39 protein-coding genes and 1 pseudogene (1 of these 40 running past the window's edge) are annotated in these 40,662 nt (G+C 68.8%); 30 read left to right on the forward strand and 10 right to left on the reverse strand.

The genetic code is table 11. The features are described from left to right. From ACFVKT_RS22505 to pstB, 8 genes are all read left to right on the forward strand, one after another. On the forward strand, nucleotides 1–327 hold the 3' end of the coding sequence (locus ACFVKT_RS22505) for a hypothetical protein (RefSeq protein ID WP_385734116.1). It extends 684 nt beyond the left edge of the window; 327 of the gene's 1,011 nt are visible here — the last part of the coding sequence; its start codon lies beyond the left edge, outside the window; the stop codon is at nucleotides 325–327. Nucleotides 328–629: 302 nt separating this feature from the next. Continuing rightward, the gene (locus tag ACFVKT_RS22510) at nucleotides 630–2,861 is read left to right on the forward strand and encodes an RNA degradosome polyphosphate kinase (protein ID WP_385734118.1); all 2,232 of its coding nucleotides are present in this window, start codon (nucleotides 630–632) and stop codon (nucleotides 2,859–2,861) included. After that, entirely contained in the window at nucleotides 2,842–3,885 is a 1,044-nt protein-coding gene (locus ACFVKT_RS22515) for a CHAD domain-containing protein (protein WP_385734120.1), read from the forward strand. The genes ACFVKT_RS22510 and ACFVKT_RS22515 overlap by 20 nt, the downstream gene beginning before the upstream one ends. A gap of 68 nt (nucleotides 3,886–3,953) precedes the next feature. Next, the gene (locus tag ACFVKT_RS22520; RefSeq protein ID WP_385734122.1) at nucleotides 3,954–4,370 is read left to right on the forward strand and encodes an NUDIX hydrolase; all 417 of its coding nucleotides are present in this window, start codon (nucleotides 3,954–3,956) and stop codon (nucleotides 4,368–4,370) included. Nucleotides 4,371–4,762: 392 nt separating this feature from the next. After that, nucleotides 4,763–5,884: a phosphate ABC transporter substrate-binding protein PstS gene (gene pstS / locus ACFVKT_RS22525; RefSeq protein WP_385734124.1), complete on the forward strand. Its 1,122-nt coding sequence runs from the start codon at nucleotides 4,763–4,765 to the stop codon at nucleotides 5,882–5,884. Nucleotides 5,885–5,993: 109 nt separating this feature from the next. Further along, a complete protein-coding gene (pstC, locus tag ACFVKT_RS22530) occupies nucleotides 5,994–7,004 on the forward strand; it encodes a phosphate ABC transporter permease subunit PstC (protein ID WP_385734125.1) in 1,011 nt (336 codons plus the stop codon). Beyond that, nucleotides 7,001–8,059, forward strand: a complete 1,059-nt coding sequence (pstA, locus tag ACFVKT_RS22535) for a phosphate ABC transporter permease PstA (protein ID WP_385734127.1) — start codon at nucleotides 7,001–7,003, stop codon at nucleotides 8,057–8,059. Before pstC ends, pstA begins: the two co-directional genes overlap by 4 nt. A 52-nt stretch (nucleotides 8,060–8,111) precedes the next feature. Further along, a complete protein-coding gene (gene pstB / locus ACFVKT_RS22540; protein ID WP_385734128.1) occupies nucleotides 8,112–8,888 on the forward strand; it encodes a phosphate ABC transporter ATP-binding protein PstB in 777 nt (258 codons plus the stop codon). Between the two features lie 111 nt (nucleotides 8,889–8,999). Here pstB and ACFVKT_RS22545 read toward each other — a convergent pair whose 3' ends face one another. Further along, complete coding sequence (locus ACFVKT_RS22545) at nucleotides 9,000–9,179, reverse strand: hypothetical protein (RefSeq protein WP_385734130.1); 180 nt, start codon at nucleotides 9,177–9,179, stop codon at nucleotides 9,000–9,002. Nucleotides 9,180–9,299: 120 nt separating this feature from the next. Here ACFVKT_RS22545 and ACFVKT_RS22550 point away from each other — a divergent pair, with 120 nt between their 5' ends. Together ACFVKT_RS22550 and ACFVKT_RS22555 are read left to right on the forward strand one after the other, a co-directional pair. Next, a complete protein-coding gene (locus ACFVKT_RS22550) occupies nucleotides 9,300–10,148 on the forward strand; it encodes a hypothetical protein (RefSeq protein ID WP_385734132.1) in 849 nt (282 codons plus the stop codon). Nucleotides 10,149–10,270: 122 nt separating this feature from the next. Further along, nucleotides 10,271–10,474, forward strand: a complete 204-nt coding sequence (locus ACFVKT_RS22555; RefSeq protein WP_385734134.1) for a hypothetical protein — start codon at nucleotides 10,271–10,273, stop codon at nucleotides 10,472–10,474. Between the two features lie 71 nt (nucleotides 10,475–10,545). On the opposite strand, the gene ACFVKT_RS22560 is transcribed toward ACFVKT_RS22555, so the two are convergent. Further along, nucleotides 10,546–10,929: a metal-sensitive transcriptional regulator gene (locus ACFVKT_RS22560; RefSeq protein ID WP_385734136.1), complete on the reverse strand. Its 384-nt coding sequence runs from the start codon at nucleotides 10,927–10,929 to the stop codon at nucleotides 10,546–10,548. A 299-nt stretch (nucleotides 10,930–11,228) separates the two neighbouring features. On the opposite strand from ACFVKT_RS22560, the gene ACFVKT_RS22565 reads away from it, so the two are divergent. The 3 genes from ACFVKT_RS22565 (at nucleotide 11,229) to ACFVKT_RS22575 (ending at nucleotide 14,660) form a co-directional block, all read left to right on the forward strand. Continuing rightward, nucleotides 11,229–11,849 (forward strand): DUF47 domain-containing protein, encoded by a 621-nt coding sequence (locus ACFVKT_RS22565; RefSeq protein WP_266459195.1) that lies wholly within the window; start codon nucleotides 11,229–11,231, stop codon nucleotides 11,847–11,849. Between the two features lie 7 nt (nucleotides 11,850–11,856). Next, nucleotides 11,857–12,855: an anion permease gene (locus tag ACFVKT_RS22570; protein WP_385734138.1), complete on the forward strand. Its 999-nt coding sequence runs from the start codon at nucleotides 11,857–11,859 to the stop codon at nucleotides 12,853–12,855. Between the two features lie 233 nt (nucleotides 12,856–13,088). Further along, nucleotides 13,089–14,660 carry an FAD-binding oxidoreductase gene (locus ACFVKT_RS22575; RefSeq protein WP_385734140.1) on the forward strand — a complete coding sequence of 524 codons (1,572 nt, stop codon included), beginning with the start codon at nucleotides 13,089–13,091 and terminating at the stop codon, nucleotides 14,658–14,660. Nucleotides 14,661–14,825: 165 nt separating this feature from the next. On the opposite strand, the gene ACFVKT_RS22580 is transcribed toward ACFVKT_RS22575, so the two are convergent. Together ACFVKT_RS22580 and ACFVKT_RS22585 are read right to left on the reverse strand one after the other, a co-directional pair. Next, nucleotides 14,826–15,527: a phosphatase PAP2 family protein gene (locus ACFVKT_RS22580; protein WP_385734142.1), complete on the reverse strand. Its 702-nt coding sequence runs from the start codon at nucleotides 15,525–15,527 to the stop codon at nucleotides 14,826–14,828. 193 nt (nucleotides 15,528–15,720) lie between these two features. Beyond that, nucleotides 15,721–16,728 carry an NlpC/P60 family protein gene (locus ACFVKT_RS22585; RefSeq protein ID WP_385734241.1) on the reverse strand — a complete coding sequence of 336 codons (1,008 nt, stop codon included), beginning with the start codon at nucleotides 16,726–16,728 and terminating at the stop codon, nucleotides 15,721–15,723. A gap of 350 nt (nucleotides 16,729–17,078) precedes the next feature. On the opposite strand from ACFVKT_RS22585, the gene ACFVKT_RS22590 reads away from it, so the two are divergent. From ACFVKT_RS22590 to ACFVKT_RS22600, 3 genes are all read left to right on the forward strand, one after another. Further along, nucleotides 17,079–18,077, forward strand: coding sequence for a hypothetical protein (locus ACFVKT_RS22590; protein ID WP_385734144.1), 999 nt, complete (start codon nucleotides 17,079–17,081; stop codon nucleotides 18,075–18,077). Further along, nucleotides 18,074–19,438 (forward strand): cytochrome P450, encoded by a 1,365-nt coding sequence (locus ACFVKT_RS22595; RefSeq protein WP_385734146.1) that lies wholly within the window; start codon nucleotides 18,074–18,076, stop codon nucleotides 19,436–19,438. Before ACFVKT_RS22590 ends, ACFVKT_RS22595 begins: the two co-directional genes overlap by 4 nt. Before the next feature lie 256 nt (nucleotides 19,439–19,694). Next, on the forward strand, nucleotides 19,695–20,441 hold the full coding sequence (locus ACFVKT_RS22600; RefSeq protein WP_385734148.1) for an SAM-dependent methyltransferase: 747 nt from the start codon (nucleotides 19,695–19,697) through the stop codon (nucleotides 20,439–20,441). Between the two features lie 92 nt (nucleotides 20,442–20,533). Here the strand turns inward: ACFVKT_RS22600 and ACFVKT_RS22605 are convergent, their stop codons facing one another. The 3 genes from ACFVKT_RS22605 to ACFVKT_RS22615 are packed head-to-tail and all read right to left on the reverse strand — an operon-like array spanning nucleotide 20,534 to nucleotide 21,695. Beyond that, on the reverse strand, nucleotides 20,534–20,977 hold the full coding sequence (locus ACFVKT_RS22605; protein WP_385734150.1) for a type II toxin-antitoxin system VapC family toxin: 444 nt from the start codon (nucleotides 20,975–20,977) through the stop codon (nucleotides 20,534–20,536). Beyond that, nucleotides 20,967–21,206 carry an AbrB/MazE/SpoVT family DNA-binding domain-containing protein gene (locus ACFVKT_RS22610; RefSeq protein ID WP_385734152.1) on the reverse strand — a complete coding sequence of 80 codons (240 nt, stop codon included), beginning with the start codon at nucleotides 21,204–21,206 and terminating at the stop codon, nucleotides 20,967–20,969. Before ACFVKT_RS22610 ends, ACFVKT_RS22605 begins: the two co-directional genes overlap by 11 nt. A 48-nt stretch (nucleotides 21,207–21,254) precedes the next feature. Next, nucleotides 21,255–21,695, reverse strand: coding sequence for an ATP-binding protein (locus ACFVKT_RS22615; RefSeq protein ID WP_385734154.1), 441 nt, complete (start codon nucleotides 21,693–21,695; stop codon nucleotides 21,255–21,257). 205 nt (nucleotides 21,696–21,900) lie between these two features. Here ACFVKT_RS22615 and ACFVKT_RS22620 point away from each other — a divergent pair, with 205 nt between their 5' ends. The 5 genes from ACFVKT_RS22620 (at nucleotide 21,901) to ACFVKT_RS22640 (ending at nucleotide 27,829) form a co-directional block, all read left to right on the forward strand. Continuing rightward, nucleotides 21,901–22,746: a helix-turn-helix domain-containing protein gene (locus ACFVKT_RS22620; protein ID WP_385734156.1), complete on the forward strand. Its 846-nt coding sequence runs from the start codon at nucleotides 21,901–21,903 to the stop codon at nucleotides 22,744–22,746. 11 nt (nucleotides 22,747–22,757) lie between these two features. After that, nucleotides 22,758–22,946, forward strand: a complete 189-nt coding sequence (locus ACFVKT_RS22625; RefSeq protein WP_385734158.1) for a DUF397 domain-containing protein — start codon at nucleotides 22,758–22,760, stop codon at nucleotides 22,944–22,946. Next, nucleotides 22,939–23,184: a DUF397 domain-containing protein gene (locus ACFVKT_RS22630; protein WP_385734160.1), complete on the forward strand. Its 246-nt coding sequence runs from the start codon at nucleotides 22,939–22,941 to the stop codon at nucleotides 23,182–23,184. Before ACFVKT_RS22625 ends, ACFVKT_RS22630 begins: the two co-directional genes overlap by 8 nt. Beyond that, on the forward strand, nucleotides 23,178–24,083 hold the full coding sequence (gene bla / locus ACFVKT_RS22635; RefSeq protein WP_385734243.1) for a class A beta-lactamase: 906 nt from the start codon (nucleotides 23,178–23,180) through the stop codon (nucleotides 24,081–24,083). The genes ACFVKT_RS22630 and bla overlap by 7 nt, the downstream gene beginning before the upstream one ends. A gap of 1,541 nt (nucleotides 24,084–25,624) precedes the next feature. Beyond that, complete coding sequence (locus tag ACFVKT_RS22640; protein ID WP_385734245.1) at nucleotides 25,625–27,829, forward strand: MMPL family transporter; 2,205 nt, start codon at nucleotides 25,625–25,627, stop codon at nucleotides 27,827–27,829. Nucleotide 27,830: 1 nt separating this feature from the next. On the opposite strand, the gene ACFVKT_RS22645 is transcribed toward ACFVKT_RS22640, so the two are convergent. Both ACFVKT_RS22645 and ACFVKT_RS22650 read right to left on the reverse strand, forming a co-directional pair. Beyond that, nucleotides 27,831–28,517 (reverse strand): SRPBCC family protein, encoded by a 687-nt coding sequence (locus ACFVKT_RS22645; protein ID WP_385734162.1) that lies wholly within the window; start codon nucleotides 28,515–28,517, stop codon nucleotides 27,831–27,833. A 90-nt stretch (nucleotides 28,518–28,607) separates the two neighbouring features. Beyond that, the gene (locus tag ACFVKT_RS22650; RefSeq protein WP_385734164.1) at nucleotides 28,608–28,961 is read right to left on the reverse strand and encodes an ArsR/SmtB family transcription factor; all 354 of its coding nucleotides are present in this window, start codon (nucleotides 28,959–28,961) and stop codon (nucleotides 28,608–28,610) included. 380 nt (nucleotides 28,962–29,341) lie between these two features. On the opposite strand from ACFVKT_RS22650, the gene ACFVKT_RS22655 reads away from it, so the two are divergent. From ACFVKT_RS22655 to ACFVKT_RS22685, 7 genes are all read left to right on the forward strand, one after another. Then, entirely contained in the window at nucleotides 29,342–30,619 is a 1,278-nt protein-coding gene (locus ACFVKT_RS22655) for a peptidase S8 (protein ID WP_385734166.1), read from the forward strand. A 466-nt stretch (nucleotides 30,620–31,085) separates the two neighbouring features. Beyond that, the gene (locus ACFVKT_RS22660; RefSeq protein ID WP_266459173.1) at nucleotides 31,086–31,394 is read left to right on the forward strand and encodes a hypothetical protein; all 309 of its coding nucleotides are present in this window, start codon (nucleotides 31,086–31,088) and stop codon (nucleotides 31,392–31,394) included. Nucleotides 31,395–31,588: 194 nt separating this feature from the next. Continuing rightward, nucleotides 31,589–32,440 (forward strand): hypothetical protein, encoded by an 852-nt coding sequence (locus tag ACFVKT_RS22665; protein WP_385734168.1) that lies wholly within the window; start codon nucleotides 31,589–31,591, stop codon nucleotides 32,438–32,440. Then, complete coding sequence (locus ACFVKT_RS22670) at nucleotides 32,430–33,746, forward strand: hypothetical protein (protein ID WP_385734170.1); 1,317 nt, start codon at nucleotides 32,430–32,432, stop codon at nucleotides 33,744–33,746. The genes ACFVKT_RS22665 and ACFVKT_RS22670 overlap by 11 nt, the downstream gene beginning before the upstream one ends. After that, complete coding sequence (locus ACFVKT_RS22675) at nucleotides 33,743–35,302, forward strand: SCO6880 family protein (RefSeq protein ID WP_385734172.1); 1,560 nt, start codon at nucleotides 33,743–33,745, stop codon at nucleotides 35,300–35,302. The genes ACFVKT_RS22670 and ACFVKT_RS22675 overlap by 4 nt, the downstream gene beginning before the upstream one ends. Before the next feature lie 31 nt (nucleotides 35,303–35,333). Then, a complete protein-coding gene (locus ACFVKT_RS22680) occupies nucleotides 35,334–36,758 on the forward strand; it encodes an ATP-binding protein (RefSeq protein WP_385734174.1) in 1,425 nt (474 codons plus the stop codon). A gap of 15 nt (nucleotides 36,759–36,773) precedes the next feature. Beyond that, nucleotides 36,774–38,327 carry a type VI secretion protein gene (locus ACFVKT_RS22685; protein ID WP_385734176.1) on the forward strand — a complete coding sequence of 518 codons (1,554 nt, stop codon included), beginning with the start codon at nucleotides 36,774–36,776 and terminating at the stop codon, nucleotides 38,325–38,327. A 36-nt stretch (nucleotides 38,328–38,363) separates the two neighbouring features. Here ACFVKT_RS22685 and ACFVKT_RS22690 read toward each other — a convergent pair whose 3' ends face one another. Then, nucleotides 38,364–38,942 (reverse strand): GNAT family N-acetyltransferase, encoded by a 579-nt coding sequence (locus tag ACFVKT_RS22690; RefSeq protein WP_385734178.1) that lies wholly within the window; start codon nucleotides 38,940–38,942, stop codon nucleotides 38,364–38,366. Nucleotides 38,943–39,112: 170 nt separating this feature from the next. Here ACFVKT_RS22690 and ACFVKT_RS22695 point away from each other — a divergent pair, with 170 nt between their 5' ends. Continuing rightward, nucleotides 39,113–39,874: a CDP-alcohol phosphatidyltransferase family protein gene (locus ACFVKT_RS22695; RefSeq protein ID WP_385734180.1), complete on the forward strand. Its 762-nt coding sequence runs from the start codon at nucleotides 39,113–39,115 to the stop codon at nucleotides 39,872–39,874. A 42-nt stretch (nucleotides 39,875–39,916) separates the two neighbouring features. Continuing rightward, nucleotides 39,917–40,438: pseudogene (locus ACFVKT_RS22700) on the forward strand (ATP-binding cassette domain-containing protein); the annotation flags it as partial. Nucleotides 40,439–40,662: the final 224 nt, after the last annotated feature.

Below are 40,662 nucleotides of genomic sequence, written 5' to 3' on the forward strand. Positions count from 1 at the left end.
GACCTCTACCGGGACAGCCTCTGGCCCGTGGTGACCGTCACCGGAGCCGCCGCCTCCCGCATCCCGGACAGCGCGGCACTGGTGAAAGAAGGTGTGACCCTCACCTCAGGAGAGCGGATCGGCAACAACCTGGCCTGCGTCGACTACGACACGGGCGCCGACCTCATGAAGTGCATGAGCGAGAACGGCATCTCCGACCTCTGGGCCACCTACCACCCGTCCTCCCACTTCTGGCCCCTCCAGCTCACGGAAACCGCACTCCTCCTCACCGTCACCGCTCTCGCCGTCTTCCTGTCCTTCCGGGTCCTGAAGCGGCGTACCGCCTGACAAGCGGCGTACGGGCCGACAAGCCCCGAATGGGCGTGCCTCCCGGTCCGTGGACTTCCGGGAGACGCCCCTCCATATCCCGCACGTCATGTCCTCGTAACCATTGATTCAGACGACCTTGCGACGCTCGACCAATGAACCCCGCCGTGCCAGAGCCTCCGCCTTCCGAGGAGAGCGAGCCCCTGCCGTCGACGGTGAAAGAGCCCGCGCCTGCCTTGCGGAACGGGAACATCCGCCTCGCCGCGCTGCCGCTCGCCCTCTCCGACGCGCCGGTAGTGCCCCCGGCACGGAAGAATGGGTCCATGAACCAGCCAAGCGCTCAGGCCCCGGTCCAGCACGCACAGCCGTCGGTCGGCTCGATAGCCGCGCACCGCCCGCACACCGTGGCGGCCAACGTCTCCGACCTGGAGCCCGACCTCGACGCCGACCTCGACGAGTACGAGGACATGGTGGAGGACGGCGTCCAGCTGCCGCAGGGCCGGTTCCTGGACCGCGAGCGAAGCTGGCTCGCGTTCAACGAACGGGTTCTGGAGCTCGCCGAGGACCCGAACACGCCCCTCCTGGAGCGCGCCAACTTCCTGGCGATCTTCGCCAGCAACTTGGACGAGTTCTTCATGGTCCGGGTGGCAGGCCTGAAGCGCCGTATCGCGACCGGCGTGGCCACCAAGTCCGCCTCGGGCCTCCAGCCCCGCGAGGTCCTGGAGATGATCTGGGCCCGATCGCGCGAGCTGATGGCCCGGCACGCGGCCTGCTACCAGGAGGACGTGGCCCCCGCGCTCGCGGAGGAGGGCGTCCACCTGGTCCGCTGGAGCGAGCTGACGGAGAAGGAGCAGGCCCGCCTGTTCACTCTGTTCCGGCACCAGATCTTCCCGGTCCTCACCCCCCTCGCGGTCGACCCCGCGCACCCCTTCCCGTACATCTCGGGCCTGTCGCTGAACCTGGCCGTCGTCGTACGGAACCCGGTCAGCGGCCACCGCCACTTCGCGCGCGTCAAGGTCCCGCCGCTGCTCTCCCGGTTCCTGGAGGCCGCCCCGAACCGCTTCGTCCCCATCGAGGACGTCATCGCCGCCCACCTGGAGGAACTCTTCCCGGGCATGGAGGTGCTTGAGCACCACACCTTCCGCCTCACCCGGAACGAGGACCTGGAGGTCGAGGAGGACGACGCCGAGAACCTGCTCCAGGCCCTGGAGAAGGAGCTCATGCGGCGCCGCTTCGGGCCGCCGGTGCGCCTGGAGGTCGAGGAGTCCATCGACCGGTACGTACTGGACCTGCTGGTGCGGGAGTTGAAGATCTCCGAGGCCGAGGTGTACCCGCTGCCCGGTCCCCTCGACCTCACCGGGCTCTTCGGCATAGGGGGCCTGGACCGGCCCGAGCTGAAGTACCCGAAGTTCATCGCGGGCACCCACCGCGACCTCGCCGAGGTCGAGTCGGCGTCGGCGCCCGACATCTTCGCGGCGCTCAGGGAACGGGACGTACTGCTCCACCACCCGTACGACTCCTTCTCCACCTCCGTCCAGGCCTTCCTGGAGCAGGCGGCGAGCGACCCGGACGTGCTGGCGATCAAGCAGACCCTGTACCGGACCTCGGGCGACTCGCCGATCGTGGACGCGCTGATAGACGCCGCCGAGTCCGGCAAGCAGGTCCTCGTCCTGGTCGAGATCAAGGCCCGCTTCGACGAGCAGGCCAACATCAAGTGGGCCAGGAAGCTCGAGGAGTCCGGCTGCCACGTCGTGTACGGGCTGGTCGGACTCAAGACCCACTGCAAGCTGTCGCTGGTCGTGCGCCAGGAGGGCGACACCCTGCGCCGCTACTGCCATGTGGGCACGGGCAATTACCACCCCAAGACCGCCCGCCTGTACGAGGACCTGGGGCTGCTCACCGCCGATCCGCAGGTCGGCGCGGACCTCTCCGACCTCTTCAACCGGCTCTCCGGCTACTCGCGCCGCGAGACCTACCGCCGGCTGCTCGTCGCGCCCAAGTCCCTGCGCGACGGCCTGATCTCCCGGATCAACAAGGAAGTCCAGCACCACGAGGCCGGACGCCCCGCGTTCGTCCGTATCAAGGTCAACTCGATGGTGGACGAGGCGATCATCGACGCGCTGTACCGCGCGTCGCAGGCCGGGGTACCGGTCGACATCTGGGTACGCGGCATCTGCGCGGTCCGGCCCGGCGTCACCGGCCTGTCCGAAAACATACGGGTGCGCTCGATCCTCGGCCGCTTCCTGGAACACTCCCGGGTCTTCGCCTTCGGCAACGGCGGCGAACCCGAGATCTGGCTCGGCAGCGCCGACATGATGCACCGCAACCTCGACCGCCGCATCGAGGCCCTGGTGAGGATCACCGACCCGGCCCACCGGGCAGCCCTCAACCGGCTGTTCGAGACCGGTATGTCAGACACCACCGCTTCCTGGCACCTGGGCCCGGACGGCGAATGGACCCGGCACGCGCTCGATGCCGAGGGCCAGCCCCTGCGGAACGTCCAGGAGATGCTCATAGACGCCCGGAGGCGCCGGCGTGGCACAGCAACAACTTGACCCCACCGACCCCACGGCCCGCGCCGTGCCCGTATCGGGGGATGCCCTCGCGGGCTATCTGCGGGCCCAGGCAACGGAGTTCCTCCGTTCACTGCGCCAGCACCGGGAGACCGGGGGCGCGTCCAACGGCTCGGACGAGGCCGTCGACGCGGCGCGCGCCCTGCGCCGCTCGGCCCGCCGGATCAGCGGCTCGCTGCACACCTTCCGGCCGCTGCTCGACGCGGACTGGTCGGAGGGCATGCGCCCCGAACTGGCCTGGCTGTCGGGCACGTTGGCGCGCGAGCACGCCTACTCGGCGCGCCTTGAGCGGCTGGTCGGCGCACTGAACCGGCTGTCCGGCACAGGCTCAGGCTCCGGCTTCCCCGCACAGGGCGGACCGGAGGCGAGCTCGGCGCCGAAGGGCAATCTGACCATCGGCGCGGCGAAGGCTGGCGCCCTGCTCGACCGCCAGCTCACCCTGGCCCGCACCCGCGCCCACTCGGCCGCTCTCCAGGCGCTGGGCTCCTCCCGCTTCCACGCCGTCGCGGACAGCGTCGCCGTGCTGGCCAGCGAGGTCCCGCTGACCCCGGCGGCCGCCACCGCCGACCTGGGCCCGCCGGCCGCCGCCGCGGAGGGCCGCCTGCTCGACGCCGTCGGTACGCTGCCGCTGCTCACCGCGGGCCACCCGTACAACGCGGAGGCCCTCGTGCACGGCCTCTCCGCCGACACCGCGCCCCAGCCGCAGGACGCCCCCTGGCACCAGGTCCGCCTCCTGCTGCGCCTGCACCGCTACGCCCGCGAGGTCCTGTACGGCGAGGAGTGCCCCGTCGACGTACGTCTGCTCGGCGCCGGCCAGGCCCTGAACCAGCACCGGGACGCGGCGGAGGCCGCCTCGGCCGCGGCGTCCGCGGCCCGCACCCCGCGCATCGCCCCGGCGACGGCGTACGCGCTCGGTGTACTCCACGCCGACCAGCGGCACGAGGTGGAGGCGGCGCGGTTCGCGTTCCAGCAGAGCTGGCAGAAAGAAGCGGTACCCACGCGGTAGGAGACCCTCGCAGAAGGACTTTCTGGGGGCCCTCGAAGAAGGCCCCGCAGGAAAGGACTGGAGGTCCGATGACCGACGACGACACCGTCCGGGCGGCCGGCTGCGTCCTGTGGCGACCTTCCCCGGTCGCCGGCGAGCTGGAGATCTGCCTGGTCCACCGGCCGAAGTACGACGACTGGTCGCACCCCAAGGGCAAGCTCAAGCGCGCCGAGGAGCCCCTCGCGGCCGCCCTGCGCGAGGTGGAGGAGGAGACCGGGTTCCGCTGCGTGCCCGGCGCCCGCCTCCCCTCCGCCCGCTACTCCGTTGACGGGCAGCCCAAAGAGGTCAGCTACTGGGCCGCCGAGGCGGCGGACGGCCGCTTCACCCCCAACCGCGAGGTCGACCGCATCGCCTGGCTCGCCCCGGACGCGGCCCGCACCCGCCTCACCCAGCCCCGCGACCGCCACCTGGTGGACGCCCTGCTGAGTGCGCTGAACCTTGCCTAGCGCCGCTGGAGCGCCTCGCACGGCGATCACGGAAGGTCACCCGGCTTCGGCGGATTCGTAACCGGCTAACTTCGGCCGATTCACGACCGGCCGACTTCGGCGGATTCACGACCGGCGTCGCAACATGTGCGTACCCGAATGAATACGTACAGTTTCCCTCTGGGTCCGACAACCTGGGATCTCTCTGTGTCCTCGACGTAAGCGTTCCGTGACCTCACCGCACCGTCCGCAGGGGTTCACCCTCCGTTCACTTTTGGCCATCGGCGCCTTCACCTGATCTGCCTAATTTCGGCCTTACACGGTGCGAAGGGCATTCATGGGTGCCTCCTCCGCATCACACAGACTTCGCACGCCGCCACCAGACGGCGGCTCCTGGAAGGAACTCCCGAAAAGTGAAGCTTCAGCGCATGAACCGGCGGGCCATCACCCTCGGTGCTCTCGCCGTCTCCGGCGCCCTGGCCCTCACGGCGTGCGGCTCGGACGACACTGGCGCCTCCAGCGACCCGAGCGCGTCGTCGGGTTCGACCAGTTCGATCAAGTGTGATGACGCCAAGGGTCAGCTCCTCGCCGACGGCTCCTCCGCGCAGAAGAACGCGATCGACGCCTGGGTCAAGGAGTTCAGCACCGCCTGTGGCGTGCAGATCAACTACAAGGGCGGCGGCTCGGGCGCCGGCGTCACCGCGTTCACGCAGGGCACGGTGGCCTTCGCCGGCTCCGACTCCGCGCTGAAGCCCGAAGAGGTCGAGGCCTCCAAGGCGGTCTGCACCGGCGGCCAGGCCATCGACCTCCCGATGGTCGGCGGCCCGATCGCGGTCGGTTACAACGTCCCGGGTGTGGACAACCTGGTCCTGGACGCGCCCACCATCGCGAAGATCTTCGACAGCAAGATCACCAACTGGAACGACGCCGCGATCAAGGCGCTGAACCCCGACGCCACGCTGCCCGACCTGAAGATCCAGGCGTTCCACCGCTCGGACGAGTCCGGCACCACGGACAACTTCACCAAGTACCTGATCGCCGCGACGCCCGACAACTGGAAGTACGAGGGCGGCAAGGCCTGGCAGGCCAAGGGCGGCCAGTCCGCGAGCGGCTCCAGCGGTGTCGCCGCGCAGGTCAAGCAGACCTCCGGCGCCATCAGCTACATGGAGCTCTCCTACGCCAAGGACGGCATCAACGCCGCGTCCCTGGACACGGGTGCCGCCGCCCCCGTCGAGGCCACCGTCGACAACGCCACCAAGGCGATCGCCGACGCCAAGATCGTCGGCACGGGCTCGGACCTCGCGCTGCAGCTCAACTACACGACCAAGGCCGACGGTGCGTACCCGATCACCCTGGTCACCTACGAGATCGCCTGCGACAAGGGCAACAAGGCCGACACCCTGACCGCCACGAAGGCGTTCCTGACCTACATCGCCAGCGAGGAAGGCCAGGCCCTCCTCCCCGCCGCCGGCTACGCGCCGATCCCGGCCGACATCATCGCCAAGGTCCGCACCACCATCGCGGGCCTGAGCTAGTTCCCGACGGTGCGGTCCGGCCCCGCCACGGGGCCGGACCGCACCGCGTCCGGTGCACCGCCGCCAGGAGCCCCACATCTCGTGCGACTCCGCAGACCGGAGAAAACTGATGGATATATCGACTAAGAACGACGCAGAAGCGCCTCCGCCAACTCCCCAGCCCACCGCGACCGAGCAGAAGCGCGCCAGTCGCGGCGCCACCCGACCCGGTGACCGAGTCTTCCTCGGTCTCTCCCGCGGCTCGGGCATTTTCCTGCTGGTGGTCATGGCCGCCATCGCGATCTTCCTGACCTATCGCGCCACCCTCGCGATCAGCAAGGACGAGAGCAACTTCCTCACCACGTTCGAGTGGAACCCCACCGCGATCCCGCCGGACTTCGGCATCGCCGTCCTGGCCTTCGGCACGGTGGTCTCCTCGATCATCGCCATGGTCATCGCGGTCCCGATCGCGGTCGCCATCGCGCTGTTCCTCACGCACTACGCCCCGCGCAGGCTCGGCGGCCCCATCTCGTACGTCATCGACCTGCTCGCCGCCGTGCCGTCCATCGTGTACGGCCTGTGGGGCGCCCTCATCCTCGTCCCGCACATGAACGGCCTCTTCGGCTGGCTCAACGACTACCTCGGCTGGACCGGCATCTTCGAGTGGCAGGGCGGCGCCCCGCGCTCGATGCTCACCGTCGGCATCCTGCTCGCGATCATGATCCTGCCGGTCGTCACGAACGTGAGCCGTGAGGTCTTCCGGCAGTCCCCGCAGATGATCGAGGAGGCGGCTCTCGCCCTCGGCGCCACGCGCTGGGAGGTCATCCGCATGTCGGTGCTGCCCTTCGGCCGCTCCGGCGTGATCTCCGCCTCGATGCTGGGCCTGGGCCGCGCGCTCGGCGAGACGATGGCCGTCGCCACGGTCCTCTCGCCGACCTTCGACATCCAGGCCAGCCTGCTCGACCCGGGCGGCGGCACCTTCGCCCAGAACATCGCCAGCAAGTTCGGTGAGGCGTCCGAGCAGGGCCGTGACGCGCTCATCGCCTCCGGTCTGGTCCTCTTCGTCATCACCCTGCTGGTCAACGGTGCGGCCCGCGCGATCATCGCCCGCCGCAAGGAGTACTCGGGGGCCAACGCATGAGCCAGACCCTAGATGTGAAGCCCCCCAGCGACCTGAAGGGCGCCACGCTGCCCAGGTGGACCCCGTGGGCGATCGCCGCGGGCTCGGTCGTCCTCGGCATCGGGATCAGCGCCGCGGCCGGGCTGGACAGCAGCATCCAGTGGGGCCTGATGGCCGCGGTCTTCTTCGTCCTCGGGACGTACGCCATCGCCACGCGCGTCGAGGGCCGCCGACAGGCCAAGGACCGGGTGGCGACCAGCCTGGTCTGGGTCGCGTTCCTCCTCGCGGTCGTGCCGCTGGTCTCCCTGGTCTGGACGACCGTCGCGCGCGGTGTGAAGGTCCTCGACGTCTACTTCCTGACCCACTCGATGGGAGTCGTCGCCGACACCGAGCCGGGAGGCGGCATCTACGCCGCCGTCATCGGCAGCCTGGAGCAGGTCGGCCTCGCCGCACTGATGGCCGTACCGGTCGGTGTGCTCACCGCCGTCTACCTCGTGGAGTACGGGCGCGGCAACCTCTCCCGGGCCATCACGTTCTTCGTCGACGTCATGACCGGCATCCCGTCGATCGTCGCCGGCCTGTTCATTCTGAGCCTGATGCTGCAGTTCGACATGCAGCCCTTCGGCTTCGCCGGCTCACTCGCCCTGGCGATCCTGATGATGCCGGTCGTCGTCCGCTCCACGGAGGAGATGCTCAAGCTCGTTCCGAACGAGCTGCGCGAGGCCTCCCTCGCCCTGGGTATCCCGAAGTGGCGCACCATCCTGAAGGTGGTCCTGCCGACTTCCCTCGGCGGCATCACCACCGGCATCATGCTGGCAGTGGCCCGTATCGCGGGCGAGACCGCACCGGTGCTGCTGCTGGTGTTCGGCAACCCCTTCATCAACAACAACCCGTTCGAGGGTGCGCAGGCCTCGTTGCCGCTGTACATCTACCAGCAGTACGCGAACAGCGCCGGCTCGGGCGCGGCGTACGACCGTGCCTGGGCGGCGTCGCTCACCCTGATCGCCTTCATCATGATCCTCAACCTGGCGGCTCGCGGCATCGCCCGCTGGAAGGCGCCGAAGACAGGTCGCTGACGCGGCCATATCAGCGACCGACGTCTCCCCCTCGAAAGAAGCAGTGAGTGAAATGGCCAAGCGAATCGACGTAAGCGGACTCACCGCTTACTACAGCGCCCACAAGGCGATCGAAGACATCTCCATGACGGTCGAGCCGCGCTCCGTGACGGCCTTCATCGGCCCCTCCGGCTGCGGCAAGTCGACCTTCCTGCGCACCCTCAACCGCATGCACGAGGTCACCCCCGGTGGCCGCGTCGAGGGCAAGGTGCTCCTGGACGACGAGGACCTGTACGGGCACGGCGTCGACCCCGTCGCCGTGCGCCGCACGATCGGCATGGTCTTCCAGCGCCCCAACCCCTTCCCCACCATGTCGATCTTCGACAACGTGGCGGCGGGCCTGAAGCTCAACGGCTCCTACAAGAAGTCCGAGCTCAGCGACATCGTGGAGAAGTCCCTCAAGGGCGCGAACCTCTGGAACGAGGTCAAGGACCGTCTGAACAAGCCCGGCTCGGGCCTGTCCGGCGGTCAGCAGCAGCGTCTGTGCATCGCGCGGGCGATCGCGGTGGAGCCGCAGGTGCTCCTCATGGACGAGCCGTGCTCGGCCCTGGACCCGATCTCCACCCTCGCGATCGAGGACCTGATCGGCGAGCTGAAGGAGCGCTTCACGATCGTCATCGTGACGCACAACATGCAGCAGGCCGCACGCGTCTCCGACCGCACCGCCTTCTTCAACCTGTCGGCGGTCGGCCAGCCCGGCCGGCTCATCGAGATCGACGACACGGAGCGCATCTTCTCCAACCCGTCGGTGCAGGCCACCGAGGACTACATCTCGGGCCGTTTCGGCTGAGCCGAAGCCTTCTGGACCCCTCGCGGTGCTGCATGGCGGTGCCACCGCGAGGACGAGAAGGGCCCGCCCCTGGCTCCCAGGGGCGGGCCCGCTCGTTTTCTCACCGCACCCTTACCCCTGGGAGTGTCCGTCCCCGTCCGTGCGGGCCAGGCTGCGGGCTCTTCGCGCCGGGCCACGCCAGCCGCAGGAGCAGCGGGCAAAGCAGAAACGGCCCTGCTCGACCGTTGTCGTGTGGTGTTCCTGCGCCTGGGCGGTGTCGTCCTGCTGTGCCACATTGACAACGTTACCCATCGCGGTTGAACGGCACGCAGACGCGTGACAAGCACCCCCACACGTCGTTAAGCGGAACGACGGGGAGTCCGAGAGCCCCGGGACGGACCGGCTGGGGGTCAGCAGGCGATGGTGGCGCACGTGATCGCGCGAGTGACGGAGAACGGGCGGCCGGGCCGGTTGGCGGCCACGGCCGCGGCGACCGGACTCCTGGTCTGTGTCTGTGTCACCGGATGCACCGGCGGCGCGGGCGGCGCCGAGGACGCCCGTGCCGGCGCCGACCCCGTCGAGGTGGTCCACCGGGCCGCCGCCACCCTGCGCCGGGCGGGCAGCGCGCAGACCATCACGTCCATGGAGATGGCCACCGGCGGAACGCGGGTCACCATCCGGGGCGAGGGCGTGTACGACTTCGAGCAGCAGCGGGGCCGGCTGAAGGTACTGCTGCCACAGGATCCCGCGGGCGCCGCCGACCACCGGCCCATCACCGAACTCCTCGCCCCGGGCGCCCTGTTCATGAAGAACCGCGGCGCCGGTGTCCCCGCCGACAAGTGGGTCCGCGTCGACACGGCCGGCCTCTCCGACGGGAACCTGGTGACCGGCGGCGCCACCGATCCGTACGCGGCGGCCGAGTTGCTGCGCGGGGCGCGCACGGCGGCGTACGTCGGGAAGACCGAGGTCGCCGGGACCCCGGTGCGGCACTACCGCGGCACGGCCGACCTCGATGTCGCCGCGAAGAGCGCGTCGGAGGGCAACCGGGACGCGCTGAAGGCCGCCGCCAAAGGGTTCGCCACCGCGCAGGTACCGTTCGACGCCTTCCTCGACGACCAGGGGCGCCTGCGCAAGGTCCGCCACCGCTTCAGCTTCGTCAACGGCTCCGAGAAGGGCACGGTCGCCGTCGCCTCGACGACCTTGCTGTACGACTTCGGGGTCGCCGCCGACGTACAGCTGCCGGATTCCGCGGACATCTACGCCGGGAAGATCGCGGAGTAGGGAGCGGCGTCCTGGGCAGGGGCGCGTAGGAGGACTTGGGGGCCGGAAATGGCCCTTCCGTGCCATGCGCGGTGTGTAGGCCGCTACCTACTCTAGGAAGTCGGTGACGGCAGGAAGAGGTGATGTACGTGGCTCCGGTCGGCGGTACGGCAGTTCAGGACCACGTGGCCCTCGCCGAGATCGAGCTGTGCGGAGAGCTGATCATCGCGGCCTCGGCCGCGCACGAGGACCGGCTCAGCCTTGAGAGCATCGACGAAGTGCTGAAAGTGGCCGAAGCGCGCACCCATGAGCGTGAGCTTCAGCAGGCGCGGGCCATGAATCCGTAGCCCGTCCCGGCCAGTCGGGTGTGGCCCGGTCCCCGCGCCGCCGTTCCGCACACTGCGTACGGCGGTGTATGTCACGTACGCAGCAGTCGCCCGATCGCCTTCGTCGCTTCCTCGACCTTCGCGTCGATCTCGTCGCCGCCCTTGACGGCCGCGTCCGCGACGCAGTGGCGCAGGTGCTCCTCCAGGAGCTGGAGGGCGAAGGACTGCAGGGCCTTCGTGGAGGCGGAGACCTGGGTGAGTATGTCGATGCAGTAGACGTCCTCGTCGACCATCCGCTGCAGACCGCGGATCTGGCCCTCGATCCGGCGCAGGCGCTTGAGGTGCTCGTCCTTCTGGTGGTGATAGCCGTGGATACCCCGGTCGTGGTCGGTCACGATCTGCTGCACGGGTTCGCCAGCGGGCGTCGCCTGCGGTTCGCCGGAGGGCGCCGTCGCGCCGGCCTCGGTGGTCGTCATCGCGTCCTCCTGATGATCCTGATGATCCTTTCGGCGGTCCCGGAGGGCCCGTGGGGCACCTCGTGGGATATTCCGGAGGCTCTTGTCGAGATCCTGTCCGTTTCGCCGCGTACATATACCCCTGGTAGGTATATGGTATCGAACTTTGCTGGGTATAGGGCCCTTGCCCGATGCCGGGACCGGACCCTGTGCTGATCACTGTGCCCGATGGGCGACACTGGGAGACGGCCCATTAGCCGTGGCCGGATGATGCGCCTAGCATCAGCCTGACCGAAACCGAAGCACCCCGAGGACCCCAAGTGCGCTTTCGTCTGACCCCCAGGGAGACGAGCTTCTACGACATGTTCTCCGCATCCGCGGACAACATCGTCACGGGCTCGAAACTCCTCATGGAACTGCTCGGGGCCGACGCCTCCGGCCGGACCGAGATCGCAGAGCGTATGCGGGCCGCGGAACACGCCGGAGACGACGCCACGCACGCCATCTTCCACCAGTTGAACTCCTCGTTCATCACGCCGTTCGACCGTGAGGACATCTACAACCTGGCCTCGTCCCTCGACGACATCATGGACTTCATGGAGGAGGCCGTCGACCTGGTCGTGCTGTATCAGGTCGAGGAGCTCCCCAAGGGCGTGGAGCAGCAGATCGAGGTGCTGGCCAGGGCGGCCGAGCTGACGGCGGAGGCCATGCCGAACCTCCGCACCATGGACAACCTCACCGAGTACTGGATCGAGGTCAACCGCCTGGAGAACCAGGCCGACCAGATCCACCGCAAGCTGCTCGCCCAGCTCTTCAACGGCAAGTACGACGCCATGGACGTGCTCAAGCTCAAGCAGATCGTGGACGTGCTGGAGGAAGCGGCCGACGCGTTCGAGCACGTGGCGAACACGGTGGAGACCATCGCCGTCAAGGAGTCCTGACCTCTTCATGGACACCTTCGCCCTGATCGTGACCATTGGCGTCGCGCTCGGATTCACATACACGAACGGCTTCCACGACTCGGCGAACGCGATCGCGACCTCCGTGTCGACGCGGGCGCTCACGCCGCGGGCGGCGCTCGCGATGGCCGCGGTGATGAACCTCGCGGGAGCGTTCCTCGGCAGCGGCGTCGCCAAGACGGTCAGCGAGGGCCTGATCCAGACACCCGAGGGCTCGAAGGGAATGGGAATCCTCTTCGCCGCCCTCATCGGCGCGATCACCTGGAACCTGATCACCTGGTACTTCGGTCTGCCGTCCTCCTCCTCCCACGCCCTCTTCGGCGGCATGGTGGGCGCGGCGCTCGCCGGCGGGACGACGGTCTACTGGCACGGGGTGCTGGACAAGATCGTCATCCCGATGTTCGTCTCCCCGGTCGTCGGCCTGCTCGTCGGCTACCTGGTGATGACCGCGATCATGTGGCTGTTCCGCCGCTCCAACCCGCACAAGACCAAGCGCGGATTCCGCATCGCGCAGACCGTCTCCGCCGCCGGCATGGCCCTGGGCCACGGCCTTCAGGACGCCCAGAAGACCATGGGCATCGTGGTGATGGCCCTGGTCATCGCCGACGTACAGAACGCGGGCGATCCGATCCCGGTCTGGGTGAAGATCGTCTGCGCCGCGATGCTGTCCCTGGGCACGTACGCCGGCGGCTGGCGCATCATGCGCACGCTGGGCCGAAAGATCATCGAGCTCGACCCTCCGCAGGGCTTCGCGGCGGAGACGACCGGCGCGTCGATCATGTTCGCCTCGGCGTACCTCTTCAAGGCCCCCATCTCCACGACCCACGTCATCACCTCCGCCATCATGGGCGTCGGCGCCACCAAGCGCCTCAAAGCCGTCCGCTGGGGAATCGCCAAGAACATCATCCTGGGCTGGTTCATCACGATGCCTGCGGCAGCACTGGTAGCGGCCCTGAGCTTCTGGCTCGTGAACCTGGCGTTCCTGTAGGGACGCTCGCTCGCTCCCGACGCCCCGTTGCAGCCCGTCCGGCGTTTGAGGACGAGGCCGTCCAGGCCGAAGCGGGGGTCTGGGGGGCGGCATCCCCCAGGTACAAGGGACGGGCAGGGGCGGAGGGCGCGAAACCCTCCACCCCAGCCCCACCCCACCCGCAGACACCCCGTAAGTGGAACCCCCAACCCTGGGGACTCGTCTCCTCCCACGGAACCAACGGAGAGGCGCACATGCAACGGCGTACGTTCATAGGCGGAGCCACCGCCGCACTCGCGGCGGCAGCCACAACGGCGTGCAAGGGCAACGGCATGGGCAGCGACAACACCGGTACACCCAGCACCCCCCTCCGCACAACCACCACCACCACCACCAGCACCAGCACCAGCACCAAGGCCGCCGCAAACTGGACCGCCCTCGCCACCGACCTGGACGGCACCCTGATCCGCCCCGGCGACGCCACCTGGCCAACCGCCCACCAGCTCTACAACACCCGCTTCGACACCCTGAAGCCCACCGCAGTCGCGTACGTCGCCACCGCGGACGACATCCGCACCACCATGGCCTACGCCCGCGCCCACGCCATCAAGATCTCGGTCCGCAACGGCGGCCACTCCTACGGAGGCTGGTCCTCCGGAAACGACCGCCTGGTCATCGACGTATCGAAGCTGAACCAGATCCGCGCGAGCGCCAACGAGGCGGTGGTCGGCGCCGGTTCCAAACTGATCGACGTCTACCGCGCCCTCGCCGCGAAGGGCGTCACCATCCCCGCCGGCTCCTGCCCCACCGTCGGCGTCTCCGGCCTGACCCTGGGCGGCGGCCACGGCGTGGTCTCCCGCGCGTACGGCCTGACCTGTGACAGCCTCACGCAGGCGACGCTGATCATGGCCGACGGCAAGCAGCTCACCACGAACGCCACCGACCACAAGGACCTCTTCTGGGCCCTGCGCGGCGCCGGCAACGGCAACTTCGGCATCGTCACCGAGCTCCGGTACAAGACCCACCCCGCGCCCCAGGCCGTATCCGCGTACATGAGCTGGCCCTGGTCGAAGGCCGCCGCCGTGGTCAAGGCCTGGCAGGAGTGGGGCCCGACCCAGCCGGACGAGATCTGGTCCTCGTGCCACCTCGCGAACGCACCCGGCGGCACCCCGACGATCTCCATAGCGGCGTTCTCCCTCGGCACGTACGGCGAACTCCAGAACGCCGTGGACCGCCTGGCCGACACGATCGGCGCCTCCGCGACCAGCGTCTCGCTGAAGCGCAGGTCGTACAAGGACTCGATGGAGGTGTACGCGGGCTGCTCGTCCTTCTCCACCGACGCCCAGTGTCACCTGCCGGGTTCGACCCCTGGCCGCTCCTCGCAGGGCGCGCTGGGCCGCGAGACGTACGCGGCACGCTCGGACTTCTTCGACCGTTCGCTGTCCTCGGCCGGTGTCCAGGCCCTGCTGAACCAGCTCACGACGGTCCGGGGCAGCGCGGGCAGCATCGCCTTCACGGCACTCGGCGGCGCGATCAACCGTGTCTCGCCCACCGCCACGGCCTTCGTCCACCGCCGCTCACGGATGCTCGCCCAGTACATCGTCTCCTGGAAGCCCGGCACGTCCGGCACGACCGCCCAGTCCTGGCTGTCCACCGCCCACCAGGCCATGGCCCCCTACGCCTCGGGCGCCGCCTACCAGAACTACGCGGACCCCACCCTCACCAACTGGCGCAAGGCGTACTACGGCGACGCGGCCCCCCGCCTGACCACCCTGAAAAGGCTGTACGACCCGAGCCGGGTCTTCACGTTCCCGCAAGCCCTCTGACGGCAACCGCACCAGGCCCCGCGGATCGACCTACGCGGCCAGATCCCGGTCCCCGGGCCGCTCCACCCGAGCCCCCGCGATCACCGCTTCCTCCGACCTACGCGGCCAGATCCCCGGTCCCCGGGCCGCTCCACCCGAGCCCCCGCGATCACCGCTTCTTCCGACCTACGCGGCCAGATCCCGGTCCTCGGGCCGCTCCACCCGACTCCCCGCGATCAGCGCTTCCTCCCCGGCCAAGGAGACTCCCCGCGCCCTGATCAGCCCGCCGACCCGCGCCGACCCCTCCACCGCCTTGGTCAACGGCGTCAGCAGCAGCATGGCGAGCGGGGACAGCAGCAGGGCGACCGCCGTACCGAGGGCGAAGCCGCCGATCACGTCGGTCGGATAGTGCACGCCCATGTAGACCCGGCAGAAGCCCTCGACCAGCGCGAGCCCTATGCCCACCAGCCCGAACTTCCGGTGGGCGACGAAGAGCCCGACCGCCACCGCCATGGTGAGGGTCGCGTGGTCGCTGACGAAGGAGTAGTCGGTCTTGCCGGACACCAGCACGTCCAGGTCCTGGTGGTCGACGAAGGGTCTGGGCCGCGCCACGAAACCTCGTATCGGGATATTCACCAGCACCGCGATCGCGGCGGCCAGCGGCGCCCAGATCACCGCCGCCACGTTCGGCGCGGCATCCTCGCCGCCCCGCCGCCGCACGGCCCACCAGCAGCCGGCCACCAGCAGGAGCATCGCGATCAACAGCCCGTACTCACCCACGAACTCGACCCCGTGGTCGAACCACCGGGGCGCGTCCTTGGCCAGGCCATTGATGTCGTAGAGGAGGTTGACGTCGGGGTTGGAACCGGATTCGGCGAGTCCAGCCATGGTGCTGTGGCCCCTTCGTCGTCTTGCCCGCGCGCGCAGCCTTTCGTGCGGCGCCCTGTCCCACCCCCGTGGTCGTAGATCCGCTCTACGAGAAAAGGAACGCACACTCCCCTGATATACGTTCCACCCTCCACCGAATGATCACGCAGACGTTATCGAAGAGAGACACATCGCCGCAGCTCAGAGGGCAGGTTCAGACCGTCGTGGGCAATGCTTTCGCGCCATCTTCGGTCACTCGGGTGGCTCCGAAGTAGTCGGGGGTGTCGATGGGGTCGAAGCGGATTACGGCACCCGTCCGCGGCGCGTCGATCATGTATCCGCCGCCCACGTAGATGCCCACGTGCCGGATGGCCCGGGAGTCGGTGAGGTCGTCCGAGAAGAACACCAGGTCCCCCGGCAGCAGTTCGGCCCGCGAGGGGTGCGGCCCGGCGTTGTACTGGTCGTTGGCGACCCGCGGCAGCGTGACCCCGACACTCTCGTACGCGGCCTTCGTCAACCCCGAGCAGTCGAAGCGTCCGCCCTGGTCAGCGGTACCGTTCCCGCCCCACAGGTAGGGCGTGCCGAGCTTCTCCTGGGCGTACGAAATGGCCGCCGCGGCCTGCTTGGACGGGTCGACCCGGGTCACCGGCGCGGCGAAACTCGCCTGCAGCGTGGTGATCGTCTTCACGTAGTTCTGGGTCTCCTTGTACGGCGGCACACCCCCGTACTTGATGACCGCGTACGCCCCCGCGTTGTAGGCGGCGAGCATGTTCTGCGTCGGGTCCCCCGGCGCGTCCTTCACGTACGAGGCGAGCTCGCAGTCGTACGAAGCGGCAGACGGAATCGCGTCATTCGGATCCCATACGTCGCGGTCGCCGTCACCGTCGCCGTCGATTCCGTGGGTCGCCCACGTTCCGGGGATGAATTGCGCTATCCCCTGCGCCGACGCCGGACTCTGGGCCGTCGGATTGAATCCGCTCTCCTGGTACAACTGCGCGGCCAGCAGCGCCGGGTTGATGGCGCTGCACAGATTGCCCCACTTCTGCACGAGCGTCTGGTACGCGGCCGGCACCGCGCCCTTGGCGAGCGTGACCGCTCCTCCGCCCACCCCGCCCGCGATGTTCCCCGCGACCAGGTAGACGCCGACGACGAGCACCATCACGAAGCTGACGCCGCCCCCGACGGCGGCGATCGCCACGATCCATGCCTTACGCACCGTCAACCGCCCCTCACCGCCCGGGAGTCCGCCGAGGTCAGTGTAGAGGCGGTCACTGTGCGACGTGATGATCACACGCAAAGACAAGCCACACCTGTCGGCGCGGGGGGCGGGGGCGTGGGCGGGGCGACAGCTCGACCGCGGCGGTCGTATTTCGCCACCAGTCGATTCTTACCATTCGGCTATCAACTTCTAACGGTAGTGATCTCTCACTTAATGAAAGACCCATTGTGGCGGTTCGTGACGCCGTGTGACCATCAGGACGTCGGAACGGCGTTGCCGAAATACGCCTCCGCAAAGTCGATCCCTCCATCCTCGTCCCCCCCCCCACTGGCACGCGACACGTGTGGAGAACCATGCAAGGAAAACTGCGGGCCCCCCTCACCCTGCCCCCGCTGAGTTACCCGTTCCAGTCAGAGATCAGCCCGTACGCCAACGAGATCGACGCACAAGCCATCGACTGGGCCGGGCAGATGAACATCCTCGACTCCGCGATGACCGCCGAGTACGCAGGGCTGCGCGTCGGGCGCTTAGCCGGGCGGACCAGCCCGCGCAGCGGACCGGTCGGCCTCCAGCTGCTCGCGGACTGGCAGTTGTGGCTCTTCGCCTTCGACGACGCCTTCTGCGACGAGTCCTCCACGGGCGAGGATCCCGAACTGCTCGCCCGGACCGTCGTGGACTACCTGCGCGTCATCGAGGACCCCGGCCAAGTGCCCGACCCCGCCGATCCGTTCATGGGAGCACTGGCCGATCTCAGGGACCGCATCCTCGCCCGCTCGGCACCCATGCAGTGGATGCGCTTCGTGCACTCGGTCACCGGCTACTTCCTCGCCCAGTGCTGGGAGGCAGCGAACCGAAGCCGGCAGACCGCTCCGACGCTGGTGGAGTACGTCCACATGCGTCGCCACAGCGGCGCCGTCCCCACCTGCATGGCTCTCATCGACGTGGCGGGAGGGTTCGTGCTGCCGCAGGAGGACTTCGCGAACCCGCATGTGATGTCGCTGGCCCAGCAGGCCACGAACATCGCGTGCTGGGCCAACGACATCCTTTCCTACCCCAAGGAAGTGGCCCGCAGCCGCAGCGTGCACAGCCTGCCTCCCATTCTCTCCACCCAGTACGGCATCGACATGCCCGAGGCGCTGCACCGCGCGGGTCAGATGCACGACCACGCGGTGCGCCAGTACCTGGAACAGGAGGCCGCCGCCCGCGCTCAGGCCAGTCCGCAACTGCACCGCTATCTCGACGACCTGAGGTTCTGGATGACAGGCAACCTCGACTGGTCCCTGGAGACGCGCCGTTACAACGCCGTCGACTTCAACGCCGTGGACGCTCTCGACGAAGTGAGGCCCGCATGACCGGCATGACCGCGACCACGGCCGTCCCCACCGCCCCGGGACGCCTCCCCCTGATCGGCCATGCCGTACCCCTCCAGCGGAACCCCCTTCAGTTCCTGGCCCGGCTGGGCGAACTCGGCCCCGTCGTCAAACTCCACCTCGGGCCGCTGCCCGTGTACGTGGTCACCCGGCCCGAAATCCTGCACGAAATCCTCGTCACCAAGGCCGACAGCTTCGAAAAGGGCCAACTCTTCGACAAGGCACGGCACTTCCTCGGCGACGGCATCATGACGTCCGGCGGTGCATTCCATCGCCGCCAGCGCCGCCTCCTGCAGCCCGCATTCCACCGGCAGAAGATCAACCACTACTTCACGGCGATGGACGAAAAGGCCCAGGAGCTCGCGGAGAGCTGGAAACCCGGACAGCCGGTCGAGCTCATGAGGTGTCTTGACGAGCTCGCGCTGGCCATCGTCACCGCCACTCTCTTCACCACCGACCTCGGCCGGCAGGCGGTCGACGAGATCCAGAAAAGCCTGCCGATCGTGGTGGACGGCGTCACCTGGCGGACCCTCTTCCCCGTCGACGGCCTGCACCGCCTCCCCACTCCCGCGAACCGGCGCTTCAACAACGCCCACGAGCGGATCCGCGAGGTCATCGACCAGGTGATCACCGCGTACCGCACCGACGGAACCGACCACGACGACCTCCTCTCCCTGGTCCTCGCCGCCCGCGACGCCGAAACCGGCCAGGGCATGACCGACCTCCAAGTCCGCGACGAGCTGGTCACGTTGATGCTCGCCGGTGCCGAGACCGTGGGCAGTTCCATCGGCTCGGTCCTGTACGAACTCGGTCGCCACCCGGACGTACAGGCCCGCGTACACGCCGAACTGGACCGCGTACTCCAGGGACGTCCGATCACCGCCGAGGATCTCCCGAAACTCGAGTACACCGGCCGCGTACTGACCGAGTCCCTGCGCCTGCACGCCCCCACATGGCTCCTGATGCGACGTACCAGGACCGACGTCACGCTGGGCACCACTCAACTGCCCGCCGGCAGCGAGGTCCTGTTCAGCATCTCGACCCTGCATCGCGATCCCGCCGTCTACGACGACCCGCTCGCCTTCGATCCGGACCGCTGGCTGCGGATCTCGGTCAAGGACCTCCCCCGCGGCGCCTACCTCCCGTTCGGAGAGGGCAACCGCCAGTGCATCGGCAACACGTTCGCCTGGATGGAGATGACCGTCGTCCTCGCCGCGATCCTGTCCCGCTGGAACCTGACCCCGGCACCGGGCCCGGCCCCCAAGCACCTCTACCGCGTGATCTCCCGCCTGGACCACGTCACCATGACCCTCACCCCGCATACGGCGCCTGCAAAGGACTGAGCCGACCGAGGGCGGAGACCGGCACGCGCACAGGCGCCGCCTCTCCGCCTCCGCGTTTTCCGGGAGTACGTCCATCGGTTGCGCCGGAGCCGATAACCGATGGACGTGACCGGCCCGACGGTCCTAACCTCGCCCGGTCCAGGCGTTGCTGCTTTTGATGAGGTGCTTTTGATGACGGTCCAGACAGCCGCGGCCAACTCCCACCGGCCGTGTAAGGCACCCATTCCTACCGCCTTGGACCGAAGGAACCCCAGAAGTGGATCTCCCACGTAGCTTCACCATCCGCGAGAGCGGCCATCGCATCCACAACCCGTTCACCAGCGAGAAGCTGGCAGCCCTGGGCCGAGCGCTCAGCCCGCCGCCGGGCACCCGCATGCTCGATCTCGCCTGCGGTTCGGGCGAGATGCTCTGCACCTGGGCGCGGGACCACCAGGTCACCGGCACCGGCGTGGACATCAGCACGGTGTTTCTCGCGGGCGCCCGCGCCCGGGCCGTCGAGCTGGGCGTCGCCGACCGCGTGAGCTTCACGCACGGAGACGCGTCGGACCACGTCGCCGACGAACCGGTCGGGATCGCCGCGTGCCTGGGCGCCACCTGGATCGGCGGCGGCGCGGCCGGCACCGTCGAACTCCTCCGGCGCAGCCTCGCCCCCGGCGGCACGATCCTGATCGGCGAGCCGTACTGGCGCCTCGATCCCCCGGACCAGACCACCGTCGAGGCCTGCCATGCCTCCGCGAGGGATGACTTCCTCCCCCTACCTGACCTGCTCGAACAGTTCGGCGAACTCGGCTGCGACGTGGTCGAGATGGTCCTCGCCGACCAGGACAGCTGGGACCGCTATGCGGCCGCCCAGTGGCTCAGCATCCGCCGCTGGCTGGACGACAACCCCGACGACGACCTCGCCCCCGAAATGCGCGAGGAACTCACCACCGCCCCCGCCCGCCACGCCCGCTACCAACGCGAGTACCTGGGCTGGGGCGTCTTCGCCCTGATGAACCGCTGACGCACCCTCAGTGAGCCCCGGCGCCACGGTGCCGGGGCTCACCCGACAACCTGAATCCACGCCCGTGCTCGGTGTCTTCCCTCAGTGGGACGTCAGCCCGGGTGGATCAGCTCGATCCTCGGGAAATACGTCCGGTATCGCGCGGCGTCCCGGGTGAGCAGCCGGAATCCGGCGACGGCCGCGTGCGCGCCGATGTAGAAGTCGGGCAGCGGAGAACGCTTCTGCCCGCCGTTGTTCCGGTACCTCCGGAACGCCTTGCCCGCCAGGAACGCGGCGCTCCACGGCATGGGGTGGCGCTCGTAGTCGTCCCCCAGCATGGCTTCGAGAGCATCCAGCGTGTCGTACCCCACCGAGATCTCCGCGTAGACGAGGGGGTTGATGACGAGGAGCCCCTCGTCCCTGGCCTCCGCCAGCCGCTCGGCCGACCACTGCGACCACTTCGGATCGTTCTTCACGATGTCGAGAATGACGCACGAGTCCACCAGCGTCCTTGGCCTCCGATCGTCCCCGGCTACGGTCAGCCGGTCATTCACCACGCAGCAACTCCATGATCTCGTCGGTGGTCATGCCCTCGACGTCCTTGCTGTTCGCAGTTCCTCGCATCCGCTGGACCATGCGCTGCCCAGCCGTCGGCGCCGACTCCGACCGGACGATACGGAGGGCTCCATCCACCTCTATGACGTCGACCTCGTCCCCCTCCCGCAGGTGGAACTTCGCACGGAGCGCGGCAGGGATCGTGACCTGGCCCTTGCTGTTGAGAAGCATCGGCTTCCTCCATTCCCGTCCACCTCGGAGTGCTACGTAATACGCGTGTCACGTAATACTACCCCCACACTCCGCCCACAGCAGCTTCCCGCCCTTCGAGGCCCCGAGCTCCCGCAGCACGGACACACCCCACGCGTCCGCACAGGCCCGCACGAGGTGCAGGCCACGGCCGTGTTCGGCTTCCTCCGGGGGTACGAGTACAGGGGCGCCCTTCTCCGAGAAGCCCGGCGGGACGGTCGGATCGGTGTCCCAGACCGCGATACGGAGCCGGTCGGGTTCAGCGGCGAACAGGCGCAGGGCGTACGGGCCCCGGGTGTGCAGATGAGCGTTGGTCAGCAGCTCGGAGGCCAACAGTTCGGCGGTGGGCGTGAGTTCGGTGAGGTCGTGCGCGGTGAGGATGGTCCGGAGGGTGGCCCGTGCGATACCGGGGGCACGGGGATCGTGCGGGAGTTGAAGGGTGTAGGCCCAGGACGGGGATACGGTTGCCATCGGAAGTCTCCGATCACGGAGTGGAGTTGGGTGGTGTCGTTACGTTGCCCAGTGACCATGGCCGCTCCGTCGAGCGGGGTGCTTCTGGGGCGGGGACCCAGGTACTAAAGTAGTGGGCGAACAGTGCACCCATTCACTGGTTTCGAGGAATTCCATGCACTGCCACTCGTGTGAGTGACAGTGCATCAAGAAGGCGGAGAAGTCCTTGAGGAGTAACCCGACGGGTCGGCAACTCCGGTTCGGCGCGGAGCTGCGCAAACTCCGGGAGCGCGCAGGCCTGACTGCCACCGAGGCCGGTCAACTCATGGGTATCAAGCAAACTCAGGTCAGCAACACGGAAGCTGGGCGCGTTGGAGTGAGCGCCGAACGGGTGCGCACTCTCGCCTGCCATTACGACTGCTCCGACAAGGCCCTTATCGAGGCTCTCAGCGACATGACCACCGAGCGGTCGCGAGGTTGGTGGGAGGAGTACCGCGAGATCCTGCCGGGCGGGCTGATCGACCTGGCCGAGATGGAGCACCACGCGACGCGACTGCGCGCCGGGATCACGGCGCACATTCCTGGCCTGCTCCAGATCCACGATCACGCCCGCGAGGTCATCCGCCAGGTCGTTCCGGAACTCTCGCCCCCTGACATCGAGCACCGTCTCTCGTTCCGGATCAAGCGCCAGACCGTCCTCTTCAAGGACTCCCCCACCCCGTACCAGGCGGTCATCCATGAAGCCGCCCTGCGGATGCAGTTCGGCGGGCCCGCCATCACAAGGAAGCAGCTGCAGCACATCCTCGACATGGGCGAGCGAGCCCACATCACGGTGCAGGTCATCCCATTCGCTGCGGGCGCCTACCCCGGATCGGGTCAGTCGATCCTGTACGCCCATGGCCCCGTGCCGCAGCTCGACACAGTGCACCTCGACCAGTCCCATGGCTCCGCGCTGATCGACGCCGAAGCACAGCTCGACAAGTACCGCGTACTACTGGAGCGCATGGAGGCCACAGCCCTCACGCCCAATGCGTCACGCGACCTCATACACGCCATCGTTCAGGACCTGTGAAGGGAACCGAGATGCCCAGCGACACCTGGCAGAAGTCCTCGTACTGCGGAGAGGGCGAGGCCTGCATACATGTCACCGGATCCGAATCGATCCATCTCACGGAGACCAGCGACCCCACCGAATCCATACTCACCGCCACCCCCGCCACCTTCCGCACCCTCCTCCACACCCTCAAGGACAAGGAACCGCTCCGTGGCTGACATCCCTCCGGACCTGGACTGGATCCGCGCCGCACCTGACGACGCGACGGGCCCCGGCCCCTGGATCGAGCTCGCCTTCGGCGAGAACGACTTGGTCTACATCCGTGAAACCAGTGACCCCACGAACATCGTCACTACTACGCAGAAGAAGTGGGACGCATTCGTACTGGGCGTACAGGCAGGCGAGTTCGACCACTTCGTTGAGGGAGTAGAGGAACTGGAGGAAGAAAAATCCTAGGTACGACGACAACACGCCGCACCCTGCTCACCGCGACCGCCGCAACAACCGCACTCGCGCTCGCAGGGAACCCGGCGCAAGCAGCCCCCCGTACCCGCAACACCGCGCACACCCGCCTGCGGGAGCTGGAAGAGCAACACGGCGCCAGGGTCGGCGCCTTCGCGTACAACCTCCGTACAAAGGCGACCGTGCGGTATCGGGCGTCGGAGCTTTTCCCGATGTGTTCGGTGTTCAAGACGCTGGCGGTCGCGGCGGTGCTGCGGGACCTGGACCGGCACGGGGAGACGCTCGCCAGGCGGATCCACTACACGGCCGAGTACGTGAAGGCGGCCGGGGGCGGCGCGGTGACCGTCAAGCCGGAGAACATCGCCTCCGGCCTGACCGTCGAGGAACTGTGCGACGCGGCGATCCGCTTCAGCGACAACGCCGCCGCCAATCTCCTGCTCCACGAACTCGGCGGCCCCACGGCGGTGACCCGCTTCAGCCGGTCACTCGGGGACCCGAAAACCCGCCTGGACCGCTGGGAACCGGCCCTCAACTCGGCGGAACCAGGGCGGTTGGAGGACACGACCACCCCGGGTGCCATCGCCCGTACGTACGCGCACCTCGTACTAGGCAACGCTCTCGACAACGCGGACCGCACCCGCCTGACGACCTGGCTCCTTGGCAACACGACCGGCGGTGAACGCCTGCGCAAGGGCCTGCCCCAGGACTGGACAGTCGGCGACAAGACAGGCACGGGCCAGCACGGGACGGCCAACGACGTGGGCATCGCCTGGACCCCGGACGGCACCCCCGTCGTAGTGGCCGTACTGACCACCAAGCCCGACCCGACCGCCACCGCTGACAACCCACTGGTCGCGAAGACAGCCACGGTCCTAGCGGATGCTGTGAGCTGACGCGGGCGGCTGGGCTGGTTTGGCCGGGCGTTGGTTGTGTGGTGGGCGTGGGGCCGCCCGCTTCTTGGTCAGTGTCGTGCTTGCGCGGTCCGAGTAAAGGGCGCTCCAGCACGCGGGCGGCCTGGGGGTGAGGGGTCCCCGAGGTGGGCTTGAGGTGCTGTGGGTGGGGAGTTGCCCGGGGTGGGTGGAGCGCGGCCGCACCTCGCCAGCACGCCGGGCAGGCATAGCGGCGAACGGCCGGTGAGCGGTTGCGGCAGCGCACCCACCCCGGCGGGGGCACGCCGGGCAGGCATAGCGACGACCGGCCGGTGGGCGGTTGCGCGAGCGCACCCACCGGGTCCGCCGACTCGGCAGTTGGCCGGAGGGGGTGGGGCGCGGCCGGGCCGCGTCAGCACGCCGGGCCGGCCCAGCGGCAGACGGCCAGTGGGGTGGTTGCGGCAGCGCACCCACCCCGGCGGGGGCACGCCGGGCAGGCATAGCGACGACCGGCCGGTGGGCGGTTGACTGTCGACGGCTGGCGGCTGGCGGCTGGCGGCTGGCGGCTGGCGGCTGGCGGCTGGCGGCTGGCGGTCGAGGGTTGGCTGTTGGCCAATTGGGCCCTGAGTCTCAGGGACCGTCCTCGCGGTCTGGGGTCTTTGCTGATCTGGATGGGCCCCAGGCGACGATTGCCGATTGCCGATCACCGGTGGCCCGCGAGCCCCACGAGCCAGGAGCCGCATCTTTCCACCCCATCCACCTATGTCGATGTGACCGGACGGAACCGGGCGCGATCGACCCCCGCCCCAGCGCACCTCTATCGGCCGGGGAATCGGTGATGGGGCGTGATTGGCAGATTTATCCCAGGCGTAGGTCGCTTGACCTCGGTCTTTCCTGCCTCCTCATGGGACAGATCTGCCAATCGTGTGTCTGCGTGGGAGGGGAGGGGTGAGTGGGGGGCTTGCGACCGGGGAGGTCGGAGACCGAGCCGGACCCCTACGCAAGGGACCGCTAGCGGCCGGTCGCCGCTATGCCTGCCCGGCGTGCCCCCGCCGGGGTGGGTGCGCTCGCGCAACCGCCCACCGGCCGGTCGCCGCTATGCCTGCCCGGCGTGCCCCCGCCGGGGCGGGTGCGCTGCCGCAACCGCTCACCGGCCGTTCGCCGCTATGCCTGCCCGGCGTGCCGGCGAGGTGCGGCCGCGCTCCACCCACCCCGGGCAACTCCCCACCCACAGCACCTCAAGCCCACCTCGGGGACCCCTCACCCCCAGGCCGCTCGCTCGCTTCTCTCCCGTGCTGGAGCGGGCCGAGTCAAGGGTGGAGCGCAGCGCAATCGGCGCAGCCGACGCGCAGCGCAGCGGAGCGCCCTTTACTCGGACCGCGCAAGCACGACACTGACCAAGAAGCGGGCGGCCCCACGCCCACCACACAACCAACGCCCGGCCAAACCAGCCCAGCCGCCCGCTCTCCCCCACCCGCCCCAACAGGACACCCCGATCAGCGCGACGTCTAATGGAAGTGACGGAACGTCTCCGCTGGGAGTGGTGGGAGCGCTGGGAGCGACCCATGCGACTGCGTCGGCTGGGTGAATGGTGTGCGCGGCACTTCGTGACCGTCATCGTGTTGTGGCTGGCCGCTCTCGTCGCACTGCAGATGCTCAACCGTTCGTTCGGCGGGGAGTACGAGGACAACTTCTCGTTGCCGGGAGTCCAGTCGCAGCAGGGCCTGGACGTCCTGAAGACGCACGATCCGGCGGCCGGCGGCTACAGCAGCCAGATCGTGCTCCAGGACAAGACCAAACCGCTGACCGACGTGGACTCGCAGATGTCGCAGACGGTCGGCGAGCTTCAGAAGCTGCCGCACGTCCTCGCCGTGCAGAACCCGTTGCAGTCCTCCTCAGCAGAATCAGGACAGTCGACGCAATCGTCGGCACAGGATGTCGGCCCCCTCTCCTCCGACTCCAAGACCGCCTACATCACCGTCCGCTTCGACGTACAGCCCTCCACCCTCGGTGACGGCTATCTCGGCGGCGTGGACAACTCGGTGCAGCCGTTGCGCGCGGCCGGTGTCGACGTCGAATACGGCGGGCCGCTGGGCGAGTTGGCCAGGCCCGAGGCGGACGACCGGGTCAGTGAGCTGATCGGGTTCGCGGTGGCGATCGTCGTGCTGCTTGTCGGGTTCGGGAGTGTGATCGCCGCGGGCATCCCGTTGCTCACCGCGTTGATCAGCGTGATCGGGGGGCTGGCCTGCCTCGGGCTGCTGGCGTCCGCGTTCACCTTCGCCACCGTCTCGCCCACCCTGGCCACGATGATCGGGCTCGGCGTCGGTATCGACTACGCGCTGTTCCTGATCACCCGGCACCGGCAGAACCTCATGGACGGGGCCGATCCCGTGGAGGCGGCCGGTCGCGCGACCGCCACCAGCGGGCGGGCCGTCCTCGTCTCCGGCTGCACGGTGATCATCGCCCTGGCGGGTCTTTCGGTCTCCGGCGTCTCGTTCATCGGCCTGCTGGGCGTGGCCGCGGCCGTCACCGTGGTCTCCGCGGTGCTGGGCGCCCTCACCCTCGTACCGGCGATCCTCGGCCTCATCGGCAAACGCATCGACCGCTACCACGTACGCCGCCCCGTCGCCGAGACGGACGCCGAACCCGGCGCCCCCGCGCACGGCACCTGGCACCGGTACGCGCAGCGCGTGGAGCGGCGGCCGTGGTGGTTCCTGGCCGGCGGAGTCGTCGTCGTACTCGTGCTGGCGATCCCCGTGCTGTCCATCCAGCTCGGCCACATCGGGGACGGCGCGGACCCGAAGTCGTTCACGGACCGGCGGGCGTACGACATCATGGCGCAGTCCTTCGGCCCGGGATCGAACGGTCCCCTGACGGTCGTCATCGACCAGACCGACGTGCCCTCCGACCAGCGCTCCGCCCTCTCCTCCCAGGCGCAGAAGGAACTCACGGATGTGGCGGGCGCGGCCACCGTCACCCCGCTCACAACGACGAAGGACGGAGACGTGCTGGTCGGCACGGTGTACTCGAAGGCGGCCCCGCAGAGCGCCACGACCACCGACCTCACCAACCGCCTGGTCGACGAGACCCTCCCCCAGGCAGTCTCCGGGACGCAGGCCGACGGCTATGTGACCGGCACGACCGCCGCGCAGGTCGACTTCCGCGACATCGTCGCCAGCCGCCTCCCCCTGATCATCGGGGTCGTCGTCGCCCTCGCCTTCCTGATCATCCTCATCGTCTTCCGCGGCCTGCTGGTGGCCCTGAAGGCCGCCGTCCTCAACGTGCTCTCGATCGCCGCGTCGTACGGCGTCGTCGTCGCCGTCTTCCAATGGGGCTGGGGCGGGCCCGCGTTGGGCGTCGAGGGCAAGGTGCCGATCGAGAGCTATGTGCCGATGATGATGTTCGCGATCATCTTCGGACTGAGCATGGACTACGAGATCTTCCTGCTCTCCCGCGTCCACGAGGCCTGGCTGCGCACCGGCGACGCGAAGGCGAGCGTCGCGCACGCCCTGGAGATCACCGCCCGCGTGATCACCTGTGCCGCCCTGATCATGGTGAGCGTCTTCGCCGCGTTCGTGGTCAGCGACAACGTCGTGGTCAAGATGCTCGGACTCGGGCTGGCCGTGAGTGTGCTGATCGACGCGACCGTCGTACGACTGCTGCTGGTGCCGGCGGTCATGACGCTGCTGGGCCGCCATGCCTGGTGGACACCCCACTGGCTCGACCGTCTCCTCCCGCATGTGGACACGGAGGGGGACAAGGCGGCCTGAGTTACTCGGACTCGGAACCGGACTCGGAACCGGACTCGGACTCGGAACCGGACTCGGACTCCGCCCCGGTGTACGCCGCCGTGGTCCGGTCCGCCGCCGCGCGCGCCCCGGCCGCCTCCGTCCCCGCCGCCACGCTCGCCTCGTACCAGCCCTCGCTGCTCAGCGTCACGTACCGCCGCCCCTCCTCGGACGCCGTCCAGGCCGCGAACTCCTGCGGGTCGACGGCGTTCCCGGACGCCAGGTGCAGGGTGAGGCCGGTGAGCCCCAGGTCCCAGCCGACGCCGACCGCGCCGGGCCCGAACTCCGCCCAGCGTTCGTCGTCGACGTGCGCGATGTGCTGGAGCTCGAAGCGGGTGCCGCCCTCCTCGGCGGGCGTCAGCTTCAGCTCGATCCAGCTGACCTCCCCGCCGTACTCCCAGGTCGCGTGGAAGCCCGACGGCGGTTCGCAGCGCTCGATGGTGCCGCCCGCGTTGCCCTCCAGTTGGTACTTGCCGCCGACGCGGAGGTCGCCGGAGACCGGCAGGAACCAGCGCGGGATCCGCTCGGCGTTGGTGCAGGCGTCCCAGACGTCCTCGACCGTCGAGTCGTACGTCCGGCTCACCGTGACCACACGCGCCTCACCGGCCTCGAAATCACGGGTGCCGACCTGGCGCCGTACGGCATTGATCTGATGGGTGACGTCGATCATTGCGGTCCTCCTCGGACAGTCATTGCGGTCCTCCTCGGACGGTCATGTTGGTCCTCCCCGGACGGTCACTGTGGTCCTCCCCGGATCCGGCTACTCACCGTCGCCGGACTCGCTGCCCAGCCGGCGCTCACGCTTGCCCCGGGCCAACTCCGTGGCCAGGGCGTCCAGATGGGGCGTCCAGAAGCGGCGGAACCGCTCAAGCCATGCGTCGATGTCCCGCAACGGCTCCGAGTTCACCGCGTACAGCCGACGGGTTCCCTCCGGCCGTACTGTCGCGAAACCGTTCTCCCGCAGCACCTTCAGGTGTTGCGAGACCCCGGGCTGCGATATCCCGAACTCCACCGTGATGACCTCACACACCGCCCCGGAACTCATCTCACCGTCGGCGAGCAGCTCCAGAATGCGGCGGCGTACGGGGTCACCGAGGACGTCGAATGCATGCACAGCCTCACTATATCAGCTACCGCTTATATAAGTAGAACGCAATAGATTGCAATCGATGCTGCATCCATGCATCAGCGCTGGCCACCGATGACTTTCCTGTGAGCCGAGTCAAGCCGCCGTCAGCTTCCGGCCATCGAGGCGCCATTGGGCGGTAAGCCGACGGCCTTGGTTCAGTAAGGCGGAAGTCAGGATTCCAGATGCCTCTTGTTGTCACGTACTCAACAAGGGAGGGTCATCCGCGGGCCGATCAAGCCCACCGCCGGGGACACCGGACCGGCGGCGCACCGCACCCGCACCGCCCCTGTCAACCAGTCTCAGGAGGCTGTCCGTTGCTTACCGAAACCCCCAAAAGACCTGCCATACGCGGCAGATGGCGTCGTATGGCCGCAGCAGCCCTCGGCACCGCGGCCCTCGTCCTCGCCGGCTTCGGCACCGCCGCTCCCGCGGGTGCCGCCCAGGCCGTCGCGACCAAGTCCGCCAAGTCCCCCTCCCCAGCGGTGACATGGACCCACGCCTGCGCCACCCCCGCCAAGGGCCAGATGGCCTGTAAGGCCCTCCGCGTCACCGGCGGCACGACCGCATTCCAGAAGGAACAGGCCGCCCGCACGGACGCCGTCACACCCGACGCCGCCGACGCCACGACCCCCTCCGGCTACGGGCCCAGCGACCTCCAGAGCGCATACGGCCTGACCTCCGCCGCCGCGTCCAACGGCTCGGGCGAGACCATCGCGATCGTCGACGCGTACAACGACCCGAACGCCGAGGCGGACCTCGCCAAGTACCGTACGCAGTACGGCCTCTCGGCCTGCACCACCGCCAACGGCTGCTTCAAGAAGGTCAGCCAGACGGGCTCCACGACCTCCCTCCCCACCAGTGACTCGGGCTGGTCCGAGGAGATCTCCCTCGACCTGGACATGGCCAGCGCGATCTGCCCGAACTGCAGCATCCTGCTCGTCGAGGCCACCTCCGCCTCCATGGCCAACCTCGGCAAGTCGGTGAACGAGGCCGTCACCCTGGGCGCGAAGTACGTCTCCAACAGCTACGGCGGCTCCGAGTCCTCCTCCGACTCGACGTACGACACCTCGTACTTCAAGCACACGGGCGTCGCGATCACCGTCAGCGCGGGCGACTCCGGCTACGGCGCCGAATACCCGGCCGCCTCCCAGTACGTGACCGCCGTCGGCGGCACCGCCCTCTCCACGAGTTCCACCAGCCGCGGCTGGAGCGAGAGCGTGTGGGAGACCAGCAGCACCGAGGGCACCGGCTCCGGCTGCTCCGCGTACGACGCCAAGCCCACCTGGCAGACCGACACGGGCTGCACGAAGCGCACCATCGCCGACGTCTCGGCCGTCGCCGACCCGGCGACCGGCGTCTCGGTCTACGACTCGTACGGCATCACGGCAGGCTGGTACACCTTCGGCGGCACCAGCGCCTCCGCCCCGATCATCGCGGGCGTCTACGCCCTCGCCGGCACCCCCTCCACCGGCTCCTACCCCGCGAAGTTCCCGTACACGGCGGCCGGCACCTCGGCCCTCAACGACGTGACCAGCGGCACCAACGGCAGCTGCTCCTCCAGCTACCTCTGCACCGCGAAGTCGGGCTATGACGGCCCGACCGGCTACGGCACCCCGGAGGGAGTCGCGGCCTTCACGGGCTGACCTCAGGGGCAACAGGAGCCGCCGGCACAGGAACGTGGGGTTCACCGGCGGCACAGAGAACGGGCCGCGGCTACCAGCCGCGGCCCGTTTCCGTGTCCCGCAACAACCCGGGATAGCCTTCAGGCTGACAGTCACTCGGCCACACCCCGCGGACGCGCGACCGTCCGCAGTTCATGAGTAGGGGTTAACGACGGAACCACACCACAGGTTCCGCACCGAATTCATTGCCCGGCGTAACCAGCCGTGATACACAGAGTGACCATACGATCCTTCGCATACCGTCCCACACACCCCGTAAGGGATCCCGCGTGGGCCGTCCACGAGGGAACGGCAAGGGATTCGTACGAAACTCGCCAATCAATGACGCCAAGTCGACATCCGACAGCGCCATCGTCAGCGAGAATGGGCCCGACCTCTGCGCACAGGGCAGAGGGTGCAGAACTACCCACTAGGGGCGGTGACTTACATGCTTTTCGCAGCCGAAAAGGGCGACATCACCACAATTATCGGCGGGATCGCTCCGGACTGGGGTCCCTTCGGCAGCCTGGGCAACGAAGCCAAGACGATGGTCCAGGTTGTGATGGCGGTCGCCATCATGCTCTGCCTCGGGATCGCAATCTGGGGCGCGGCCAAGCAGCGCATCGGCGCGACGGCCCTCCGGGACACCTTCAGCGCCGAACAGGGCAAAGGCCTCATCATCGCGGGCCTCACCGGAGTCTTCATCATCGGATCCCTCGGCACGCTGTTCACCATCGTGTACGGCATGGCCGTCTAGGCGGGCCGGGCAGTCCCGGACCTCTCCTCTCCCTCCGACCCACCCGTCCGTCGTGCCCACCGGCTGAGGTTGCGTTTCCCTGATGTCGAGTCACCACACCGCGCCCGCGCGGGAACCAGCACGGCTACCGTCGTACTACGCGTCGTATTACACGGTTCAGCGGTTCAGCGAGAGGTTGAGGGGGCGTACGCGACATGAGTCTCGGTGACGAACCCGGATACGGCGACGGATCTCGCGGTGAGGACGGCGGATACGGCGGCTCCGGCCAGACCCGGACCAGACTCCCCGGCGGTGGCACGGGCGACGTGTACGGGGGTGCCCGCCGCGGACGGTCCTCCTCACGGAGCCTGATCACGGTCGTCGGCGTGGTCGTCCTCCTCATCGCCGCGATCGCCTTCGCGAACCGTGGCGACGACGGCTCCTCCTCCGAGGCAGGGGGCACCGACAACGCCCAGACTTCGCCCACGGCGGCTTCGGGAGAGCGTCCTGTGGAGTCGAAGGAGTCGGGGATTCCTTCGGGGTTCGCGCACAGCGCGGTGGGAGCGGAGTCCGCCGCCGCGAACTACGCCGTGGCGCTGGGCTCGGCCGACATGTTCAACAAGGCCAGGCGTGACCAGATCCTGGCGGCCGTCATCACCCCGTCCAAGGTCGCCGAGTTCCAGGCGTCGCTGGACCAGGCGTACACCCCGCAGCTCAACCAGAACGTCGGTCTGAACGAGGACGGCTCGGCGCCCCAGGGCAGTACGTTCGTCTCGCGTACGAGCCCTCTCGGCACCAAGGTGACCAAGTCGTCCAGCGACACGGCGACCGTCGAGGTGTGGTGCAGCGGTCTCCTCGGCCTCACCGGCGAGAACTCCACCAACCCCGTCACCAGCACCTGGTTCACCATCACTGCCCAGCTGGAGTGGACCGGCGGCGACTGGAAGATCGTGACGCACTCTCAGAAAGAAGGCCCCGCGCCCGTACCGGGCGACGACCGGGCCTCCAGCGCCGACGACATCGCGAAGGCTGTCGAGGAGTACGGAGGGTTCACGTATGCCCGCTAACCATCGCGTACTCAGACTCACCGCCGCCGTCGGGGCCGTGCAGGCCACGGCGTTGCTGCTGGCAACCCGGGCTGCCGCCGCACCCACCCCCTCACCGACGCCGAGCAGTAACCGTTGCGACCTCATCTACGGCGCCGCCAGGGACCTCTGCGAAAGCGACACCGGCACCACCGGCACCAACGACAACCCCCTCACCTCCACCCTCGACCCCCTCTCCTCCCTCGCACAGGGCTGCGCCGACGCCGCCTCGTGGACCATCGACAAGCTCAGCGCGGCCGTCAAGGACACCGCGACCGTCGACTTCACGAACCAGGCGTTCCTCCAGCAGTACGCGGTGGTCTTCGCGGCGTCGACGATCCTGACCCTGGTCCTGTGGCTGCTGGCCGTGTCGAAGAGGGCGGTGCGAGGTGTCCCCCTCACCACCGCGCTCGGGGAAGCGGTCGGGTTCCTGTGGCTGACGGTGCTGGCGTCGGCGTTCACCCCGCTGATCCTCTACACGGTCGTGTCGGCATCGGACGGCGTCACGGAGGTCCTGGCCTCGACGACGGGCAACCAGACGGACACGTTCTTCGGGAACTTCTCCGAGGCGCTGTCCAAAGGCCAGGACATCGGCGGCGGCCCTATCATGCTGATCATCGTGTCGATGGTGTCGATCCTGGCGGCCGGCGTCCTCTATCTGGAACTCGTCATCAGGGCCGCCCTCCTCTACGTGGGCGCCCTGCTCGGCGTCATCGTGTACGCGGGCCTCGTCGACAAGAACCTGTGGGGCCACGTCCGCCGCTGGGCGGGCATCATGATCGCGGTCATCCTGGTCAAACCGGTGATCGTCATCGTGCTGGGCCTGGCCGGCGCGCTGTCCACCTCGGACGGCCCGGACGCGTTCTCCGCCGTCGTCTCGGGCCTGGCGATCATCCTGCTCGCCATCTTCGCGAGCGCGATGATCTACCGCTTCGTACCGGGCTTCGGCGACGATATCGCCAACTCCCGCAACAACCGCATCATGCAGGGCGCCGAGGGCAAGGCCGCCGCCGTCATGAGCTCCCCGGCCACCCTGGTCGCCCAGGGCATCAAGACCCACAGCACCCGCGCCGACAACGGCGGCGGTGGAGGAGGCGGAGGCGGAGGCGGCAACAGCCAGCCCCGCCCCGCCAACCCCGCCTCCGGCGGCGTCGCCGCACACAGCACCCGTACGTCGAACGGAGGCGGCGGATCCGTCCCCTCCGCCGCGCCCCCACCGCGTTCCAGCCCGACGAGCACCCCGCACGCAGGCACCCGCAACAACCGCACGGGAGGTGAAGGGCGTTGACGACCGAGTCCCACGTGTCCCACGTGGTCACGCCCCGCCGTACATATCTGATCGGCCGCGCCCGGCCGAACGCGATCGTCGGCCGGAACCGTGAGTCCGGCGAGATCGCGCTGATCATCGCGGGCGCGTTCCTGGGCATGATGTGCGGCTTGCTCGTCCCGGTGCTGTCCCTGCGGATCGTGCTGCTGATGGGCTTCCCGCTGGTCGCCCTCGCGGCGGTGTACGTCCCCTACAAGCGCCGCACGTTCTACAAGTGGTTCGAGATCAACCGCAGTTACAAGCGGAGCCTGCGCCGCGGAACGGCGTACCGCAGCAGTGTCATGGAGGCCGGCACCCGCATCGAGGGCCGCGAGGTCGAGATCGGACCGCCGCCCGGCATCGGGCGGATCAACTGGCTCGCGGCACCCTTCGGCCCCGACGAGATCGCCGTACTCCTGCACGCCGACCGCCGCACGGTCACCGCCGCGATCGAGATCGAGGGCCCGGGCGTCGGCCTGCGCGACTCCGAGGACCAGGAAGCCCTCGTCGACCGCTTCGGCACCCTCCTCAAGCACGTGGCGAACGGCGACGGCTTCGTCACCCGCATCCAGATGCTCGCCCGCACCCTCCCCGCCGACCCGGACGCCCACGCCAAGGACGTCTCCGTACGCGGCGACGAGCACGCCCCCGGCTGGCTGCAGCAGTCGTACGACCAGCTCCAGTCCATGGTCTCCACGAGCAGCGAGCAGCACCGCGCGTACCTCGTCGCGTGCATGCACTTCAACCGCGAACTGGCCGCCGAGGCACACGCGATGGCCCGCGCGGCGCGTCCGCAGGGCGGCCGCAAGCTGGACCGTGACGCGGGCCTGGCCGTCGTCATGGCGCGCGAGCTGACCGACATCTGCTCCCGCCTCCAGGAAGCCGACATCCGCGTACGACAGCCGCTGGGCCAGGGCCGGCTCTCCTCCCTCGTCCACTCCATGTACGACCCGGACCACCCCATCGACCACATCCAGGCGATGACGAAGCGCAACGCCTGGCCCGCCGAGCTCGACGCCCTGGAGCCCACCTACCTCCAGGCGAAGACCCGCGAGTCCTCCACCCGTGCGCCCTGGTGCCACTCCACGGCCTGGGTGAAGGAGTGGCCGATGACACCGGTCGGCGTCAACTTCCTTGCCCCGCTGCTCGTCCACACCCCGGACGTCATCCGGACCGTGGCCGTCACGATGGACCTCGAACCCACCGAGATCGCCATCGAGCGGATGCTGACGGAGAAGACGAACGACGACGCCGAGGCCAGCCGCGCGGCCAAGATGAACCGCACAGTGGACCCGCGCGACGTCGCCGCCCACGGACGCATGGACCAGCGCGGCGAGGACCTCGCGAGCGGCGCGGCCGGCGTGAACCTCGTCGGCTACATCACGGTCAGCTCCCGCTCCCCCGAGGCCCTCGCCCGCGACAAGCGGACGATCCGCGCCTCGGCCGGCAAGTCGTATCTGAAGCTGGAGTGGTGCGACCGCGAGCACCACCGCGCCTTCGTCAACACACTGCCGTTCGCCACCGGAATCCGCAGGTAGGGGCTGATGTTCTGATGGGGCTGATGCTCTGATGCGGGATCCGCTGTCCACGGCGACCGACGCCTTCACATCCTTCCTCTTCGGCAAGATCGAGACGACCCGGCTCCCGGTCCGCACCTCCACCGGCCAGGCCCAGGCCGTCTACCTGCCGACCGCCGCCCCGGGCCTCGGCGACTCCGGCGTCATCATCGGCCGTGAGGTGTACTCCGGGAAGGGCTACATCTACGACCCCTTCCAGCTCTACGGGCAGCAGCTCCCGGCGCCGCACTGGCTGGTCCTCGGAGAGTCCGGCAACGGCAAGTCGGCGCTGGAGAAGACGTACGTCCTGCGGCAGTTGAGGTTCCGCGACCGGCAGGTCGTCGTGCTCGACGCGCAGGGCGAGGACGGCGTCGGCGAGTGGAACCTCATCGCCGAAGAGCTGGGAATAACCCCCATCCGGCTGGACCCCACCGCCGCCCTGGACATGGGCATCCGGCTCAACCCGCTCGACCCGGCGATCACCACGACCGGGCAGCTCGCGCTGCTCCGGACCATCATCGAGGTCGCCCTTGGCCACGGCCTCGACGAGCGGTCGGGTTTTGCGTTGAAGGTCGCGCACGCCTACGTCAACGAGACGATCGTCGAACGCCAGCCGGTCCTGACCGACATCGTGGAGCAACTGCGCCACCCCGAACCGGAGTCGGCCGAGGCGATGAACGTCGCCATAGACGACGTACGGGCCTGGGGTCTGGACGTGGCCCTGGTCATCGACCGACTGGTGGACGGCGACCTGCGGGGCATGTTCGACGGCCCCACGACGGTGGGCATCGACCTCGACGCGCCCCTCATCGTCTTCGACCTCTCCCACATCGACCGCAACTCCATCGCCATGCCGATCCTGATGGCGATCGTGGGCGTCTGGCTGGAGCACACCTGGATCCGCCCCGACCGGAAGAAGCGCATCTTCCTGGTCGAGGAGGCCTGGCACATCATCAACAGCCCCTTCGTGGCCCAGCTCTTCCAGCGCCTGCTGAAGTTCGGGCGCCGGCTGGGTCTGTCCTTCGTCGCGGTCGTCCACCACCTGTCCGACGTCGTGGACGGGGCGGCGGCCAAGGAGGCCGCCGCGATCCTGAAGATGGCGTCGACGCGAACGATCTACGCCCAGAAGGCCGACGAGGCGAGGGCTACGGGGCGGGTGCTGGGCCTCCCGAGGTGGGCAGTTGAGATCATCCCCACCCTCACCCCCGGCATCGCGGTCTGGGACGTCAACGGCAACGTCCAGGTGGTCAAACACCTGATCACCGAGACCGAACGCCCCCTCGTCTTCACCGACCGCGCCATGACCCAGACCTCCGCCGAACTCATCGCCGACGACGCGCTGCACGCCGCGGAACTGGAGGCGGAGGAGCGCGCGGCAGCCTTCATGGAACAGCACCTCAGCGATCTCGACGGTTCGTCCGAGTCCACGGTGGCGTGAGGACGGTGACGTGAGATGAGACGGGAAGAGCGCGGGCACGGGCGCGCCGAGGAAGGGGGCGTCCCCGACGGGTTGCTGGTCGGGGTACTGGCCTTCCTGCTCGGCATGACGCTGATGGTGTGGACGTCCACGGGGTTCGCGGGACTGTTCTCCCGGGGAGCATGGCCGGACGCCATCACCTTCGCCCGTACGCCCCTTGCCATGCGGCACCTCATCGGGGAGCCGCACGACCTGACGGGGGCGTGGCCGGAGACGCCCGCCGATCAGTTGTCGGGGTGGGGGCTGTTCTGGGGCCTGTTCATCGGGCAGTTGCTGCTGCTGGTGGTGCTGACGGTCTTCGTGATCGGAACGGTGGCGAGGTGGCGGGCGGGGAGGGTGAGACGCGGGGCGAAGGGTGGGTTGCCGACGGCTCCTTTGGCAGCGGAGGGCGAACGGGCGGGTGGGCGCGAAACTGTTCGCGCCGAAGGCGCGGAAACCCCAACGCACCGGCACCCGCCGACGCAAGAGCAACCACGTTTGGCGACGGCTCCTTTGGCAGCGGAGGGTGAACGGACCGGCGGGCGGGAAACCCCCGCGGACACCACAACGCAGCCGCAGGAACAGCCCAATCAGCCGGCCGAGTGGGAGAACCCCCCGCCGAAACCGCCCCGCCTCGTCAGACTGGGCCCCGCCGAAACCCGCCACCCCCACGCCGTCCAGGCAATCCAGGACGCAGAGGGCCCCGCCATGGTCGTCACCTCGAACCCCAGAACCTGGTCGGACACGAAGGACGCCAGGGCCAAGCTCGGCCCCGTCCTCCTCTACGACCCCGCGCACCTGTGCGACACCCCGGCCCGCCTCCACTGGTCGCCCTCGACCGGCTGCGAGGACAAGGCCACCGCAGCGGCAAGGGCGGCAGCCCTGCTCGCCCCCGTACGCCCCACCGCCAAGGTGGACCAGCCCATGGCAGACGTAGCGGAAACGCTCCTGCGCAGCTACCTGCACGCCGCCGCCGTGGAGGGCAAACCCTTCCGCCACGTCCACCGCTGGTCCCAGGGCATGCAGGTACAAGATGCCGTACGAGCCCTCCGTACCAACCCCAAAGCTGCATCCGGAGCCGCGGGCGAACTGGAAGCGGCCCTCACCTCGCACGCCGAACGCCGAGACATCGCACAGGAGTTGACGGCCCGCGCCCTCTCCGCCTTCTCCACGGTCAACGTCCGCGAATCCTGCACCCCAAACCGAAGTGACACCCTCACTCTGGATTCCTTCGTGAACGAAGGGGGCACGCTCTATGTGGTCGGTGAACCCATCGAGGACCCCAGAGCGAATCCCGGCGCGATGCCGCTCCTGACGGCCCTCGCCTCAAGCGTGGTCGAGCGCGGCCGGGGCATGGCCGAACGGTCATCCTCCGGTCGCCTCGACCCACCACTTACCCTCGTCCTGGACGACGTGGCGGCCGTGGCCCCGCTCCCCCAGCTCCCGGACCTCCTGTCCACCGGAGCGACCCGGGGCCTCCCGACCCTGGCCCTCCTCCGCTCCCAGGAGCAGGCCAGGTCCCGCTGGCCGCAGTACGACCTCCCGCTCTAGGACCTGCCCCAGCCGCCGGCGCCTGTCTGACACTCCCTAGGACGGCTCCTGGCCCCGGCTCTCCACCGGCCGAGCGATCACGAACTCCAGATCCCGATCCCCCGAACGCCCTGGCGTCGGCACGATCACCCCGCTCGGCAGAAACCCCGCCTTCCGATAGAACGCCTCGGCCCGCCCGTTCTTCTCGTGCACGAACAGCCGTACGCGCTCGAGCCCGCTCTCCCAGGCCCACTCCAGGGCGGCATCGAAGAGCGCCCCGGTCACCCCGGCCCCACTCCCCCGGTGCTCGGGCCGCACATACACCCCCACCAGATGCCCCTGGCGCCGCTCGACCACGCCTCCGAAGAAGTCCCGCTCCCCGGCCTCCTCCACGAGTACGGCCACGGATCCGTCCCATACCCCACCCTGCCCCACGGCCACGAACTGCCGCCGCTCGGCCCTCCCTTCGGCAGCCCCGGCCGCCCGCTCCCGCCAGAACGCATCGGGCCTGGCAGCGGCCTCCTCGTAGGTCTCCAGGAACGCGAGATGAGCGACGGGGTCCCGCAGCGAGGTGAGCCGCAGCTCCTTCACCTCGGCCCACTCGTCGGAACGTATGGAACGAATCACGTGGTTCATGAAAACCACGGTATTACCTGCCTACGACAGCGCCCACCGGGTTTCCACCCTGCTGACACCCGCCGTCAGCACCCCCGTCATGCTCGTCCCTGTTCGCCGTCAAACTGGACGTCAGACTGACGTGGAAGCCCACGAGCACCCGCCCCCGACTCTCCATGGAGAAGCGCCGCATGCCCAAGGTCCAACTCGACGAACTCCGCAACGTGATCCACCCTCCGGGCAAGCTGGACAGCAGGGCCGAACACTGGGCCGGCCGCCTCTACATGCGCGCACTGTCCCTCCGGGTGACCCGCCTGATCCTCGGCACCCGCGTCTCGCCGAACCAGATCACGGTGGTGATGGTGTTCGCGGGAGTTCTCTCCGGGGCGGCCCTGCTCCTGCCGGGCCTGGGCGGCGCCGTACTCTCCGTCCTCTTCATGCAGCTCTACCTCCTGCTCGACTGCGTGGACGGCGAAGTCGCCCGCTGGCGCAAGCAGTTCAGCCCGCTCGGCGTCTACCTGGACCGCCTCGGCGCCTACCTCGCCGACGCCGCGGTCATGGTGGGCATGGGCCTGCGCGCCGCCGAACTCGGCCTGGACCCCTACCTGGTGGCCGGCCTGGCAGCAGCCATCGGCGTCCTGCTCCTCAAGCCGTCCTCCGACCTGGTCCACGTCGCCCGCTCGGACAGCGGCCTCCAGAAGGCCACCGACCAGTCCGTGGTCCCCCGCTCCACCGGCCTGGCCCGCGCCCGCCGCCTGGCCTCCGCCATCCAACTCCACCGCCTGTGCAACGGCATCGAGGCCACCCTCCTGCTCCTCGCCACCGCAGTCGTCGACACAGCCCTCGGTGACCTGACAGCAACAAAAATCGCCACCGCAGCCATCACAGCGATCATCTGGCTGCTCGTCCCCGCCCACATCATCTCGATCGTCTCGTCGTCCCGCCTCAAGTAGCCGCCCGCAGCCCCTGTGCCGGGGTCCAGGTCATACCCCGGCCACGGGATCCCCCGCAGCCGCGTCCAGCACGTCCTGGACCTGAGCGGCCTGACCGAGGTCGCGAGCCGCCGCGTCAAGGGCTTCTCCCTCGGCATGGGCCAGCGCCTCGGCATCGCGGCCGCCCTGCTCGGCGACCCGGCCATCGTCATCCTCGACGAGCCGGTCAACGGCCTCGATCCCGAGGGCGTGCTGTGGATCCGTACCCTCCTCAAGTCCCTTGCGGCAGAAGGCCGTACAGTTCTCGTCTCCTCGCATCTGATGAGCGAGAGGGCCCTGACCGCCGAGCACCTCGTCATCATCGGCCGCGGCCGGCTGCTGGCCGACACGACGGTCTCCGATTTCGTACGGGACTCCGGCGCTGCCTCCGCCAGGGTCGTCAGCCCCGACGCAGGCACCCTCGCACAGCTCCTCACCCCGCCCGACGTCGACTTCACCAGCCCCACTCCCGGGACCCTGCACGTCCGCGGCACCGAAGCCGAGAAGATCGGCCGAACCGCCGCCGCCCACGGCATCCCCCTCTTCAGGCAGTGATTCTGGCGTATGACACAAAGCTGGTCAGGCCGTCCTGAAAGCACGTCCCGAGAACTCAAAACAGGCCCCGAGAACCCAGGCCACCCTGAAAACAAAAAAGCTCCGGCTCCTGGACTTATCGTCCAGGAGCCGGAGCTCTAAAGATAGTTCGGCGGCGTCCTACTCTCCCACAGGGTCCCCCCTGCAGTACCATCGGCGCTGTGAGGCTTAGCTTC

The sequence above is a fragment of the Streptomyces sp. NPDC127595 genome (assembly GCF_042671685.1).
Classification (GTDB): domain Bacteria; phylum Actinomycetota; class Actinomycetes; order Streptomycetales; family Streptomycetaceae; genus Streptomyces.

Coding starts and splice junctions, on each gene's coding strand:
- ACFVKT_RS22660 (WP_266459173.1), top strand. CDS start 31,086: ATGCTTTTCGCAGCCGAAAAGGGCGACATCACCACAATTATCGGCGGG.
- ACFVKT_RS22580 (WP_385734142.1), bottom strand. CDS start 15,527: ATGGCTGGACTCGCCGAATCCGGTTCCAACCCCGACGTCAACCTCCTC.
- ACFVKT_RS22545 (WP_385734130.1), bottom strand. CDS start 9,179: ATGGGTAACGTTGTCAATGTGGCACAGCAGGACGACACCGCCCAGGCG.
- ACFVKT_RS22645 (WP_385734162.1), bottom strand. CDS start 28,517: ATGATCGACGTCACCCATCAGATCAATGCCGTACGGCGCCAGGTCGGC.
- ACFVKT_RS22610 (WP_385734152.1), bottom strand. CDS start 21,206: ATGCTTCTCAACAGCAAGGGCCAGGTCACGATCCCTGCCGCGCTCCGT.
- ACFVKT_RS22655 (WP_385734166.1), top strand. CDS start 29,342: ATGGCCGCAGCAGCCCTCGGCACCGCGGCCCTCGTCCTCGCCGGCTTC.
- ACFVKT_RS22520 (WP_385734122.1), top strand. CDS start 3,954: ATGACCGACGACGACACCGTCCGGGCGGCCGGCTGCGTCCTGTGGCGA.
- ACFVKT_RS22575 (WP_385734140.1), top strand. CDS start 13,089: ATGCAACGGCGTACGTTCATAGGCGGAGCCACCGCCGCACTCGCGGCG.
- ACFVKT_RS22680 (WP_385734174.1), top strand. CDS start 35,334: ATGCGGGATCCGCTGTCCACGGCGACCGACGCCTTCACATCCTTCCTC.
- ACFVKT_RS22590 (WP_385734144.1), top strand. CDS start 17,079: ATGCAAGGAAAACTGCGGGCCCCCCTCACCCTGCCCCCGCTGAGTTAC.
- ACFVKT_RS22595 (WP_385734146.1), top strand. CDS start 18,074: ATGACCGGCATGACCGCGACCACGGCCGTCCCCACCGCCCCGGGACGC.
- ACFVKT_RS22510 (WP_385734118.1), top strand. CDS start 630: ATGAACCAGCCAAGCGCTCAGGCCCCGGTCCAGCACGCACAGCCGTCG.
- ACFVKT_RS22640 (WP_385734245.1), top strand. CDS start 25,625: ATGCGACTGCGTCGGCTGGGTGAATGGTGTGCGCGGCACTTCGTGACC.
- pstB (WP_385734128.1), top strand. CDS start 8,112: ATGGCCAAGCGAATCGACGTAAGCGGACTCACCGCTTACTACAGCGCC.
- ACFVKT_RS22615 (WP_385734154.1), bottom strand. CDS start 21,695: ATGGCAACCGTATCCCCGTCCTGGGCCTACACCCTTCAACTCCCGCAC.
- ACFVKT_RS22695 (WP_385734180.1), top strand. CDS start 39,113: ATGCCCAAGGTCCAACTCGACGAACTCCGCAACGTGATCCACCCTCCG.
- ACFVKT_RS22690 (WP_385734178.1), bottom strand. CDS start 38,942: ATGAACCACGTGATTCGTTCCATACGTTCCGACGAGTGGGCCGAGGTG.
- ACFVKT_RS22560 (WP_385734136.1), bottom strand. CDS start 10,929: ATGACGACCACCGAGGCCGGCGCGACGGCGCCCTCCGGCGAACCGCAG.
- ACFVKT_RS22555 (WP_385734134.1), top strand. CDS start 10,271: ATGTACGTGGCTCCGGTCGGCGGTACGGCAGTTCAGGACCACGTGGCC.
- pstC (WP_385734125.1), top strand. CDS start 5,994: ATGGATATATCGACTAAGAACGACGCAGAAGCGCCTCCGCCAACTCCC.
- pstA (WP_385734127.1), top strand. CDS start 7,001: ATGAGCCAGACCCTAGATGTGAAGCCCCCCAGCGACCTGAAGGGCGCC.
- ACFVKT_RS22685 (WP_385734176.1), top strand. CDS start 36,774: ATGAGACGGGAAGAGCGCGGGCACGGGCGCGCCGAGGAAGGGGGCGTC.
- ACFVKT_RS22670 (WP_385734170.1), top strand. CDS start 32,430: ATGCCCGCTAACCATCGCGTACTCAGACTCACCGCCGCCGTCGGGGCC.
- ACFVKT_RS22570 (WP_385734138.1), top strand. CDS start 11,857: ATGGACACCTTCGCCCTGATCGTGACCATTGGCGTCGCGCTCGGATTC.
- ACFVKT_RS22665 (WP_385734168.1), top strand. CDS start 31,589: ATGAGTCTCGGTGACGAACCCGGATACGGCGACGGATCTCGCGGTGAG.
- ACFVKT_RS22625 (WP_385734158.1), top strand. CDS start 22,758: ATGCCCAGCGACACCTGGCAGAAGTCCTCGTACTGCGGAGAGGGCGAG.